The sequence below is a fragment of the Sphaerotilus natans genome (assembly GCF_900156335.1).
Classification (GTDB): Bacteria; Pseudomonadota; Gammaproteobacteria; order Burkholderiales; family Burkholderiaceae_C; genus Sphaerotilus; species Sphaerotilus natans.
The window spans coordinates 1-56590 of the sequence record NZ_FTMZ01000015.1; the positions used below are offsets into that span (position 1 = coordinate 1).

General features: G+C 69.0%; 53 protein-coding genes (1 of these 53 cut by a window edge). 17 read left to right on the plus strand and 36 right to left on the minus strand.

Annotated features, from left to right (window positions below):
* Positions 1-308 (plus strand): ISAs1 family transposase (locus BW996_RS13505; RefSeq protein ID WP_139330884.1); only part of this gene is annotated, 308 nt, incomplete at its 5' end.
* 93 nt (positions 309-401) lie between these two features.
* On the opposite strand, the gene BW996_RS13510 is transcribed toward BW996_RS13505, so the two are convergent.
* From BW996_RS13510 to BW996_RS13600, 19 genes are all read right to left on the minus strand, one after another.
* Entirely contained in the window at positions 402-1751 is a 1350-nt protein-coding gene (locus BW996_RS13510; RefSeq protein ID WP_037481389.1) for an adenylosuccinate synthase, read from the minus strand.
* Positions 1752-1803: 52 nt separating this feature from the next.
* Positions 1804-2967, minus strand: a complete 1164-nt coding sequence (locus BW996_RS13515; RefSeq protein WP_037481386.1) for an ATP phosphoribosyltransferase regulatory subunit — start codon at positions 2965-2967, stop codon at positions 1804-1806.
* Between the two features lie 102 nt (positions 2968-3069).
* Positions 3070-3258, minus strand: a complete 189-nt coding sequence (locus BW996_RS13520; protein ID WP_037481384.1) for a DUF2065 domain-containing protein — start codon at positions 3256-3258, stop codon at positions 3070-3072.
* Positions 3259-3265: 7 nt separating this feature from the next.
* Positions 3266-4144: a protease modulator HflC gene (gene hflC, locus BW996_RS13525; RefSeq protein WP_037481381.1), complete on the minus strand. Its 879-nt coding sequence runs from the start codon at positions 4142-4144 to the stop codon at positions 3266-3268.
* A gap of 39 nt (positions 4145-4183) precedes the next feature.
* A complete protein-coding gene (gene hflK / locus BW996_RS13530) occupies positions 4184-5503 on the minus strand; it encodes an FtsH protease activity modulator HflK (protein ID WP_241461953.1) in 1320 nt (439 codons plus the stop codon).
* Positions 5504-5523: 20 nt separating this feature from the next.
* Positions 5524-6762, minus strand: a complete 1239-nt coding sequence (hflX, locus tag BW996_RS13535) for a GTPase HflX (protein ID WP_081838084.1) — start codon at positions 6760-6762, stop codon at positions 5524-5526.
* 46 nt (positions 6763-6808) lie between these two features.
* Positions 6809-7051: an RNA chaperone Hfq gene (gene hfq, locus BW996_RS13540; RefSeq protein WP_037481379.1), complete on the minus strand. Its 243-nt coding sequence runs from the start codon at positions 7049-7051 to the stop codon at positions 6809-6811.
* A gap of 74 nt (positions 7052-7125) precedes the next feature.
* Positions 7126-8469 (minus strand): ribosome biogenesis GTPase Der, encoded by a 1344-nt coding sequence (gene der / locus BW996_RS13545; RefSeq protein ID WP_037481377.1) that lies wholly within the window; start codon positions 8467-8469, stop codon positions 7126-7128.
* Between the two features lie 102 nt (positions 8470-8571).
* A complete protein-coding gene (bamB, locus tag BW996_RS13550) occupies positions 8572-9693 on the minus strand; it encodes an outer membrane protein assembly factor BamB (RefSeq protein WP_310732038.1) in 1122 nt (373 codons plus the stop codon).
* Positions 9690-10367 (minus strand): YfgM family protein, encoded by a 678-nt coding sequence (locus BW996_RS13555; RefSeq protein WP_037481375.1) that lies wholly within the window; start codon positions 10365-10367, stop codon positions 9690-9692. The genes bamB and BW996_RS13555 overlap by 4 nt, the downstream gene beginning before the upstream one ends.
* Before the next feature lie 47 nt (positions 10368-10414).
* Positions 10415-11695, minus strand: a complete 1281-nt coding sequence (gene hisS, locus BW996_RS13560) for a histidine--tRNA ligase (protein ID WP_037481373.1) — start codon at positions 11693-11695, stop codon at positions 10415-10417.
* A 51-nt stretch (positions 11696-11746) separates the two neighbouring features.
* Positions 11747-13024, minus strand: coding sequence for a flavodoxin-dependent (E)-4-hydroxy-3-methylbut-2-enyl-diphosphate synthase (gene ispG, locus BW996_RS13565; protein WP_375131501.1), 1278 nt, complete (start codon positions 13022-13024; stop codon positions 11747-11749).
* Positions 13025-13078: 54 nt separating this feature from the next.
* On the minus strand, positions 13079-14014 hold the full coding sequence (locus BW996_RS13570; protein ID WP_037481370.1) for a helix-turn-helix domain-containing protein: 936 nt from the start codon (positions 14012-14014) through the stop codon (positions 13079-13081).
* The gene (gene pilW, locus BW996_RS13575; protein ID WP_051631885.1) at positions 14007-14876 is read right to left on the minus strand and encodes a type IV pilus biogenesis/stability protein PilW; all 870 of its coding nucleotides are present in this window, start codon (positions 14874-14876) and stop codon (positions 14007-14009) included. The genes BW996_RS13570 and pilW overlap by 8 nt, the downstream gene beginning before the upstream one ends.
* Positions 14877-14948: 72 nt before the next feature.
* Positions 14949-16091 (minus strand): dual-specificity RNA methyltransferase RlmN, encoded by a 1143-nt coding sequence (gene rlmN, locus BW996_RS13580; protein WP_037481368.1) that lies wholly within the window; start codon positions 16089-16091, stop codon positions 14949-14951.
* Between the two features lie 37 nt (positions 16092-16128).
* On the minus strand, positions 16129-16557 hold the full coding sequence (gene ndk, locus BW996_RS13585; RefSeq protein WP_037481366.1) for a nucleoside-diphosphate kinase: 429 nt from the start codon (positions 16555-16557) through the stop codon (positions 16129-16131).
* 160 nt (positions 16558-16717) lie between these two features.
* Positions 16718-18829, minus strand: a complete 2112-nt coding sequence (gene rluB, locus BW996_RS13590; protein ID WP_051631881.1) for a 23S rRNA pseudouridine(2605) synthase RluB — start codon at positions 18827-18829, stop codon at positions 16718-16720.
* Between the two features lie 7 nt (positions 18830-18836).
* Positions 18837-19427 carry an SMC-Scp complex subunit ScpB gene (gene scpB, locus BW996_RS13595; protein ID WP_076458955.1) on the minus strand — a complete coding sequence of 197 codons (591 nt, stop codon included), beginning with the start codon at positions 19425-19427 and terminating at the stop codon, positions 18837-18839.
* 198 nt (positions 19428-19625) lie between these two features.
* Positions 19626-20621 (minus strand): RluA family pseudouridine synthase, encoded by a 996-nt coding sequence (locus BW996_RS13600; RefSeq protein ID WP_051631880.1) that lies wholly within the window; start codon positions 20619-20621, stop codon positions 19626-19628.
* Between the two features lie 58 nt (positions 20622-20679).
* Here BW996_RS13600 and BW996_RS13605 point away from each other — a divergent pair, with 58 nt between their 5' ends.
* Positions 20680-21498, plus strand: a complete 819-nt coding sequence (locus BW996_RS13605) for an outer membrane protein assembly factor BamD (RefSeq protein WP_037481362.1) — start codon at positions 20680-20682, stop codon at positions 21496-21498.
* Positions 21499-21520: 22 nt separating this feature from the next.
* Here the strand turns inward: BW996_RS13605 and yoaA are convergent, their stop codons facing one another.
* Positions 21521-23524, minus strand: coding sequence for a DNA repair helicase YoaA (yoaA, locus tag BW996_RS13610; RefSeq protein WP_037481359.1), 2004 nt, complete (start codon positions 23522-23524; stop codon positions 21521-21523).
* Between the two features lie 20 nt (positions 23525-23544).
* Positions 23545-23748 carry a YdcH family protein gene (locus tag BW996_RS13615; RefSeq protein WP_037481356.1) on the minus strand — a complete coding sequence of 68 codons (204 nt, stop codon included), beginning with the start codon at positions 23746-23748 and terminating at the stop codon, positions 23545-23547.
* 53 nt (positions 23749-23801) lie between these two features.
* Here BW996_RS13615 and BW996_RS13620 point away from each other — a divergent pair, with 53 nt between their 5' ends.
* Entirely contained in the window at positions 23802-24569 is a 768-nt protein-coding gene (locus BW996_RS13620; protein WP_037481353.1) for a PP2C family protein-serine/threonine phosphatase, read from the plus strand.
* 31 nt (positions 24570-24600) lie between these two features.
* Here BW996_RS13620 and zapE read toward each other — a convergent pair whose 3' ends face one another.
* From zapE to BW996_RS13645, 5 genes are all read right to left on the minus strand, one after another.
* Positions 24601-25701 (minus strand): cell division protein ZapE, encoded by a 1101-nt coding sequence (gene zapE / locus BW996_RS13625; RefSeq protein WP_037481351.1) that lies wholly within the window; start codon positions 25699-25701, stop codon positions 24601-24603.
* Between the two features lie 99 nt (positions 25702-25800).
* The gene (gene lpdA / locus BW996_RS13630) at positions 25801-27228 is read right to left on the minus strand and encodes a dihydrolipoyl dehydrogenase (RefSeq protein WP_037481349.1); all 1428 of its coding nucleotides are present in this window, start codon (positions 27226-27228) and stop codon (positions 25801-25803) included.
* A gap of 82 nt (positions 27229-27310) precedes the next feature.
* Positions 27311-28582 carry a 2-oxoglutarate dehydrogenase complex dihydrolipoyllysine-residue succinyltransferase gene (gene odhB, locus BW996_RS13635; protein ID WP_037481346.1) on the minus strand — a complete coding sequence of 424 codons (1272 nt, stop codon included), beginning with the start codon at positions 28580-28582 and terminating at the stop codon, positions 27311-27313.
* 104 nt (positions 28583-28686) lie between these two features.
* The gene (locus tag BW996_RS13640) at positions 28687-31542 is read right to left on the minus strand and encodes a 2-oxoglutarate dehydrogenase E1 component (protein WP_037481343.1); all 2856 of its coding nucleotides are present in this window, start codon (positions 31540-31542) and stop codon (positions 28687-28689) included.
* A 345-nt stretch (positions 31543-31887) separates the two neighbouring features.
* The gene (locus BW996_RS13645; protein WP_051631884.1) at positions 31888-32847 is read right to left on the minus strand and encodes a TIGR03790 family protein; all 960 of its coding nucleotides are present in this window, start codon (positions 32845-32847) and stop codon (positions 31888-31890) included.
* Between the two features lie 292 nt (positions 32848-33139).
* On the opposite strand from BW996_RS13645, the gene BW996_RS13650 reads away from it, so the two are divergent.
* On the plus strand, positions 33140-33919 hold the full coding sequence (locus BW996_RS13650; protein WP_037481337.1) for an IclR family transcriptional regulator: 780 nt from the start codon (positions 33140-33142) through the stop codon (positions 33917-33919).
* A gap of 3 nt (positions 33920-33922) precedes the next feature.
* Here BW996_RS13650 and pbpG read toward each other — a convergent pair whose 3' ends face one another.
* Positions 33923-34981 (minus strand): D-alanyl-D-alanine endopeptidase, encoded by a 1059-nt coding sequence (gene pbpG / locus BW996_RS13655; RefSeq protein WP_081838087.1) that lies wholly within the window; start codon positions 34979-34981, stop codon positions 33923-33925.
* Here pbpG and BW996_RS21740 point away from each other — a divergent pair.
* On the plus strand, positions 34980-35150 hold the full coding sequence (locus BW996_RS21740; RefSeq protein WP_156027837.1) for a hypothetical protein: 171 nt from the start codon (positions 34980-34982) through the stop codon (positions 35148-35150). The two genes, pbpG and BW996_RS21740, sit on opposite strands and share 2 nt — an antisense overlap.
* Before the next feature lie 26 nt (positions 35151-35176).
* On the opposite strand, the gene BW996_RS13660 is transcribed toward BW996_RS21740, so the two are convergent.
* The 6 genes from BW996_RS13660 to BW996_RS13685 all read right to left on the minus strand — a co-directional run bounded on the left by BW996_RS13660 (position 35177) and on the right by BW996_RS13685 (position 42353).
* Entirely contained in the window at positions 35177-36718 is a 1542-nt protein-coding gene (locus tag BW996_RS13660; protein WP_037481334.1) for a 2-isopropylmalate synthase, read from the minus strand.
* A 225-nt stretch (positions 36719-36943) separates the two neighbouring features.
* A complete protein-coding gene (gene pssA / locus BW996_RS13665) occupies positions 36944-37786 on the minus strand; it encodes a CDP-diacylglycerol--serine O-phosphatidyltransferase (RefSeq protein ID WP_037481332.1) in 843 nt (280 codons plus the stop codon).
* A 48-nt stretch (positions 37787-37834) separates the two neighbouring features.
* Complete coding sequence (locus tag BW996_RS13670; protein WP_051631878.1) at positions 37835-38614, minus strand: class I SAM-dependent methyltransferase; 780 nt, start codon at positions 38612-38614, stop codon at positions 37835-37837.
* 221 nt (positions 38615-38835) lie between these two features.
* A complete protein-coding gene (ilvC, locus tag BW996_RS13675; RefSeq protein WP_037481329.1) occupies positions 38836-39852 on the minus strand; it encodes a ketol-acid reductoisomerase in 1017 nt (338 codons plus the stop codon).
* A gap of 42 nt (positions 39853-39894) precedes the next feature.
* Positions 39895-40386 carry an acetolactate synthase small subunit gene (gene ilvN / locus BW996_RS13680; protein ID WP_037481326.1) on the minus strand — a complete coding sequence of 164 codons (492 nt, stop codon included), beginning with the start codon at positions 40384-40386 and terminating at the stop codon, positions 39895-39897.
* Positions 40387-40559: 173 nt separating this feature from the next.
* Positions 40560-42353, minus strand: a complete 1794-nt coding sequence (locus tag BW996_RS13685; RefSeq protein ID WP_037481323.1) for an acetolactate synthase 3 catalytic subunit — start codon at positions 42351-42353, stop codon at positions 40560-40562.
* A gap of 300 nt (positions 42354-42653) precedes the next feature.
* Here BW996_RS13685 and BW996_RS13690 point away from each other — a divergent pair, with 300 nt between their 5' ends.
* The 5 genes from BW996_RS13690 to BW996_RS13710 all read left to right on the plus strand — a co-directional run bounded on the left by BW996_RS13690 (position 42654) and on the right by BW996_RS13710 (position 45745).
* On the plus strand, positions 42654-43223 hold the full coding sequence (locus tag BW996_RS13690; RefSeq protein ID WP_037481320.1) for an RNA polymerase sigma factor: 570 nt from the start codon (positions 42654-42656) through the stop codon (positions 43221-43223).
* A complete protein-coding gene (locus BW996_RS13695) occupies positions 43220-43798 on the plus strand; it encodes a DUF3619 family protein (RefSeq protein ID WP_076458956.1) in 579 nt (192 codons plus the stop codon). The genes BW996_RS13690 and BW996_RS13695 overlap by 4 nt, the downstream gene beginning before the upstream one ends.
* Positions 43795-44688 carry a DUF3106 domain-containing protein gene (locus tag BW996_RS13700; RefSeq protein WP_051631877.1) on the plus strand — a complete coding sequence of 298 codons (894 nt, stop codon included), beginning with the start codon at positions 43795-43797 and terminating at the stop codon, positions 44686-44688. Before BW996_RS13695 ends, BW996_RS13700 begins: the two co-directional genes overlap by 4 nt.
* 89 nt (positions 44689-44777) lie before the next feature.
* Entirely contained in the window at positions 44778-45332 is a 555-nt protein-coding gene (locus BW996_RS13705) for an RDD family protein (protein WP_037481317.1), read from the plus strand.
* A 29-nt stretch (positions 45333-45361) separates the two neighbouring features.
* Positions 45362-45745: a diacylglycerol kinase gene (locus tag BW996_RS13710; RefSeq protein ID WP_037481314.1), complete on the plus strand. Its 384-nt coding sequence runs from the start codon at positions 45362-45364 to the stop codon at positions 45743-45745.
* 3 nt (positions 45746-45748) lie between these two features.
* Here BW996_RS13710 and BW996_RS13715 read toward each other — a convergent pair whose 3' ends face one another.
* Together BW996_RS13715 and ettA are read right to left on the minus strand one after the other, a co-directional pair.
* Complete coding sequence (locus BW996_RS13715) at positions 45749-46087, minus strand: P-II family nitrogen regulator (RefSeq protein WP_037481440.1); 339 nt, start codon at positions 46085-46087, stop codon at positions 45749-45751.
* Positions 46088-46182: 95 nt separating this feature from the next.
* Entirely contained in the window at positions 46183-47847 is a 1665-nt protein-coding gene (ettA, locus tag BW996_RS13720) for an energy-dependent translational throttle protein EttA (RefSeq protein WP_037481313.1), read from the minus strand.
* 202 nt (positions 47848-48049) lie between these two features.
* On the opposite strand from ettA, the gene BW996_RS13725 reads away from it, so the two are divergent.
* From BW996_RS13725 to BW996_RS21385, 7 genes are read left to right on the plus strand one after another with little or no spacing between them, the layout of a single operon-like run.
* Positions 48050-48532 (plus strand): type IV pilin protein, encoded by a 483-nt coding sequence (locus tag BW996_RS13725; RefSeq protein WP_076458957.1) that lies wholly within the window; start codon positions 48050-48052, stop codon positions 48530-48532.
* Positions 48526-49167 (plus strand): GspH/FimT family pseudopilin, encoded by a 642-nt coding sequence (locus tag BW996_RS13730; RefSeq protein ID WP_037481309.1) that lies wholly within the window; start codon positions 48526-48528, stop codon positions 49165-49167. The genes BW996_RS13725 and BW996_RS13730 overlap by 7 nt, the downstream gene beginning before the upstream one ends.
* A gap of 20 nt (positions 49168-49187) precedes the next feature.
* On the plus strand, positions 49188-49685 hold the full coding sequence (pilV, locus tag BW996_RS13735; protein ID WP_037481306.1) for a type IV pilus modification protein PilV: 498 nt from the start codon (positions 49188-49190) through the stop codon (positions 49683-49685).
* The gene (locus tag BW996_RS21745) at positions 49682-50908 is read left to right on the plus strand and encodes a PilW family protein (protein ID WP_081838080.1); all 1227 of its coding nucleotides are present in this window, start codon (positions 49682-49684) and stop codon (positions 50906-50908) included. The genes pilV and BW996_RS21745 overlap by 4 nt, the downstream gene beginning before the upstream one ends.
* A gap of 31 nt (positions 50909-50939) precedes the next feature.
* A complete protein-coding gene (locus tag BW996_RS13745) occupies positions 50940-51617 on the plus strand; it encodes a pilus assembly PilX family protein (protein WP_139330885.1) in 678 nt (225 codons plus the stop codon).
* A gap of 26 nt (positions 51618-51643) precedes the next feature.
* Positions 51644-55096 carry a pilus assembly protein gene (locus tag BW996_RS13750; RefSeq protein WP_076458958.1) on the plus strand — a complete coding sequence of 1151 codons (3453 nt, stop codon included), beginning with the start codon at positions 51644-51646 and terminating at the stop codon, positions 55094-55096.
* Positions 55078-55815, plus strand: a complete 738-nt coding sequence (locus BW996_RS21385) for an energy transducer TonB (RefSeq protein WP_037481303.1) — start codon at positions 55078-55080, stop codon at positions 55813-55815. The genes BW996_RS13750 and BW996_RS21385 overlap by 19 nt, the downstream gene beginning before the upstream one ends.
* Before the next feature lie 83 nt (positions 55816-55898).
* On the opposite strand, the gene BW996_RS13760 is transcribed toward BW996_RS21385, so the two are convergent.
* Positions 55899-56590: the 3' portion of a histone deacetylase family protein gene (locus BW996_RS13760; RefSeq protein ID WP_037481302.1), read on the minus strand. 247 nt of this gene lie beyond the right edge of the window; 692 of the gene's 939 nt are visible here — the last part of the coding sequence; its start codon lies off the right edge, out of view; it ends in the stop codon at positions 55899-55901.

Genomic DNA, 56590 nt, shown 5'->3' on the forward strand with positions numbered 1-56590 from the left:
GCTCCGAGGTGCTCGACGCCCAGGCCTTCAACGCCACCATCCGGGCGCACTGGGCCATCGAGAACGACTGCCACTGGGTGCTGGACGTCAACTACCGCGAGGATGCCTGCCTGATCCGGCGCGACCACGGCCCGCACAACATGGCCACGCTGCGGCGCATCGCCCAGAACCAGATCAAGCTCGACGCCGGCAAGGGCAGCCAGAAGACCAAGCGCAAGCGCATGGGCTGGAGCGATGACTACCTCCAAGCGCTCTTCGGCTTGACTCCAGCCTCACTCAGCCCTGCACAAATTTCGAGCGATGGCTGATGCAATCGCCCTGGTCGTTCGATCAGCTGGTGATACTCGTCCCAGGAAACATAGAGGTGCTTGCCGTCATCAGTCAGCATGGGAACTCCTTGATCAACCCTTGTAGGGGTGGCGCAGCAGGATGGTGTGGTCACGGTCGGGCCCGGTCGAAACCATGTCGATCGGCGCGCCGATGAATTCCTGAACCCGTTCGAGATAACGGCGGGCATTCAAGGGCAAGGCATCCCACGAAGTCACGCCGAACGTGGTTTCCGTCCAGCCCGGGAAGGTCTCGTAGACCGGAACGCAGTTGACGATCTCGTCGGCATCCAGCGGCAGGATGTCGACCTTCTCGCCGTGCAGCTCGTAGCCGGTGCACATGCGGATTTCCGACAGGCCGTCGAGCACGTCGAGCTTGGTCAGGCACAGGCCCGAGATGCCGTTGATCAGGATCGAGCGCTTCAGCGCGGCCGCATCGATCCAGCCGCAGCGGCGAGCACGGCCGGTGACGGTACCACGCTCCTGGCCGACGGTGGACAGGTGGTGGCCGACGGTGCCGGGCGTGTCCCAGTCCAGCTCGGTCGGGAACGGGCCCGAGCCGACGCGCGTCGTGTAGGCCTTGGTGATGCCGAGAATGTAGTTCAGCATGCCCGGACCCACGCCCGAGCCCGCGGCGGCGTTGCCGGCGACGCAGTTGCTCGAGGTGACGTACGGATAGGTGCCGTGATCGACGTCCAGCAGCGTGCCCTGCGCGCCTTCGAACAGGATCGAGCCGCCTTCGCGGTTGGCCTTGTCGATCAGCACGCCCACGTCCGCCATCATCGGCTTGAGCTGCTCGGCCAGCTTCATCGCATGGTCGAAGATCGGCTGGAACTCGAGCGCATCGCTCTTCAGGTAGCCGGTCAGCGCGAAGTTGTGCAGCTCCAGCAGGTCGCGCAGCTTCTTGGCGAAGCGCTCGGGGTGCTTGAGATCCTGCACGCGCAGCGCACGGCGGGCGACCTTGTCCTCGTAGGCCGGGCCGATGCCCTTGCCGGTGGTGCCGATCTTGCCGGCGCCGGAGTTCTCGCGCAGCGCCTCGCGCGCCTTGTCCACCGCGACGTGGAAGGGCAGGATCAGCGGGCAGGACTCGCTGATGAACAGGCGCGAGCGCACGTCCAGGCCTGCGGCCTCCAGGCGCTCGATCTCGGACAGCAGATGGGTCGGATCGACCACGACGCCGTTGCCGATGAAGCACGGCACACCTTCGCGCATGATGCCCGACGGGATGATCTGCAGCGCCGTCTTCTTGCCGTTGATGACCAGCGTGTGACCGGCGTTGTGGCCGCCCTGGAAGCGAACGACGCCGGCGGCATGATCGGTCAGCCAGTCGACGACCTTGCCCTTGCCTTCGTCACCCCATTGCGTGCCGACGACGACGACATTGCGTCCGCGCGTTCCGGCGGACGCAGCACTGCGTGTATCCATCTCAAGTATCCGTTCGAAAGGAAAGAGGGTCAGGCGGGAAGCACGGCGACGCTCAGCGCGCCCGGACCACCCATTGTCCGAGCACATCGACCAGCTCGCGGTCGCACTCGAATTCATCGGCCTCGTGCTCGTGGCCGGGCAGCAGGCACACCACCGACTCGCCGCTGTCACGCAGGCGGCGGATCGCGGCGCGCAGCGCCGGATCCTCGCCCCAGGGCGCCAGGATCGCCGCACGCCGACCATCGACATGCCCGTGGCCGACCACCGTCTTCAGGTCGAGGCTGAAGCCGACGGCCGGACGGCTGCGACCGAAGATCGCGCCAACATCGTCATAGCGGCCACCGCGCACCAGCGCACCGGCGCTGCCGGCGGCGTAGACGGCGAAGCGGCTGCCGCTGTAGTAGTCATAGCCGGCCAGATCGGCCAGGTCGAAGCCGACGCGCAGCTCCGGGTAGGCGCGGCGCAGATGACTGGCCAGCCACTGCAGGTCATCGAGCGCGGCCGTCACCAGAGGCCGCGCCGGCAGGCGCTCGCGCGCCAGCGCCAGCACCTCGTCGCCCCCGTAGAGCGCCGGCAGCAGACGCAGCGCGTCGCGGCAGTCCGCCGGCAGCGCGGCGGTCAGCGCATCGACGGCCGCCTGGTCCTTCGCGGCCAGCGCCGCCTCCAGCGCTTCCGCGTCGATCGCCTTCGGCGGCAGGCCGTCGAGCAGGCCGGCCAGCAGGCGCGCGTCAGCCAGATCCATCACCAGACCCGGCACGCCAGCGCGCTGCAGGCACTCGATGGCCAGCTCCTGCACCTCCAGATCGGCCTCGAGCCCGGCGTGGCCGTAGATCTCGGCGCCGAACTGCAGCGGCTCGCGGGTGCTGCCGGGCGCTGCCGGCAGCGTGTGCAGCACCGGGCCGCAATAGCACAGGCGGGTCAGGCCGGCACGGTTGAGCAGGTGGGCATCGATCCGGGCGACCTGGGGCGTGGTGTCGGCGCGCACGCCCAGCGTGCGACCGCTGAGCTGGTCGACCAGCTTGAAGGTGCGCAGATCCAGCGCCCGACCCGTGCCGCTGAGCAGCGACTCCAGGTGCTCGAGCATCGGCGGCATGACCAGCTCGCAGCCATGCGCACGCGCCGCGTCCAGCAGGATGCGGCGCAATTCCTCGATGCGCCGCGCCTCATGGGGCAGGACGTCGGCAATGTGCTCGGGCAGCAGCCAAGCAGAAGACATAGCGGTGGGGGAAGGACTAAAAACGTGATTCTACCGGCCTGCGCGCGGCAGCACGAGATCACCGACCCGCCCGCGGGTCGGTGTCGGCATGATGACAACGGCTCAGCCGGCCAGGAAAGCCAGCATCAGCAGTCCGCAGACGATGCTGATCAGACCCACGAAGCGGATCTGGCCGTCCTGCATCTTCAGCAGTTCCTCGAAGACACGGCGCCATTGCACCGGGCTGGCGAAGGGCAGCAGTCCCTCGACGATCAGCACCAGCGCCAGCGCGGTCAGCAGCGATTCGCCCACGCGCGCTTCACTTCGCGGCGCCGGAGCCGCCGCGCATGACGCGGAAGAAGTCGCTCGAGGGATCGACCACCATCACGTCCGTCTTGTTGCGGAAGCTCGTGCGATAGGCCTCGAGGCTGCGATAGAAGTTCGCGAACTGCGGATCGCGTCCGAAGGACTCGGCATAGATCGACGAGGCCTCCGCATCGCCCAGGCCCTTGATCTTCTGCGCCTCGCGGTAGGCCTCGGCCAGGATGACCTCGCGCTGGCGGTCGGCATCGGCGCGGATCTTCTCGCCATCGGCCGCACCTTGCGAGCGCAGCTCGTTGGCCACCCGCTTGCGCTCGGACTCCATGCGGCGATAGACCGACTCGGTCACCGTGGCGGCGAAGTCGACCCGCTTGATGCGCACGTCGACCACCTCGATGCCGAAGTTCTTCGCGTCATCCTGCAGCCGCTTCATCACGCCCTGCATGACCTTGTCGCGCTCGCTCGAGAGCATCGTGCCCACGGTGCGCTTGGTGACTTCCTCGTTGAGCGCCGCCTGCACGATCGGGCTCAGCCGCGCCTCGGCATTGCGCAGATCGACGCCGGTGTTGCGGATGAACTGACGCGCATCCGTCACACGCCACTTGATCAGCCAGTCGATCACCAGGCTCTGCTTCTCGGCGGTGAAGATCGGGCGGGTCTCGGGGCTGTCGAGGGTCTGGGTGCGACGGTCGATGAACTTGACGTTCTGCAGCGGCGGGGGCAGCTTGAACTTCAGCCCCGGCTCGGTGATCACTTCCTTGATCTCGCCGAGCGCATAGACGACCGCGTAGTTGCGCTGATCGACCACGAACAGCGTCGACGATCCCACCATCAGCGCCAGCATCGCGCCGACGCCCATCAGTCCGATTCGATTCATGTTCTTGCCTGTTCCTGGGGCCTGTGCCTGCGAATCGACTCAGCGGCCGTCACGATCGCGACTGCGCTGACCATCACGGGAACGGATGTCCCCACCCGCCGTGCCTGCAGACGGCTCCGGCTGTGCCGCCGAGGCCGGCGCCTGGGCGGCCGGCACCGGTGCATTGACCGCCGACTGCTGCATCAGCCGATCGAGCGGCAGATAGAGCAGATTGCTGCCGCTGCGCGAGTCGACCATGACCTTGCTGACATTGGCGTAGACCTGCGACATCGTGTCGATGTAGAGCCGGTCGCGGGTGACGGCCGGGGCCTTCTGGTACTCGGCCAGGACGCTGCGGAAGCGCTCGCTGTCACCGATGGCCTGAGCGACGACACGGGAACGGTAGGCCTCGGACTCCTCCATCAGGCGGGCAGCGGTGCCGCGCGCCTTCGGAATGATGTCGTTGGCATAGGCCTGGCCTTCGTTCTTCAAGCGCTCGCGGTCGGCACCGGCCTTGACCGCATCGTCGAAGGCGGCCTGGACCTGCTCGGGCGCCTGCACGCTCTGCACGTTGACGTTCGTCACCAGGATGCCAGCCTTGAGCCGATCGAGCTGGGACTGGATCGACTTGACCAGATCGACTGCAATGGCGTCGCGCTGCTCGTAGAGCACCGAGTTCATCGTGCTGCGGCCGACGATCTCGCGCACCGCGCTCTCGGCGGCATGCACCACCGATTCCTCGACATTGCGGTTCTCGAACAGGAAGTCCTTGGCCTGCTTGAGCCGCCACTGCACGGTGAAGCGGATGTCGACGATGTTCTCGTCCTGCGTCAGCATCGAGGAGTCGCGCAGGCCGGTGGTCTGCACCACCGCGTTGCGACCGATCTCGGTCGAGCGGGTCTGGGTGACGCTGACCGTCTCATGCGACTGGAAAGGCCCAGGCAGGCGGTACTGGATACCCGCCTCGACGGTCCGGCTGAACTTGCCGAAGGTCAGGATGACCGCCTGCTCGCCTTCCTGCACGATGAAGAAGCCGCTGCCCAGCCACAGCACCGCCGCCACGCCAGCGATCAGACCGCCGCCGATGCCGACCGCCCGCCCCTCCGACGGGTCAGGCTGACCGGAAGGCGTCGGCGCACCCGGGCCGCCCTTGCCACCGAAGAGGCCACCGAGCTTCTGGTTGAAGTCGCGCCAGAGCTCGTCGAGATCGGGCGGACCGTCATTGCGTCCGGAGTTGTTCAGAACGGTGCCGCCCGCCGGGCCATGCACCCGGCGTGTCAGCTGCCTGACGGCGCCGGCCACCAGATGAAGGGCTGCGCCAGCCACATCGGCCAGGCGGGACGAGACGATGCGCTCACCCATCGGTTTCGTGTTGTTCATGTCCGGAATTACAACATGGCTCACGCCGCATCCGGCGCGGGTTGAAAATGATCCTCCGGGTCGGAGCGCCAATCCGGGGCAATGGTTCCGTCCCGATCAAAACGGGGATCATGTTCGGCGGGCGGGCTGGGCTCGTCCGCCTCGAGAACGATCGCGGCCAGACGCTCGCGCAGCTGCGCGAGCCCCTCGCCGCTGCGGGCGCTGACATGCAGCCGCTCGATGCTTCGCCCGGGCTCGATCTCGAACTGGTCGATCATCACGCGGGGTCGCGCATCGTCCTCGAGCGCATCGAGCTTGTTGAAGACCAGCATCTGGCGGATGCCGGCGGCATCGATCTCCTGCAGCACCCGCATCACCTCCTCGATCTGCTCGAGGCGGTTGGGACTGGCGGCATCGACCACATGCAGCAGCAGGTCGGCGTCGGCCGCCTCCTGCAGCGTGGCCTGGAAGGCCTCGACCAGGCCGTGCGGCAGATCGCGGATGAAGCCGACAGTGTCCGACAGCGAGACGCTGCAGCCAGCGTCCTCGAGATAGAGCTGGCGCACGGTGGTGTCGAGCGTGGCGAAGAGCTGGTCGGCCGCATAGCTGCGCGCCTTGACCATCGCGTTGAACAGCGTGCTCTTGCCGGCATTGGTGTAGCCGACCAGCGAGATGCGGAAGGTGCCGCGACGCTCGCGGGCACGGCGCTGGGTGCCGCGCTGGCGCTTGACCTTGGCCAGGCGCTCCTTGACCGACTTGATGCGGGTGTCGATCATGCGCCGGTCGAGCTCGATCTGCGTCTCGCCGGGGCCGCCGCGCAGGCCATGGCCGCCCTTCTGGCGCTCCAGATGCGACCAGCGGCGCACCAGCCGGGTGGCCAGGTACTGCAGCTTGGCCAGCTCGACCTGCAGCTTGCCTTCATGGCTGCGCGCACGCGCGGCGAAGATGTCCAGGATCAGCCCGGTGCGGTCGAGAACCTCGACGCCGAGCACCCGCTCGAGATTGCGCTGCTGCGCAGGGCCCAGGGCCTGATCGAAGATCACGCACTGCGCGCGGTGCTCGAGCACCGTCAGGCGAATTTCCTCGGCCTTGCCGGAGCCGACGAACAGGGCCGGATCCGGCGACTTGCGCCGGGCAATGATGCGGGCGACCGGGAGGTCGCCCGCGGATTCGGCCAGCAGGGCCAGCTCGTCCAGGGAAGGATCGAAGGAAGACCCGGGGCCGAGATCCACCCCGACCAGAACAGCGCGTGGAGGCGCGAGAGAAGCCGTTTCAGTCAAGATGGACGAGAAAGTGCCTTGAGGGCGATTGCTGAGGAATCAGGGGTCAGTGCGGCTCGGGAGACTCTGCCGCGTGGAAGTTCACCGGACGGCCGGGCACGACGGTGGAAATCGCGTGCTTGTAGACCATCTGGGTCACGGTATTGCGCAGCAGCACCACATACTGGTCGAAGGACTCGATGTGGCCCTGCAGCTTGATGCCGTTGACCAGATAGATCGAGACCGGAACATGCTCCTTGCGCAGGAGGTTCAGGAAGGGGTCTTGTAGCAGTTGCCCTTTGTTGCTCACGATATGCTCCGTGTTGGAAAAGTGGAGTCGAAGTGCCGCACGTTATCACACGCGCGGTATCGGGGTCCTGGGATTCAGGAATCCTTTTCCGTGAAGGGATTGCGCGAGGCGCGCAACTCGATGCGCAACGGAGTGCCGACGAGCTTGAAATGCTCGCGGAACCGGCTCTCCAGATAGCGCTTGTACACGTCGGTGACATGCTCCACGGCATTGCCGTGAATCACGATCACCGGCGGGTTCTGCCCACCCTGGTGGGCATAACGCAGTTTCGGGCGGAAGGATCCGGCCCGCTTGGGCTGCTGGAAGGCCACCGCCTCCTGCAGCAGACGGGTCAGCACCGGCGTGGGCATCTTGCAGCGCGCCGAGGCCCAGGACGCCTCGATCGCCTGCCACAGCGGGCCCAGGCCCTGGCGCCGACGCGCCGAGATGTTGAGCAGCGGCGCGAACTTCAGGAAGGACAGCCGCGACTCGATCGAGCGCTGCAGCATCTGGCGCTGGTACTCGTCGACCGCATCCCACTTGTTGATCGCGATGACGACCGCGCGGCCCGAGTCGAGGATGTAGCCGGCGATGTGCGCATCCTGGTCGGACACGCCTTCGGTGGCGTCGATCAGCAGCAGCACGACGTTGGCGTCGGCGATGGCCTGCAGCGTCTTGACCACCGAGAACTTCTCGATCGACTCGAACACCCGGCCCTTGCGACGCAGACCGGCGGTGTCGATCAGCTCGTAGCGCTGGCCGTCGCGCTCGAAGGGCACATGGATCGCGTCGCGGGTGGTGCCGGCCTGGTCGAAGGCGACCAGACGCTCCTCGCCCAGCCAGGTGTTGATCAGCGTGGACTTGCCGACGTTGGGGCGGCCGCAGACGGCCAGGCGCACCGGCCGGTCGGCGTCGTCGATCTCGGCCTCGTCCTCATCCTCCTCGGGCACCAGGCCTTCGAGCGCCATGTCGATCAGGCTGCGCACGCCCTGGCCGTGGGCCGAGGAAACGGCGATCGGCTCGCCGATCCCGAGCTCGAAGAACTCGGCCAGCTGCGGGCCGTCCTTCATGCCTTCGGCCTTGTTGGCGGCCAGCAGCACGCGCTTGCCGGTCGAGCGCAGGTAGCGCGCGATGTCATGGTCCTGCGCCGACAGGCCCGCACGCACATCGACGACGAAGATGACCGCATCCGCCTCGGCCACCGCCTGGCAGGTCTGCTTGGCCATCTCGTGGTAGATGCCCTCGGAGCTGTCGGGCTCGAAGCCGCCGGTGTCGATGACGATGAACTCGTAGGTGCCGACCCGGCCGTCGCCATAGTGGCGATCGCGGGTCAGGCCGGCATAGTCCGCGACGATGGCGTCACGGCTGCGCGTCAGGCGGTTGAAGAGCGTGGACTTGCCGACGTTGGGACGTCCGACGAGGGCAATCACGGGTTTCATGGCTCAGATCCGATCTGCGACGCCGCCAGCAAACGGGGTCGTCGCGTTGTTGTTGCAAGAGACAGCAAGAAGCCGCGACCCGCAGGGCACGCGGCCTCCTGCTCATTCGGGACGGAAGGCGAAGACGTTGCCGGCGCGGGTCACCGCCAGCACCGTCAGGCCGGAGCGCACCAGCGGCGCGACGATCGCGCTGCCGTCGGTGGGCAGGCGCAGCAGCGTCTCGCCGCGGTCGCGCGACATCATGTGCAGCCAGCCCTCGGCATCGCCGAAGACGACCGTGGCGCCCACCGCCAGCGGCGCGCTCAGGCCGCGATGGCGCAGGCGATCATGCGTCCAGGCGACATCGCCGCTGCTGCGCCGCCAGGCGGTGATGCGGTCGCTGGCGTCCGAGCCGAAGACGAACTCGGCATCCATCGCCACGCCCTGGTGCCCGCCTTGCTGGCGGGTCCACAGCACCGAGCCGCGCTCCGCGTTGACGCAGCCGACCGCCGACTGGAAGGCGCGCACGCACACCACCTCGCCCTGGCGGGCGGGCGGCGCGACCAGATCGGCCAGGCGCTCGACCTCGTTGGTGCCGCGTGGCGCGGCGATGGTCATCTGGCCGCGCAGCGCACCGCTGATCGGGTCGATCGCGGTCAGGCGCGGCCCGACGCCGGCCAGCAGCGTGTTGCGATAGGCCAGCAGCACGCCGGGCTGCTGCAGCGACAGCGCCTCGCCGGAGCGCGGCGTCGACCACAGCAGGCGGCCGTCGAAGGCATCGAAGGCCCACAGGCTGCGGTCGATCGCCTGCACGAAGACACGCTCGCCGGCCACCAGCGGCGCGGTGACGACCCGCGAGTTCAGCCGGGTGCGCCAGACGACACGCTCGCTGTCGGACACCACCAGCTCGTTGTCCTGGGTGACCACCGCCGCATGGCGGCCGTCGCTGCCCACACCGGCCGACAGCGGCGCGCCGATCTCGAGCCGACTGCGGACCTCGCCGGTGCCGATGTCGAGGCTGGTCAGCTGACCGCGGGCACTGGCCAGCAGGAAACGGTCGCCCAGCACCGCGACCGACAGACCGGCCACCGGCGTGCCCAGGCTCTGACGCCAGACCTGACGGCCGGCGATCTTCGCCTGCAGCGGCTCCAGTGGCGTGGGCGTCGGCTTCGGACTGGAGCTGCAGGCGGCCAGCAGCGCCACCAGGGTGCTCAGGCCGAGCGCGAGGGCGCGGCGGGCGATCACTTGGCCGCTCCGTCAGCCGACGCGACCGGCGCCGCTTCAGGCGCGGCACCGAGCGCACCGAGCTTGGCCTCGACCAGGCGGCGGTAGTCGGCACCCGCCTCCAGGCCCTTCCAGGCCTGCTGGTAGGCCGCCACCGCCTCGGCGCGCTGGCCCTTGGCCAGCAGGATGTCACCGCGGCGGTCCGCCGCCAGCGCAGCAAAGTTCTCGGGCAGGCCCTCGAGCAGGCGCAGCGCCTCGTCAGGCTGCTTGGCCTCGATCTTCAGCGCGGCCAGACGCAGCTTCGCGATCGCGCGGTACTCGTCCTCGCCGGCGTCGGCCGCGACCCACTCCAGCGTCGCGCGGGCGGCATCGGTCTGGCCCTTGTCCGACTGGACCCGGGCCGTCAGCAGGCCGCCCTGTCCGGCAAAGGCCGTCGAGCCGTAGCGCGACTTCAGGTCGGCGAAGACCTTGGCGGCCCGGTCGGCATCACCGGCCTGCACCGCACGCTCGAGCTCGTCGTAGACGCCGCCGGCCTTCGAGGCCTGGTCGCGCTGCCACCACTGCCAGCCGTTCCAGCCGGCATAGGCGGTCAGCACCACCAGCAGGAGGCTCAGGATCAGGTTGCCGAACCTGTTCCAGAACGCCTTGAGCTGGTCGAGCTGTTCCTGTTCTTCGAGATCGAGATGCGAGGCCATGCGCTGCAATCGTTGTTGGAATGAGGACGGGAGGAAGACGAAGAGAATTATGCGGCCAGCGTCGCGGCCCAGCCGGCGACATCGGCCAGCGGGCGCAGCACCTGCTCGCCGCCGCCGCGCAGCGGCTTGACCGCCACCCTGCCCTCGGCCAGCTCGTTGCCGCCGAAGACCAGCGCGAAGCGCGCGCCGCTGGCGTCGGCCTTCTTGAACTGCGACTTCATGCTGCCGGGGCCGTCCTTGCCACCGGCGTGCAGCACCACCTTCAGCCCTTGCGCGCGCAGCGCCTCGGCCGTCACGGTGGCCACGGCCAGCGCCGAGGCGTCCGGGATGACCGCATAGGCGTCGGGCACCTGCGCCGGCACCTGCACGCCGCTATCCTCCAGCAGCGCCAGCACCCGCTCGATGCCCAGGCCCCAGCCGACGGCCGGCGCCGGCTTGCCGCCGATCTGCTCGATCAGGCCGTCGTAGCGCCCGCCGCCGCAGACCGTGCCCTGCGCGCCGAGGCGGTCGGTGACCCACTCGAACACCGTCAGGTTGTAGTAGTCCATGCCACGCACCAGGCGCGGGTTGATGCGATAGGGCTGACCGACCGCATCGAGCACCGCGCGCACCGCGTCGAAGTGCGCCAGCGACGCCTCGCCCAGGAAGTCCATCAGCTTCGGCGCGGCCTCGACCACCGCCTGCATCGCCGGGTTCTTGGTGTCGAGCAGGCGCAGCGGGTTGCTGTGCAGGCGGCGCTTCGCTTCCTCGTCGAGCAGGTCGAGGTTGGCCTCGAAGTGCGCGATCAGCGCGGCGCGGTGGGCACGGCGCTCTTCCGGCTGGCCCAGGCTGTTGATCTCCAGACGCACGTCGCTCAGGCCCAGGTCACGCCAGAGGCTGCGCGCCATCAGGATGACCTCGGCGTCCACGTCCGGCCCGGCGAAGCCCAGCGCCTCGACGCCGACCTGGTGGAACTGGCGGTAGCGCCCTTTCTGCGGGCGCTCGTGGCGGAACATCGGGCCGATGTAGAACAGGCGCTTGGGGCCGTCGTAGAGCAGGTTGTGCTGCACCGCCGCGCGCACCACGCCGGCCGTGCCTTCCGGGCGCAGCGTCAGCGCATCGCCGTTGAGCTTGTCCTCGAAGGAATACATCTCCTTCTCGACGATGTCGGTGACCTCGCCCAGGCCGCGCACGAACAGCGGCGTGGGCTCGACGATCGGGGTGCGCACATTGGCGTAGCCGTAGCGGCGCATCAGCGCGCGCACGGTGTCCTCGAACCATTCCCACCGCGCCGAGTCCGGCGGCAGCAGGTCGTTCATGCCTTTGACGGCCTGGAGTTTTTCGCTCATCAGAGAAGGAAGACGCAAGACGTGAAGGGAGAAAGCCGCGCTCGACCGCGCTCAGGCGGCCGGGTTCGCGCCGCCGAAGCGGCGCTCGATGTACTGCTGCACCAGCGCCTGGAACTCGGTGGCGATGCCCTCGCCGCGCAGCGTCAGCGCCTTCTGGCCGTCGATGAAGACGGGCGCGGCCGGCGCCTCGCCGGTGCCGGGCAGGCTGATGCCGATGTCGGCGTGCTTGCTCTCGCCGGGGCCGTTGACGATGCAGCCCATCACCGCGACCTTCAGGTTCTCGACGCCGGGGTAGGTGGCACGCCAGACCGGCATCGACGCGCGCAGGTAGTCGTCGATCTGCTTGGCCAGCTCCTGGAAGGTGGTGCTGGTGGTGCGCCCGCAGCCCGGGCAGGCGGTGACGCTCGGCACGAAGGTGCGCAGGCCCAGCGCCTGCAGGATCTCGGTGGCCACGACCACCTCCTGCGTGCGCGCCTCGCCCGGCTGCGGCGTGAGCGAGACGCGGATGGTGTCGCCGATGCCCTGCTGCAGCAGCACCGCCAGCGCCGCGGCCGAGGCCACCGTGCCCTTGGTGCCCATGCCGGCCTCGGTCAGGCCCAGGTGCAGCGAATGATCGCAGCGCCGCGCCAGCTCCTGGTAGACCGCGATCAGGTCCTGCACGCCCGAGACCTTGCAGCTGATGAGCACCTGCGCCGGGTCCATGCCCAGCTCGACAGCGTGACCGGCCGAATCGAGCGCCGACTGGATCAGCGCCTCGTACATCACCTGGCGCGCTTCCCAGGGCCGGGCGCGCTGCTGGTTCTCGTCCATCAGGCGCGCGAGCAGATCCTGGTCGAGGCTGCCCCAGTTGACGCCGATGCGCACCGGCTTGTCGTATTTGAGCGCCGCCTCGATCATCATGCCGAACTGGCGGTCGCGCTTGTCGCCCTTGCCGACGTTGCCGGGGTTGATGCGGTACTTCGACAACGCCTCGGCACAGGCCGGATGCTGGCTCAGCAGCGTGTGGCCGTTGTAGTGGAAGTCGCCCACCAGCGGCACGTCGATCTGCATGCGGTCGAGCTGCTCGCGGATGTGCGGCACGGCTGCGGCGGCCTCGGGCGTGTTGACGGTGATGCGCACCATCTCGGAGCCGGCCAGCGCCAGCTCCTTGACCTGGATGGCGGTGCCGATCACGTCGACCGTGTCGGTGTTGGTCATCGACTGCACGCGCACCGGCGCATTGCCGCCGACCGTGACCACACGCGAGCCCCAGACGACGCGGGCCTGGAGGCTGCGACGCGGTGCGGCCTCGCCGAGAGGAATCGGGGCGGTTTCGGGACGGGTGTTCATCGTCATCGCTGGACTGGGTGGACAGACGGGCAGACCGGGGGACTCACCGAGGGCTCACTTGAGCACCACGGTGGCGGAGGTGCCACGGGTGTAGGGCTTGAGATCGACCGGCTCGCCGCGCAGCGAGAGCTCGAGCGCGCTGGCCACGCCGACACGCACCCGCATCGGCATCGCGCCATCCAGGCCGACCGTCTCGCCGGACTGCAGCGTGCGCGACAGCAGCACCGCATTGCCGGCATCGCGCACCTCGATCCAGGAGGCAGCGCGGGTCTTGAGCACCACCGTGCCGGCCGGCGTCGCGGGCGCGGGCACCGGGGCCGATGCGGCCGGCGCCACCGGCGGCGCCGAGGCGGCGGGCACCGGCACGGGCGCCACCAGCGCGGCGGAGGCGGCAGGCGCCGCAGGCTGCACCGGCGTCACCACCTGCTCGCCCGGTGTGCCATGAATGGTCTCGACGACCACCGTGCTCGAAGCCGCGGCCTCGCTGCCGGCCGCGACTTCGGCCGCCGGCTCGCTGCCGCTCGACAGGCCCAGCGAGGGCAGCAGCGTCGACAGCGGCGGCATCAGCCACAGCAGCAGCGCCAGCGCCAGCAAGGCCAGGGCGATGCCATGCACCGGCCGGAAGCCGTCGAAGCCGCTGCCGCCGCCGAAATGGGCGCCACTGCCCTCGCGGTACGGCGTCTGCAGGCCGCGGCTGACATGCTCGAGCCGCTGCGGCGGCACGATGGCCTGCGGCAGCAGCGCCAGCACCTCCTGCACGTCGACCCCCACCTGTCGGGCATAGGACTGGGCCAGGCTGCGGGTGAAGGCAGCGCCTGGCAGCTCCTCGAAGCGGTCCGCCTCCAGCGCCTGCAGCTTGCGCACCGGCACCTTCAGCAGCTGCGCCAGGGCATCGAGCTCGAGGCCACGACGTTCACGGCCCGCCTGGAGAAGGCGGCCCGCCGATCCGGTCGGCTGCGCACCGGCCGCCGGCGTTGTCACATCACTCATCAAATCGTCCTTGATCGAATGCCGCCGCCTCGCGCGATGTCGGAAAGCGAGTGCGCAGCTGACCCCCCAATTCTTCCACGGACGCGGGCAGATTCCGGCGCTGCTGGATGCGGATGGCCAGCCACAGCGTTTCCGGACGCACCAGCTCAGGCGTCTGGTTCAGGCGCTGCACATGGTAGAAGGCGCGCTCGAGCTCGCCGCGGCGCATCATCACTTCAGCGAGATTGAAGCTGGTGGCCGGATTGCCCGGCTCGAGATCGAAGCTGCGCTGCAGGATGATCTGGGCGGTCTGCAGCTCGCCGGCGCGGGCCTCGCAGAGACCGGCGGCCAGCAGCGTGCGCGCCTGGCCGCGGTACTGCGGCACGGCCATCGCCGCCTCGAACTGGCGCCGGGCCTCGTCGAAGCGGCGGCGCTGGCACAGGAACCAGCCGTGGTTGTGCAGGGTGTCGGCGTCGTCGGGCTTCAGGCGCAGCGCCTCGCGCAGGCTGGCCTCGGCCAGCTCGTATTCGCTCATCGCCGCGTAGATCATGCCGCGCAGGCTCAGCGCTGGCACATGCTGCGGATCGACCGTCAACGCGCGCTTGACCTCGTCGAGCGCGGTGGCGTGCTGGCCCTGGCCGAAGTAGGCCGCCGCCAGCTCGGTGCGGATGCGCACCCGGCGCATCTGCTCGGTCTCGTCGGAGGCGGTGACCAGATCACGGCGAGCCGCCTGCGTGATCTGCGGCGCGTTGCCGGTCTCGGTGCCCATCGGCACCGGGGTGGCCGGGCCGGCGACGCAGCCGCCCAGCAGGCCGGACGCACCGACGGCCGCCAGCAGCAGCATCAGGGCCAGCGGTCGCAGGCGGGTCGGGGTCTTCGGCATCATGGCGCTCCCGGGAAGCATGGTGGGCGGAGGGGGCGAAGCGGCAGCGCCGGGGCGTGGCCCGGCCGGGCTTCAGGCCGGACGGACCGGGCGGATCACCTGCACCGGCGCGCGGGTCATGCGCTCGGCCGCGCGGGTGCGGTCCTGCACCTCGCCGGCGAGCTGGCCGCAGGCGGCGTCGATGTCGTCGCCGCGCGTCTTGCGCACCGTGGTGACGATGCCGCCCTCGATCAGGATCTTCGCGAAGGCCTGCACCCGCTCGTTGGACGAGCGCTTCAGGCCCGAGGCCGGGAAGGGGTTGAACGGAATCAGGTTGAACTTGCAGGGCACGCGGCCGGCCGGGCCCTTCGGGCCGACCAGCGCCAGCAGCGCCCGCGCCTGCTCGTCGCCGTCGTTGACGCCGTCGAGCATGCAGTATTCGAAGGTGATGAAGTCGCGCGGCGCGCGCTCCAGATAGCCCTTGCAGGCGGCGAGCAGCTCGCGCAGCGGGTACTTACGGTTGAGCGGCACCAGCGGATCGCGCAGCGCGTCGTCGGGCGCGTGCAGCGACACCGCCAGCGCCACCGGCAGGTCCTCGCGCAGGCGCTCCATGAAGGGCACCACGCCCGAGGTCGACACCGTCACCCGGCGGCGCGACAGGCCGTAGCCGTGGTCGTCGAGCATCACGCGCAGCGCCGGCACCAGGGCGCCGTAGTTCTGCAGCGGCTCGCCCATGCCCATCATCACGACGTTGGTGATGACGCGCTCGCCGTTCGTCTTCAGGCGCTCGCGCAAGGCATGCTCGGCATGCCAGAGCTGGGCGAGGATCTCGCCGGTGGAGAGGTTGCGGGAGAAGCCCTGGTGCCCCGTCGAGCAGAAGCGGCAACCCACCGCGCAGCCGGCCTGCGAGGACACGCACAGCGTGCCCCGGTCGTCCTCGGGAATGAAGACGCTCTCGACCGCATTGCCGGCGCCGACGTCGAACAGCCACTTGACCGTGCCGTCGGCGGAAACATGTTCGGAGATGACCGGCAGCGGACGGATCGTCGCGCAGCCGGCGAGCTTGGCGCGCAGCGACTTGGCCAGATCGCTCATCTGGTCGAAGTCGCGCGCGCCGCGCTGATGGATCCAGCGAAACAGCTGGACGGCGCGAAAACGCTTCTCGCCCAGACGCTCGCAGTACGCGGAAAGCGCCTCGAGATCGAAGTCGAGAAGATTGGTCGTCGCGTCCGTCATGGCTGATGCGGGCTGGAAGGGGCGGATCCGAAAAGGATCAGCCGCGGTTGTACACGTTCAGGCCGGGGAAGAAGAACGCCACTTCGACGGCGGCGGTTTCAGCGGCGTCCGAGCCGTGAACGGCGTTGGCGTCGATCGAGTCGGCGAAGTCGGCGCGGATGGTGCCCGGAGCCGCCTTCTTCGGGTCGGTGGCGCCCATCAGCTCGCGGTTCTTCAGGATCGCGCCTTCGCCTTCCAGGACCTGGATCATGACCGGGCCGGAGATCATGAAGCTGACCAGGTCGTTGAAGAACGGGCGAGCGGCGTGCACGGCGTAGAACTGCTCGGCTTCGGCGCGCGACAGGTGGACCAGCTTGGCCGCGGCGATCTTCAGGCCAGCGCCTTCGAAGCGCGAGTAGATCTGGCCGATGACGTTCTTGGCGACGGCGTCGGGCTTGATGATGGACAGGGTGCGTTCGATGGCCATGTTCTGACTCCTTGAATGAGATGGAGATGGACGGTTGAAGAGGACTGCGGACCCGGCGACGGATCACGCCGCGCGAGGCCGGCATGCCGGGAAAAACCCGGCATTCTAGCCTCGCCGCGTGTCGCCGTCGGGTCACCCGGGTCGGCGACCCGGGCGGGACTCAGCGGCGACGGCCGCCACGGCCCTTGTTGCCGCCCGGACGGGCGAAGTAGGCGTCGGCGCCGATGTAGCCCACCGAGGTCTGCATCGGATCGGGCTGGCGCTGGCCGCCGCCCTGGCCCTGGCCCTTGCGGTTGCCGCCCTGGCCGCCGTTGCCCGGCCCCGGCTCCTCGGTCGGACGACCGAAGCCGGCGGAGATGCGCTTGGAGCCGGAGGCAAAGCGGCGGTCGAAGGTCTGCTCGAGCGGGTTCGGGATGTGCATTGGCGGCTCGTCGTAGCCGTCGAGATCGCGGTCCTGCTCGGGCACACGATCGCGGCCCGACGCGCCGCGCGGCGCCCCACCCTCGCCGCGCGACGGACGCGGCTTCTTGCCCTGGGGGCCCTGGGCCATGCCCTGACCGCCCTGACGACGATCCTGGCGGTCAGGGCGATCCGGACGATCCTGGCGTTCGGCACGTTCGCCGCGCTCCGCGCGCTCGGCACGCGGCTCGGCCTGCGCGCCGCGCGGACCCCGGTCGCCGCCGTGCTGACTGCCCTTGCCACGCCCAGGCTGATCACCCCGGCCGCCGCGCTCGGCTCGGTCAGCACGGTCGGCACCACGCTCGCCATCGCGGCCGCGGCCACGCCGGCCGCCGTCGCCACCCGCACGCGGGCTGTCCATGCCGGCCAGCGCGCGGATGGTGCGCAGGTCGTACTCGCCGATCTCGACCCAGGCGCCGCGCTTGAGGCCGCGCGGCAGCACCACGGTGCCGTAGCGGATACGGATCAGGCGGCTGACCGTCAGGCCGACCGCGTCGAAGAGCTTGCGCACCTCGCGGTTGCGACCTTCCGTGATGACGACGCGGTACCAGCGGTTGAGGCCCTCGCCGCCGCCGTCCTCGATCGAGCGGAACGCGGCCTTCTGGCCGTCGATGTCCACGCCCTCGAGCAGCTTGGCGCGCTGCTCGGTCTCGAGCGTGCCCAGCACGCGCACCGCGTACTCGCGCTCGACGCCGAAGCGCGGGTGCATCAGCTGGTTGGCCAGGTCGCCGGAGTTGGTGAACAGCAGCAGGCCTTCGGTGTTGATGTCGAGGCGGCCCACCGACAGCCACTTGCCGCTGTGCAAACGCGGCAGGTGACGGAAGACGGTCGGACGGCCTTCCGGGTCGTGGTGGGTGACCACCTCGCCGACCTGCTTGTGGTAGGCCAGCACACGCGCCGGCGCCGGGGCGATGCGCACCTTGATCGGGCGGCCGGCGATGCGGATCTGGTCGCCCTGCTCGATGCGCATGCCGATGTGGGCCGCCTCGCCATTGACCGAGACCTGGCCGTCCTGGATCAGTTGCTCCATCTCGCGGCGCGAGCCGATGCCGGCCTGGGCCAGCACCTTGTGCAGCTTCGGCGCCATCGGGTCCGGGCTCAGCACGCGCTTGCCCAGATCGGCCTGCTCGTCGGCGGCCGGCTCGGCGCTGGCGTCGTAGTCGCCGGAGATCACCTCGGCGAACAGGTCGTCGGTGTCGAGCTCGCCGGTGTCAGGGGCCACGATGATTTCCTCGATGGCCTCGCCATCCTCGGTGGTGCTCACGGCCTCGGCGCCATTCGCCTCGCCGTCACGCTCGCCACGGCGGCCGCGGCGACGGTTGCGGCCACGGCGGCCGCCGCCCTCGCCCGCCTCGTCCTCGGCGGCGGGCTCGGCCCGGGCGAGCACCGGCTCCGGCGTCACGGCCGGTGCAGCCTCCACGGCGACGGCAACCGGCTCGATGCGGATCGGCTCGGGCATCTCGACCGGCTCGGCAGACGCCACGGACGGCGCGGCGACGGCCTCGGCGACCGGCTCGGTGGCGGCCGCGGCCTTGCGCGGGGCACGGCGCTTCTTCGGCGCCTCCTCGGCGGGCGCCACCGGCGTCGGCTCGGCAGCCACGTCGGCCGCGACCGCTTCAGCGGCGGCCTTGCGCGGGGCGCGGCGCTTCTTCGGCGCCTCCTCGGCGGGCGCCGCCGGCGTCGGCTCGGCAGCCACGTCGGCCACGACCGCTTCAGCGGCGACCTTGCGCGGGGCGCGGCGCTTCTTCGGGGCCTCGGCGGCGGCCGACGGCTCGACCGGCTCGGCGGCGATGTTTTCCTGGTTCTCGTTCATGTTGGCCTCAGGCCTCGGAAGAAAGGGTGGCAACCGGCGCCCCGCTGTCGGGATTCGCGGTCAGGGTGTCGACGAGCCTGTCCGGCAGGTTCGCCTCCAGCGAGGGCAGCTGATCGAGGGACTTCAGCCCCAGATCATCAAGGAACGACTTCGTCGTCGCGTACAGCGCCGGGCGCCCCGGGCCCTCGCGATGACCGATCACATCGATCCAGCCGCGTTCCTCGAGCTGGCGGATGATCTGCGTGCCCACGGTCACGCCGCGGATCTCCTCGATGTCGCCCCGGGTGACCGGCTGCCGGTAGGCAATGATCGCCAGCGTCTCCAGCACCGCCCGCGAATAGCGCGGCGACCGCTCCGGCTGCAGACGCTCCAGATACCGGTGCATCTCGGGCCGGCTCTGGTAGCGCCAGCCGCCGGCCACGCAGACCAGCTCGATGCCGCGGCCCTCGCAGTCGCGCGCCAGCTCGTCGAGCAGCATGCGCACCGTGTCGGCGCCGAGCTGTCCGTCGAACAGGCTGCGCAGCTCCCGCACCGGCAGGGGCTGCTGCGCGCAGATGAGCGCGGTCTCGAGGACGCGTCGGGCATCCCGGGTATTCATCGATCGGTGGTGTCGAAAACCTTGGCGACCGTACCTGAAACACCGGCACGGCGGGCAGTTCACTTCGGGTCGGGGGAGCCGGGCCCGGAGGCGGGCGGCGGCATCATCGGGAGATCGCTGGGGAGGTGCGAGCCCGTGCTGGAGCGCATTCTAGCGCGAGCGGCACGAAATCGTCACATGCATCCATGCACACGCGCATCAGCGCGGCACGATCAGATTCCAGGCCGACTGCAGATCCGGCGCGAGCCGGGAGTCGAACACCATCTCGCGCCCGCTGACCGGGTGGACCAGGCCCAGCCGCACCGCATGCAGCGCCTGGCGCGTCAGGCCCAGCTCGGGGCGGCCGCCGTAGACCGTGTCGCCGACCAGCGGCAGGCCGCGGCTGGCCAGATGCACCCGGATCTGGTGGGTGCGCCCGGTGTGAAGCCGGCAGCGCACCGCGCCATAGCGGCGGCCCTCGATCACCGCGGCCGCCAGCGGGGTGACATCGGTGCGCGCCGGCTTGCCGCCGGCCACCACCGCCATCTTCACCCGCGAGACCGGATCGCGCCCGATCGGCGCCTCGACGCTGAAGGGGGGCACATCGGGCAGCAGGGCGTGCACCAGCGCGACATATTCGCGGTGCACCTCGCGCGCGGCGATCGCGCGCACCAGCTCGGTCTGCGCGCGCAGCGTGCGCGCCACCACCATCAGCCCGGAGGTGTCCTTGTCCAGCCGGTGCACGATGCCCGCACGCGCCAGCTGCGCCGAGGCCGGATGGCGCGCCAGCAGCGCATTGAGCAGCGTGCCCGACCAGTTGCCGGCCGCCGGATGGACCACCATGCCGGCGGGCTTGTCCACGATCAGGATGTCCTCGTCCTCATGCAGCACCGACAGCGCGATCGGCTCGGGACGGAAGGCGCTGCTCTGCGCGGTGGGCCGCAGCTCGACCTCGATGCGCTGGCCGGCGGCAACCTTGCGCGAGGCGCTCTCCAGCACGCGCCCGGCGCTGCGCACCAGCCCCTGCGCAATCAGGCCCTGCAGATGGCTGCGCGAGAACTCCGAAGCGACCCCCGCCAGCCACTTGTCGAGCCGAAGCCCGTGCGCATCCTGCGCGACCTCCAGCACGCGGGTCTCGAAGCTGTCGATCTCGCCGGCATCCTCGCCGGCGACGCCGGCCATCACGGCCTCGTCCAGGCCATCGGCCCCGTTCATATAATTCACGTCCTGAATCCATTGTCCGGCCGGCCCGAGAGGAAACGGCCACGCCATCATGCCCCTGCATCGCCCGACCCCGGCCCTGCGCCCCGCCCTGGCCGCCTTCGCGACCGTGACGGCCCTGCTGCTCGGCGGCTGCGCCTCGGGTCCGAAGGACCTCGACGACGGCAAGAGCATCTCGAAATTGTACGAAGAGGCCCGAGAGGAGGCCGCCGCCGGCTCCTTCGACCGGGCGGTCCAGCTCTACGAGCGCCTCGAGGGCCGTGCCGCCGGCACGCTGCTGTCGCAGCAGGCGCAGCTCGAGCAGGCCCATCTGCTGTACAAGCAGCAGGAAAAGGCCCGCGCGCTGGCGGTGGTCGAGCGCTTCATGAAGCTGCACCCGACCAGCCCGGCCGTCGACTACGCCTACTACCTGCAGGGCCTGATCAACTTCAACGACGACCTCGGCCTGTTCGGCGGCGTCGCCAAGCAGGACCTGTCCGAGCGCGACCAGCAGGCCTCGCGCGACGCCTACCAGAGCTTCAAGACCCTGGTCGACCGCTTCCCGGAGTCGAAGTACGCGCCCGACGCCCGCACGCGGATGAAGTACATCATCAACTCGCTGGCCTCGCACGAGGTCCATGTGGCGCGCTACTACTACATGCGCGGCGCCTACCTGGCCGCGGCCAACCGCGCGCAGCAGGCGCTTCAGGACTTCCGCGGCGTGCCGGCCGCCGAGGAAGCGCTGTTCCTGATGGCCGCCAGCTACGACAAGCTCGGCATGAACGACCTGCGCGACGATGCCCGGCGCGTGCTGAAGACCAACTTCCCGCGCAGCGCCTGGCTCGAGCGCAGCTACGAGGACAAGCCGCACGGCCTGCTGCGGTTCTGGTGAGCTGCCGCAGCCCCTCTCGGGCTCAGACCGGCTCCGGCGGCGAAGCCGGGGCCGAAGGCTCACCCAGCTGCGCCAGCCAGGCCAGCGCCTCGGCCTCGTCGGCCACCGGCCGCATCGGCGGCAGCGCCGCCAGCAGCCGCCGGCCGTAGCCCATCTGCACCAGCCGGGTGTCGCAGATCACCAGCAGGCCGCGGTCGCTCTCGCTGCGGATCAGCCGCCCGGCACCCTGCTTCAGCGCGATCGCGGTTTCCGGCACAAAAAGATCGTTGAAGGCACTGCCGCCCTCGGCCTCGATCGCGCGGCTGCGCGCCTCGGCCAGCGGGTCGCCCGGCGGCGGGAAGGGCAGCTTGTCGATGACGACGCACTGCAGCGCATCGCCCGGCACGTCGATGCCCTCCCAGAAGCTGTGCGAGCCCACCAGCACCGCACGCGGCCGCTCGAGAAAACGCGACAGCAGCGCACGCTTCGGGCCCTCGCCCTGGATCAGCACCTCGATGCCGCCAGGCCGCAGCAGCGCCCGCAGGCGCTCGCCGATGCGCTGCAGCGCCCGCAGCGTCGTCGTCAGCACGAAGGTGCGCCCGCCCAGCGCACGCGCGCAGCGCCCGGCCAGCGCCGCCACCTCGTCCGGATGCTGTGGCTCGGCCGGCCGCGGAAACGGCCGCGGCACCAGCAGCCGTGCCCGCCCGGCATAGTCGAAGGGGCTGACGACCTGCAGCGTGCGGGCCTCGTCCAGCCCGGCGCGGCGGGTGAACCAGGCCAGGCTCGGCTCGTCGCCCAGCGTGGCCGAGGTGAAGATCCAGGCCCGGCGACCGGACTCGACCTGCGCACGCAGCGTCTCGCGCACGTCCAGCGGCGACTCGGTCAGCCGGGCCTGATGCGCGCCGGCATCGATCCAGCGCACCCGCCCCGGCTCGAGCTCGGCGCCGAAGGCCTCGGCGCGCGACAGCAGCGAGCGGGCGCGCTCGAGCAGGCGCTGCAGGTCGGGTCCGGCCGCCTCGACCGCCTCCAGGTGATCGGCCGCCTCGGCCGCGACCCGCGCGACCCGCTCCAGCGCCTCGTCGAAGGGCGCCTGGCCGGCGCGCTCCTCCCAGCGCAGCCGCACGCTGGCGCGCCCCGGCCCGGCGCAGGCCAGCCGCAGCTCGCGTGCGGCCAGCTCGCAGCGCGCCGCCAGCTCCTGCCACGGCCCGAAGCCGCGCGCCTGCGTCAGCCCGGCCGCCAGCAGATCGCGCCCGAAGTCCATCAGCTGCGCGCTCGCCAGCGTGCGCCCGAGGAACTGCACACCCGCCTCGTTGAGCTGATGCGCCTCGTCGAAGACCACCGCATCGACGCTGGGCAGCAGCTCGGCCATGCCGGTGTCGCGCAGCGTCAGATCGGCGAAGAACAGGTGATGATTGACGACGACGATGTCGGCCTGCATCGCCTCGCGCCGGGCCTGCACCACATGACATTGCCGCCAGGACGGGCAATCCGCCCCCAGGCAGTTGTCGCGCGTCGAGCTCACCAGCGGGATGACCGCCGAGCGCTCGTCCAGCCCCTCGACCTCGGCCAGATCGCCGCTGCGCGTGCCCTGCGCCCAGACCTCGATGCGGGCCAGCTGGCGCAGCGCGAACACATCGAGCGGCTCGGGCGCCTGGCGCGCCAGCGTCAGGCGGTGCAGGCAGAGATAGGACGCGCGCCCCTTGAGCAGCGCCACCTGCACCGGCAGGCCGAAAAGTCGCGCCAGCCGCGGCAGATCGCGCAGGAAGAGCTGGTCCTGCAGGCCCTTGGTCGCGGTGCTGACCATCGCGCGCAGGCCCGACAGCAGCAGCGGCACCAGGTAGGCGTAGGTCTTGCCGACGCCGGTGCCGGCCTCGGCCACCAGCACGTCGCGCGAGTCCAGCGCCTGCGCCACCGCGTCGGCCAGGCGGGTCTGACCCGGGCGCGGCCGAAAGCGCGGATCCAGCCGGGCCAGATCGCCGTCCTCGGCAAAGGCCCGCGCCACCTCGGCGCGCAGCGCGAAGGCATCGTCGGAAAAGGGTTCGCTCATGCAATCGATCAGGCAGTCGCTCAGGCAGGCTCGGGGGGATCGAGCATGCGCTCGAGGCGGGCGATCATGTCGCGCAGGGCCAGCCGGCGCTTCTTCAACCGGCGCAGCATCAGCTCGTCGATCGGCACCCGGTGCACGATCCCGTCGATCAGGCTGTCGAGATCAGCATGTTCGATGCGCAGTTCGATCAGCCGGCGCTGCGGAGAATGCAGGTTATCGTTCATCCGCGTGCATCATCAACAGGGGAAAATTGCGAGAAACGATTATAGTTTTTGACATGACTCCCGACTCCCCTGGCTATCGGCTCGCAGCGGCGACAGGCATCGACCGCGGCGACCGGCTTTATCAACAGGATCAGGTGGAGATATTCTCCCACCCCCGCGTGGCAGGCTGCCTGCTGGCGGTGCTGGCCGACGGCATGGGCGGCAAGAGCGGCGGCCGCAAGGCGGCCGACCAGGTGCTGCTGATCGCACGCCAGCTCTTCGAGCGCTTCGTGCCCAGCCGCGAGCCGGCCGCCGAGCTGCTGCGGCGCATCGTGCTCGAATCGCACCAGATGATCCGACTGACCGCGATCACCTCCGAGCAGGAGCCGCACAGCACGATCGCCGCCGCGCTGATCCTACCCGACCGGCAGTGCCACATCATTCATGCGGGCGACTCGCGGGTCTATGTGTTCCGGGCCTCCAACATGATGTCGCGCACCTTCGACCACTCGCTGGTGCAGCGCCTGGTCGAGGAAGGCGAGATCACCGAGGACGAGGCCAACGACCACCCGCACTCGCACCTGCTGACCGGCTGCCTCGGCGCCGACGAGGATCCGCCGATCACGCTGGCCCGCCATGACCGGCTCGAGATCGGCGACTCGATCCTGGTCTGCAGCGACGGGCTGTGGCACTACTTCACCTCGCGCGAGCTCGGCACCATCGTGCATGCGCTCAAGCCCCGCGACGCCAGCAAGATGCTGATCAGCAAGGCGCGCCAGCGCGCCCGCGGCGGCGGCGACAACCTGTCGCTGGCGCTGCTGCGCCTGGACCCGATCGAGTGACAAGCCGGCGCTGCACTGCGGCGCCGAAGACTCAGGTCAGCGAGGTGTCCACGTCGCGCCGCTCCAGCGCCAGGAACTCCTCCGACTGCATCTCGTTCAGACGCGAGACGGTGCGCGGGAATTCGTGCGACAGCGGCCCTTCGGTGTAGAGCTGCTCGGCCGGCACCTCGGCCGACATCACCAGCTTGACGCGCCGGTCGTAGAGCACGTCCACCAGCCAGGTGAAGCGCCGCGCCTCGGAGGCCAGCTTCGGCGGCATCATCGGCACGTTCGACAGCAGCAGCGTGTGGAACTGGCTGGCCAGCTCCAGATAGTCGTTCTGCGAGCGCGGACCGCCGCAGAGCTGCTTGAAGTCGAACCAGGCCACGCCACCGGCCTTGCGCCGCGCGTGGATCTCGCGGTTCTCGATGCGCAGCACCGGGTCCTCGTCCTTCACCTCGGCCAGCTCCTCGAAGGCCTTCGTCATCTCGGCATCGGCCTGCGCGCCCAGCGGCGTGTGGTAGAGCTGGACATGCTGCAGCGTGCGGCGGCGGTAATCGGTGCCGTTGTCGACGTTGATGACCTCCAGCTTGGCCTTGAGCAGCTCGATCGCCGGCAGGATGCGATCGCGGTGCAGGCCGTTGGGATAGAGCTCGTCGGGGTGGAAGTTCGACGTGGTGATGATCGAGACGCGGTTGGCGTACATCGCGTCGAGCAGCCGGTGCAGGATCATCGCGTCGGTGACGTCGGCGACATGGAACTCGTCGAAGCAGATCAGCCGGAAGCGCCGCGCGATGCGTTTGCCCAGCTCGTCGAGCGGGTTCTGGATGCCCTTGAGGTCCTGCAGCTCGCGGTGCACCTCGCGCATGAACTCGTGGAAATGCAGCCGGGTCTTGCGCTGCAGCGGCACCGCCTGGAAGAAGCTGTCCATCAGGAAGCTCTTGCCCCGCCCCACCCCGCCGTACATGTAGACGCCGCGCGGCAGGGGCGGACGTACCAGCATCTTGGTGATCGCATTGCTGCGCCGGGCCTTGTAGGCGATCCACTCGTCCTGGCAGCGCTGCAGCGCCGCCACGGCGCGCAGCTGGGCCGGATCGGCCTGGTAGCCGCGCTCGGCGAGGGTCTGGTGATAGATCTCGGTGACGGTGCTCATGGGTGCAAGGGCAGAAGCAAGGGCCGCGGCAAGGACAAAGGGGCGGCCTGCGCCGCCCCTTCAGGGTCTCACGGCCCGTGGGGGCCGCGATCGGGTCGCTCAGAAGTTCAGCGTGCGCTTGTCCACGGCCAGGGCCGCTTCCTTGGTGCTCTCGCTGAGCGACGGGTGGGCGTGGCAGATGCGCGCGATGTCCTCGGCGCTGGCCTTGAAGGCCATGGCCACGCAGGCCTCGGCGATCAGCTCGCTGGCGAACGGACCGACGATGTGCACGCCCAGGATCTCGTCGGTCTTGGCATCGGCCAGGAACTTGACGAAACCGGTGGTGTCACCCAGCGCGCGGGCGCGGCCGTTGGCCAGGAAGGGGAACTGGCCGGCCTTGTAGGCGACGCCGTCGGCCTTGAGCTGCTGCTCGGTGCGACCGACCCAGGCGATCTCGGGCGAGGTGTAGATGACCCACGGCACCAGCGCGAAGTCGACATGGCCGTGCTGGCCGGCAATGCGCTCGGCGACCGCCACGCCCTCTTCCTCGGCCTTGTGCGCCAGCATCGGGCCGCGCACCACGTCGCCGACCGCCCACACGCCCGGCAGGTTGGTCCGGCACTCGTCGTCGACGACGATGGCGCCGCGCTCGTCGAGCTTCAGGCCGACGGCCTCGGCGTTCAGGCCGTTGGTGTTGGCGGTGCGGCCGATCGAGATGATCAGCTTGTCGACGGCCAGCGTCTGTGCCTCGCCCTTGGCGTTGGTGTAGGCGATCGAGACGCCCTCGCCGGCGGTCTGGATCTCGCCGACCTTGACGCCGAACTCGAACTTCAGGCCCTGCTTGGTGAAGCACTTGAGCGCTTCCTTGGCCACCGCCTCGTCGGCCGCGCCCAGGAAGGTGGGCATGGCTTCGAGGATGGTGACCTCGGCGCCCAGACGGCGCCAGACCGAGCCCATCTCCAGGCCGATCACGCCCGAGCCGATGACGCCCAGCCGGGCCGGCACCGCGCCGATGCGCAGCGCGCCGTCGTTGGACAGCACCTTCTCTTCGTCGAACGGCGTGCCAGGCAGCGCGCGGGCGTTCGAGCCGGTGGCGATGATGACCTGCTTGGCCGTCAGTGTCTCGGGCTTGTCGCCGACCACGGCCAGCTCGTAGCCGCCTTCGACCGCCTTGGTGAAGCTCGCCAGACCGTGGAAGAAGCTGACCTTGTTCTTCTTGAACAGGTAGAGGATGCCGTCGTTGTTCTGCTTCACGACGTTGGCCTTGCGGCCGACCATCTTCGCGACATCCATCTTGACCTCACCGACGGTGATGCCGTGGTCGCCGAAGTGGTGCAGCGCGTGCTCGTAGTGCTCGGACGACTGCAGCAGCGCCTTCGACGGGATGCAGCCGACGTTGGTGCAGGTGCCGCCGGGGGCTGGACCGCCCTTGTCGTTCTTCCACGCGTCGACGCAGGCGACGCTGAAGCCCAGCTGGGCGGCACGGATGGCGGCGATGTAGCCGCCGGGGCCGGCGCCGATCACGACGACGTCGAATTGCTTGGACATGGTTGGATTTCCTGAATGCTTGGCAGAACGCCCCCGAAGGGGCGTTCGAGATCACGTCAGATGATCAGATCGAAGGCGTCGATCAGATGTCGAACAGCAGGCGGGCCGGATCTTCCAGCGCTTCCTTCATCGTCACCAGACCCAGCACGGCTTCGCGGCCGTCGATGATGCGGTGGTCATACGACATCGCCAGGTAGTTGATCGGGCGCACCACGACCTGACCGTTCTCGACCACCGCACGGTCCTTGGTGGCGTGCACGCCCAGGATGGCCGACTGCGGCGGGTTGATGATCGGGGTCGACAGCATCGAGCCGAAGGTGCCGCCGTTGGAGATCGAGAAGGTGCCGCCCGACAGGTCTTCCAGACCCAGCTTGCCGTCCTTGGCCTTCTTGCCGAACTCGGCGATCTTCTTCTCGATGTCGGCGAAGGACATCTGGTCGGCGTTGCGGATGATCGGCACTACCAGGCCGCGCGGCGAACCGACCGCGATGCCGATGTCGAAGTAGCCGTGGTAGACGATGTCGTTGCCGTCGACCGAGGCGTTCAGGATCGGGTACTTCTTCAGCGCCGCGACCGCCGCCTTGACGAAGAAGGACATGAAGCCCAGCTTGATGCCGTGCTCCTTCTCGAACTTGTCCTGGAACTTCTTGCGCATGTCCATGACCGGCGCCATGTTGACCTCGTTGAAGGTCGTCAGGATGGCGTTGGTCGACTGCGACTGGATCAGGCGCTCGGCGATGCGGGCACGCAGGCGGCTCATCGGCACGCGCTGCTCCGGGCGATCGCCCAGGTTCTGCGCGGCCGGCGCGGCCACGGCCGGCAGCGGCTTGGCCACGGCAGCGGGCACCGGCGCGGCGACCGGAGCCGGCACCGCGGCGGCCGGCTTGGCGCCACCGGCGACGGCGGCCAGCACGTCACCCTTGGTGACGCGGCCGTCCTTGCCGGAGCCGGCGACATCGCCGACGGCCAGGCCGTTGTCGGCCAGCAGCTTGGCGGCGGCCGGCATGGCCACATCGCCCTTCGAGCCGCCGGTGGCGGCCGGCGCGGCGGCGGCAGCCACCGGAGCGGCGGCCGGCGCCGCAGCAGCCGGAGCGGCAGCAGCGCCCGCCTTGCCTTCGGTGTCGATCTGCGCGATCAGCTGGTCGCTGACGACCGTGCCGCCGTCACCGACGACCAGGGCCGACAGCACGCCAGCGGCCGGCGCCGGCACTTCGAGCACGACCTTGTCGGTCTCGATCTCGATCAGGATCTCGTCGATGGCGACAGCCTCGCCGGGCTTCTTCTTCCACGTCAGCAGGGTTGCCTCGGCAACCGATTCGGAGAGCTGGGGAACCTTGACTTCTACGATGGCCATGATGGGTGGGGAATTCTGTTGAAGATCGTTTCAACGCCCGCGACCTGTCCCGGGCGCCTGCCTTGCAGGCAGGCGCCGGACACGCGAAGCGTCCGGGACAGGGATCACTTGGTCAGCACGAAGCCCTTGAGCTTGGCGAAGGCCTGGTCGAGCAGCGCCTTCTGCTGGTCCTGGTGCAGGTGCGCGTAGCCGACCGCCGGCGAGGCCGAGGCGGGACGGCCGGCGTAGCCGAGCTTCTGGCCTTCCAGCATGTTCTCGTGGATGTAGTGCTGCACGAAGAACCAGGCGCCCTGGTTCTGCGGCTCGTCCTGGCACCACACGATGTCGGTGGCGTTCGGGTACTTCTTCAGCTCGTTGCCGAAGGCACGGTGCGGGAAGGGATAGAGCTGCTCGACGCGGACGATCGCCACGTCGTTGGCCTTCTTCTCGTCGCGCTTCTTGACCAGGTCGTAGTAGACCTTGCCCGAGCAGACGATGACGCGCTTGACCTTCTCGGCCACCAGGTCGGCCTTCTGCTCGCCCAGGACGGTGCGGAAGTCGCCCTTGGTGAAGTCGGCGAGCGGCGAGGTGGCGTCCTTGTTGCGCAGCAGCGACTTCGGCGTGAAGATGATCAGCGGCTTGCGCAGGTTGCGCACCATCTGGCGGCGCAGCACATGGAAGATCTGGCTGGCCGAGGTCGGCTGCACGATCTGCATGTTGGTGTCGGCGGCCAGCTGCATGAAGCGCTCCAGGCGGGCCGAGCTGTGCTCGGGGCCCTGGCCTTCATAGCCGTGCGGCAGCATCAGCGTCAGGCCGTTGACGCGGCCCCACTTCACTTCGCCCGAGGCGATGAACTGGTCGATCACGACCTGCGCGCCGTTGGCGAAGTCGCCGAACTGGGCTTCCCAGATGGTCAGCGTGTTCGGCTCGGCCGAGGCGTAGCCGTACTCGAAGCCCAGCACCGCCTCTTCCGACAGGATCGAGTCGATGACGGTGAAGGTAGCCTGGCCGTCGGCGACATGCTGCAGCGGAATGTAGGTACCCTCGTCCCACTTCTCGCGCTTCTGGTCATGGACCACGGCGTGACGGTGGGTGAAGGTGCCGCGACCGCAGTCCTCGCCCGACAGACGCACCGGATAGCCGGCAGCGACCAGCGAGGCAAACGCCATGTGCTCGCCCATGCCCCAGTCGACGTTGATCTCGCCACGGCCCATCGCGGCGCGATCGTCGTAGACCTTCTTGACCAGCGGGTGCATGTTGACCGAAGCCGGAATGCTGGTCAGGCGCTCGGCCAGACGCTTCCACTCGGTCAGCGGCAGCGCGGTGTCGGCCGCGTCAGTCCACTTCTTGCCCAGGAAGGGCGCCCAGTCGACCGCGTACTTGCTCTTGTAGTTCGACAGCACCGGGTCGACGGTGTGACGGCCGGCATCCATCGCGGCGCGATAGGCCTTGACCATGTCGTCGCCCAGCGTCGCGCCCAGGCCTTGCGCGGCCAGCTTGTCGGCGTAGAGCTTGCGGGTGCCGGGGTGCGCGCCGATCTTCTTGTACATCAGCGGCTGGGTCAGCGACGGCGTGTCCTGCTCGTTGTGGCCCAGCTTGCGGAAGCAGACGATGTCGATGACGATGTCCTTGCGGAAGGTCATCCGGTATTCCAGCGCCAGCTGGGTGGCCAGCACCACCGCTTCCGGATCGTCGCCGTTCACGTGCAGCACCGGCGCCTCGATCATCTTGACGATGTCGGTGCAGTACAGCGTCGAGCGCAGGTCACGCGGGTCGCTGGTGGTGAAGCCGATCTGGTTGTTGATGATCAGGTGGACCGTGCCGCCGGTGGAGTAGCCGCGGGTGGCGGCCAGCATCAGCGTTTCCTGGTTGACGCCCTGGCCCCCAAAGGCCGAGTCGCCGTGCACCAGCACCGGCAGCACCTGGGCACCGGCAGTGTCGCCGCGGCGGTCCTGGCGGGCACGCACCGAGCCCTCGACCACCGGGTTGACGATTTCCAGGTGCGACGGGTTGAAGGCCAGCGACAGGTGGACCGGGCCGCCCGCGGTCGAGATGTCCGAGCTGAAGCCCTGGTGATACTTGACGTCACCGGCAGGCAGGTCTTCCGGCGCAGTGTGGTCGAACTCGGCGAACAGGTCCTTGGGCATCTTGCCCAGGGTGTTGACCAGCACGTTCAGGCGGCCGCGGTGGGCCATGCCAATGACGATTTCCTGGACACCCTTCTCGCCGGCCTTCTGCACCAGCTCGTCCATCGCCGCGATGAAGCTCTCGCCGCCTTCGAGCGAGAAGCGCTTCTGGCCGACGTACTTGGTGTGCAGGAAGCGCTCCAGGCCTTCGGCGGCGGTCAGACGCTCCAGGATGGCCTTCTTCTTCTCGGCCGAGAACGACGGCTTGCTGCGGATCGACTCCAGGCGCTCCTGCCACCACCGCTTCTCGGTCGGCTCGGTGATGTGCATGATCTCCGCGCCGATCGTGCTGCAGTAGGTCTCGCGCAGCGCCTGCACGATCTCGCGCAGCGTCATGCTGTCGGCCTTCGTGAAGTACGTGTTCGTGGCCGAGAAGGTGATGTCCATGTCGGACTCGGTCAGGTCGTAGAACGCCGTCTCGAGTTCGGGAATCTTCGGACGCTCGGTCCGCTTGAGCGGATCGAGGTCGGCCCAGCGCGAGCCCAGCGAGCGGTAGGCAGCGATCAGGGACTGGACATGGACCTGCTTGCGGGCGACCGCCAGGTCGGCCTCGCTGGCCTTGTGCGCGAAGGCATTGGCCTTGGCGCGCTGCGCGAAGGATTCGACGACCGGCGCATGAGCGACGTCGCGGCTGTCGGAGCCGTCGACCGCAGGCACGTGCTGCAGCGCGTCGAAGTAGTCGCGCCAGTTGTCAGGCACGGAGCCCGGATTGTCGAGGTACGCCTCGTACATTTCTTCGACGTAGGGGGCATTGCCGCCGAAGAGGTACGAGTTCGACCTGTATTGCTGCATCATATTTTCGCTCACCTTGCGCCCCGGTACCCGGAGCTCCGATGGGTTGGACAACCTTCCGCGACACGGCTAGACCGGTTGGCGGATCGCGACCCGCCTTAGCTGTTGCCAGAGAAGGGGACGGGAAGGACCTACAGAGTCAGGGCGCCAATGTAGCACCGGGCACGCATCGCGAACCCAGGGTTTTCTTTGTTGCGGCGCCATGACTGTGGTCAAAAAGATGCACTCCTGTCACGGGGATGGACAGTCCTGCACCCGGCTGGAGCAAGGCGGCATGGCTGCACGAAATCCGGGTCGTCATGTTCTTGTCTCCTGCGATCTTCTTTTTGTGGGGTGACGGGACGGCGATCAGGGGCGCATCCGGGCATAGGGCGCCGCCAGCGGATCGCCGACGAACACGCCCTGGCGCGGCCAGGCCACGCTTTTCCAGTACGCCTCGATCGCGGAGCTGCCCTGCAGGTAGTGCAGCAGCAGCATCTGCGGATGCGGGAACTTCTGCGGATGATTGCAGGGTTCGCTGACAGTTCCATAACTGGCAGTGGCGCCGGCATCGATCCAGTCGAGCACGGTGCTCTGCCCGGCGCTGCGATCGAGCACGCCACCGAAGGAGGTCAGATGGTCGGCCAGCGCGCCGGGCAGCCAGTCGAGGCTCTCGGCGCCCTGGAAGCGCGCGATGCCGGTCTGCACCAGCAGCACATCCGGACTGCCGGGAGCGGGCAGCACGCCCTCCTCCACCTTGACCTCGATGCCGAGCGAGCGCAGCGGCCCGGCGGGCGGGAACAGCGATGCACGCACATTGCGCGCCGCATCGGCGGTGACCATGTAATGCACGTTCGGCACCACGCCGCCACGCGGGGCCAGCCGCCCGACCGAGGCATGGCCGCGCTCGATCAGGCGCCGCGCCTGCGTCACCGACGAGGCCGCCAGCAGCATCGACGGCCGCAGCCCATGGTCACGCCACGGCATGCTGCTGCGCGAATTGAAATAGGGCGAGAGCGACTGCTTCGCGCAGGTCGCCGTGCACAGCCGCGCGTCGCGCCCCAGGGTCAGGGCTGCGGTGATCGACTGGCACTCGAGCGCAAAGGGCCGCACCCAGGCCAGGGCCAGGGCCTGGATGCGATCGCCGAAGAAGTCGCCGATGCTGGCACGCAGCCGCTCGAAGTCCGCCACCGACAGCTGCGCGGCAACAGGCAGCTCGACGCGCAGCACCTGATCATCGCCCAGCCGGTGGATCTGGCGGTAATGCTCACCGACCTCGACCGAATAAGGGTCGGCGACATTGATCACCAGGCCGACCTGGGAAGGCATGATGCGACCGTTCACCCGAGGCGCCGGCAACCAGCGCCGCTGGGGCGCAGCGGCCGCGGAAGCCGGGTCCGACGCGCTCCTCGCCTGTGGCGCGCTGCTTGCTTGCTCTGCCGCCGTCTCGCCAGCGACTGCGCCGACGATGCACGACATCAGCAGAACCGCCGTGGCACTGGCCCGGGCCAGCGACAGGCCGATTCCCCGAGACGGCCCGTGAACGAGCGTTTGCATCGCCAGATATCTTTTCGCCATGTAAAAATACGCAGGAAAACCGGGAAGACCGAATCGACGCGACATGACAAAAAAGGATAGTGCACTTCAGACCCCAGCCATCCAGGTGATGGAGCGCATGTTCATGCTGCTCGACGTTCTCGCCGAGCATCAGGATCCGGTGCCGCTGAAGCAGATCAGCGAGCAGACCGGGCTTCACCCTTCGACCGCACACCGCATCCTGAACGATCTGGCCATCGGACGCTTCGTCGACCGGCCGGAGGCGGGCAGCTATCGGCTCGGAATGCGACTTCTTGAACTCGGAAATCTGGTCAAGGCGCGCCTGGACGTGCGTGATGCCGCTCTGGTGCCGATGCGCGAGCTGCACAAGCTGACCCATCAGCCGGTGAACCTGTCGGTGCGCCAGGGCGACGAGATCGTCTACATCGAGCGGGCCTATTCGGAGCGCTCGGGCATGCAGGTGGTGCGGGCCATCGGCGGGCGCGCGCCGCTGCATCTGACCTCGGTCGGCAAGCTGTTCCTGGCGCATGACGATCCGCAGCGGGTGCGCAGCTACGCCACGCGCACCGGGCTGGCGGGCCACACCCGCAACAGCATCACCGACCTGCCGACCCTCGAACGCGAGCTGGCGCGGGTGCGCCAGACCGAGATGGCTCGCGACAACGAGGAGCTGGAGCTGGGCGTGCGCTGCATGGCCGCCGCGATCCATGACGACCAGGGTCGGCTGGTGGCCGGCCTGTCGATCTCGGCGCCGGCCGATCGGCTCGAGGAAACCTGGGCGGAGCGCCTGCGCGAGACAGCGGGCGCCATCTCGGCCGCGCTCGGCCATCGCAGCGATCGCTGAGGATCAGGACAGGGAGCCCTTGTCGCGGGTGACGGACAGGGGCTGACCCGGCGACCGCACTGCCGCCCCCGACTCGAGCCAGCGGCGCACCCGCTCGGCATCGCCCAGTCGCGACTGCTTGCCCGCGGAATCCAGGAAGACCATGATCAGCTTGCGTCCGGCCATCTGCGCCTGCATCACCAGGCAGCGCCCCGCCTCGACGATGTAGCCGGTCTTCTGCAGGCCGATATCCCAGCCCGGATTGCGGACCAGGCCGTTGGTGTTGCTGTAGTGCAGCGTGCGGGGGCCGATGTCGACCTCGTGCGCCGGCGAAGTCGAGAACTCGCGCAGCAGCGGATGCTGGTAGGCCGCCTTGACCAGCCGGGCCAGATCGGCGGCGCTGGACTGGTTGCTGCTGGACAGACCGGTCGGCTCGACGAAGCGGGTGCTGCTCATGCCCAGGACCGCCGCCTTGCGGTTCATCGCGGCCGCAAAGGCCGGCAGCCCGCCCGGATAGTTGCGCCCCAGCGCATTGGCAGCCCGGTTCTCGGACGACATCAGGGCCAGATGCAGCAGCTCGCCGCGGGTCAGCACCGTGCCGGGCGACAGCCGCGAACGGCTGCCCTTCTCGGTGTCGATGTCCTCATGGGTGATGACCAGCGCCTCGTCGAGCGGCTGGCGCGCCTCGGTCACGATCAGCGCGGTCATCAGCTTGGTCAGCGAGGCGATCGGCAGAACCGCCTGATGATTCTTGCTGAACAGCACCTCGGAAGTGTCCTGGTCCACCACCAGCGCGACGCTGGACTTCAGATCGAGCGGATCGGCGGTTTCATGCAGGCCACTGGCCTGCCCATAGGACAGGCGCGGCGCCACCGCCACCGCGGTGGCAGCAGCACCCGCCACCGCACCGCGACGCAAGGCAGCGCGCGACACGCCCTTGCGGGCCTGACGCTTCTGATCCAGCCCTCGGGCCGGCGCAACGGCCTTCTTCGTGCTCTTGGCACGCTGCGAAGCCTCGACCGGCTTGCCGTCCTTGCGGCGAGCCGCCTGGGCAGGGTCCGCCGCCAGGCCCGACAGCAGCATGGCCACCCCCACCAGCAGCGCCGAGCACTGCGACGAAACGATTCTTTTCTTCAATGCAAAACAAGTCACGACGGGCCTCTGGAATACAGCAGACAGGGAACCTGAAATCAGTCTAGGCGAAGCATGTACCGCGCCACAAGGGCGCGATGCGCCGATGATTTTCAGTTGAAGCCCCCTGTTTGCACGATCCCTGCGTCAGCCCTGGGCAGCCACCCGCTCGGCCTTGCTGTGGAGCTTGTTCAGCGCCGACAGATAGGCCTTGGCAGAGGCCACGACGATGTCGGGATCGGCGCCGACCCCATTGACGACGCGGCCGCCATGTTGAAGCCGAATCGTGACTTCGCCCTGCGATTCGGTGCTGCCAGACGTGATGGCGTTCACGGAATACAGCAGCATTTCAGCGCCCGTCTCCAGCTTCGACTCGATCGCCTTCAGCGTCGCGTCGACCGGACCGTTGCCCTGCGCCACCGCGCGGTGCTCGACCTGGCCAGCGGCGAAGGTCACCCGTGCGCCCGGACGCTCGCCGGTCTCGGAGTGCTGCGACAGCGACAGCAGGCGGTAGTGCTCGACCTCGGCGCTGACGCTCTCGTCGCCGACCAGCGCGATGATGTCCTCGTCGAAGATCTCGCTCTTGCGATCGGCCAGGTCCTTGAACTTGACGAAGGCGGCATTGAGCTCGGACTCGGACTCGAGCTCGACGCCCAGGTCCTGCAGGCGCTGCTTGAAGGCATTGCGGCCCGAGAGCTTGCCCAGCACGATCTTGTTGGCGCTCCAGCCCACGTCCTCGGCACGCATGATCTCGTAGGTGTCGCGCGCCTTGAGCACGCCGTCCTGGTGGATGCCCGAGGCGTGCGCAAAGGCGTTGGCGCCGACGACGGCCTTGTTCGGCTGCACCACGAAGCCGGTGGTCTGCGCCACCATGCGCGAGGCTGGCACGATCTGCGAGGTATCGATGCCCAGGTCGAGGTTGAAGTAGTCGCGGCGGGTCTTGACCGCCATCACCACCTCTTCGAGCGAGCAGTTGCCGGCACGCTCGCCCAGGCCGTTGATGGTGCATTCCACCTGGCGCGCGCCGCCGATCTTCACGCCGGCGAGCGAGTTGGCCACCGCCATCCCCAGGTCGTTGTGGCAGTGCACCGACCAGATCGCCTTGTCGGAGTTGGGAATCTTCTCGCGCAGCGTGCGGATGAAGTTGCCGTAGAGCTCGGGGATCGCATAGCCGACGGTGTCGGGAATGTTCAGCGTCGTGGCGCCCTCGTCGATCACGGCCTCGAGCACGCGGCAGAGGAAGTCGACGTCCGAGCGGTAGCCGTCCTCGGGCGAGAACTCGATGTCGGCGCACAGGTTGCGTGCGAAGCGCACCGACAGCCGCGCCTGCTCGAGCACCTGCTCGGGCGTCATGCGCAGCTTCTTCTCCATGTGCAGCGCGCTGGTGGCGATGAAGGTGTGGATGCGGGCGCGGTTGGCGCCGCGCAGCGCCTCGGCCGCACGCGAGATGTCGCGGTCGTTGGCGCGGGCCAGCGAGCAGACGGTGGAATCCTTGATGGCGTCGGCGATGGCCTTGACCGCCTCGAAGTCGCCGTTCGACGACGCGGCGAAACCGGCCTCGATGACATCGACCTTCAGGCGCTCGAGCTGGCGCGCGATGCGCAGCTTCTCGTCGCGCGTCATCGAGGCGCCGGGCGACTGCTCGCCGTCGCGCAAGGTGGTGTCGAAAATGATCAGCTTGTCACTCATGGTCGTCTCCAAGGAGGGTGGGTACACCGACGCTGCTCTGGGATCCCGGCGGAACAACCGGGCGACAAAAGAGAACGGCCCGCAGCGTGATGCCATGCGGGCCGTCGATCCAGAAAGGGGGTACAGGAATGTACAGGTGTGACTGGTCAGCGCGCCCGGGGCACTTCGATTAGAAGCAGCAGTAGGGTGTGAACGCCGAAAGTCATGCGTCGACTATAGCACGCCTCAGCGATGCAGGCCCCGCTCGTCAGGCTCGTCGGTCGAGGTGGCGATGACACTGACCGGGCGGCCGCGCGACTTGCGCACCCCATACACCACATAGCCCGACAGGCCATAGACGACAAAGACGCCGAACAGCACCAGCGGCGGGTGGTAGGTGATCACCGCGATGCCCAGCGCGATCGCCACGATCACGATGAAGGGCACGGTGCGCTTGAAGTTGACGTCCTTGAAGCTGTAGAAGGGCACGTTGGTGACCATCGTCAGCCCGGCGTAGAGCGTGGTGGCGAAGGCCAGCCAGGTCAGCCACTCGATGTCGCGCACGCCCTTGAAGCCCAGATCGTCCATCACCCAGATCAGGCCGGTGACCAGCGCGGCAGCAGCCGGGCTCGGCAGCCCCTGGAAATAGCGCTTGTCGACCACGCCGATGTTGGTGTTGAAGCGCGCCAGGCGCAGCGCAGCGCCCGAGCAGTAGACAAAGGCGGCAATCCAGCCGAGCTTGCCCATGCCCTTGAGCGCCCACTCGTACATGATCAGCGCCGGCGCCGCACCGAAGGAGACCATGTCGGACAGGCTGTCCATCTGCTCGCCGAAGGCGCTCTGGGTGTTGGTCATGCGGGCCACGCGACCATCCAGGCTGTCGAGCACCATGGCGCAGAAGACGCCGATCGCGGCCTGCTCGAAGCGGCCGTTCATTGCCATCACGATCGCGTAGAAGCCGCCGAACAGCGCCGCCAGCGTGAACAGGTTCGGCAGAATGTAGATGCCCTTGCGGCGCGGGCGCTGCAGCACCGGCTCATCCGGCTCGTCGTCGGGTTCGGCCCGCTCGGGGGAGAGGTTTTGGTTCATGCCGCGATTATCGCCAAGCGCGACACCTCGCCTGTCCAGGCGCGGCGATCACTCCTCGCAGAGGAAGTAGATCCACGGATCGCAGGCCGCATCCAGTTCGGCACCCGGCGCGATCACGCGGCCGTCGACGCCATGCGCACGCACCTTCGCCCAGCCGGCCGCCTGGCACTGGCGCCACATTTCGGCCGGGCGCAGGTAGGTGGTCAGGCCGCCGCCGTAAGGGTCGACCAGCTCGACTTCCTGCAGGCGCATCGGCCAACGCCGACGGTTGAGCCAGCGCATGCGGCTCCAGAACAGCTGCGTCTCCAGATAGTCGCGCCATCCCTCCCAGCGCACATGGCGGCGACTGTCGAGCCAGTTCAGGTTGTGGGAGGAAAAGATGAAGCGCCCGCCAGCGCGCAGCACGCGTCGGCACTCCCGCAGCGACTGGCGCCGCTGCTCGCCGCCACCGACCAGATCGAGCCCGTTGAAGCTGAACAGCACCAGATCGAAGCAGGCATCGGCAAAAGGCAGCGCACGAGCATCGGCCACCTCGAAGCTCACGTCGCCGCGCTGCATCAGATCGGCGAAGCGCTGGCGGCAGGCTTCGACCATCGGCTCGGCGAAATCCGCGCCGACATAGCCGGCGCAGCGCGAGGCCAGCGCCGGCGTGGTGCGCCCGCCACCGACACCGAGATCAAGCACCCGGCTGCGCGCCAGGACCGCATCGCCCAGCTGCGCCAGGATGGCCTGCTCGGGCGGCTGCAGCACATGCCCGCGGCTGTAGCTGCGCACCACCTCGTCGGAGCAATAGAAAGAAGCCCAGTCGGGCGATCCCGATGTCGACATGCCGGCCGTTCCCTGTATCTGGAAAATGGAGACCGGCCGATTGTCTGACACAAATCATTACATTTGACCGCCATCTGGCGCCGGTCGCCCGCGCTTCAGGATGGACCAAGAAACGACAAGGGGGCTGCACCTGCGTGCAGCCCCCTTGCGATCAGCATCCGATCAGCGAGCTGTCTGCGCCCCCCGTTCAGCGAACCGGTTCAGCGCAGCCGCCCGGTGAATCAGTTGCGGCTCTTGTCGACCAGCTTGTTGGCCTTGATCCAGGGCATCATCTCGCGCAGCTTGGCGCCGACGACCTCGATCTGGTGCTCTTCGGTCAGGCGACGGCGGCTGATCAGCGTCGGGGCGCCGGCCTTGTTCTCCAGGATGAAGGACTTGGCGTATTCGCCGGTCTGGATGTCCTTCAGGCACTGGCGCATCGCGTCCTTGGTCGCCTCGGTGACGACGCGCGGGCCGGTCACGTACTCGCCGTACTCGGCGTTGTTCGAGATCGAGTAGTTCATGTTCGCGATGCCGCCTTCGTAGATCAGGTCCACGATCAGCTTCAGCTCGTGCAGGCACTCGAAGTAGGCCATTTCCGGCGCGTAGCCGGCTTCCACCAGCGTCTCGAAGCCGGCCTTGATCAGCTCGACGGCACCGCCGCACAGCACGGCCTGCTCGCCGAACAGGTCGGTCTCGGTCTCTTCGCGGAAGTTGGTCTCGATGATGCCGGCCTTGCCGCCACCGTTGGCCGAGGCGTAGGACAGGGCCAGGTCACGGGCGCGGCCGGTCTTGTCCTGGTAGACGGCGATCAGGTGCGGCACGCCGCCACCCTGCACGTAGGTGCCGCGCACGGTGTGGCCCGGGGCCTTCGGCGCGACCATCCACACATCGACGTCGGCGCGCGGCACGACCTGGCCGTAGTGCACGTTGAAGCCGTGCGCGAACACCAGCGAGGCGCCTTCCTTCATGTTCGGGGCGACTTCGGCGTTGTAGACCGCGGCGATCTGCTCGTCCGGCAGCAGGATCATGACGACGTCGGCCTCACGCACCGCATCGGCGATCTCGGCGACCTTCAGGCCGGCCTTCTCGGCCTTGGCCCACGACGCACCGCCCTTGCGCAGGCCGACGGTGACCTTCACGCCCGAGTCGTTCAGGTTCTGGGCATGCGCGTGGCCTTGCGAGCCATAGCCGATGATGGTGACGTTCTTGCCCTTGATGAGGGACAGGTCGGCATCCTTGTCGTAGTAAACCTTCATGGAAATTTCCGTATTCCGTAGTTGAGTCTGTAGCGGGGAGGATCAAACACGCAGGATGCGCTCGCCGCGCCCGATCCCGCTGGTACCGGTGCGCACGGTCTCGAGGATGGCGGTGCGGTCCACCGCCTCGATGAAGGCATCGAGCTTGGACGAGTCGCCGGTCAGCTCGATGGTGTAGGTCTTGTCGGTCACGTCGATGATGCGGCCGCGGAAGATGTCGGCCATGCGCATCATCTCGTCGCGCTCCTTGCCGACGGCGCGCACCTTCACCAGCATCAGCTCGCGGGCGGTGAAGCTGCCCTCGGTCAGGTCGACGACCTTGACGACCTCGATCAGGCGGTTCAGGTGCTTGGTGATCTGCTCGATCACCTCGTCGGAGCCGCTGGTGACGATGGTCATGCGCGACAGCGACGGGTCTTCCGTCGGCGCGACCGTCAGGCTCTCGATGTTGTAGCCGCGGGCCGAGAACAGGCCGACGACGCGCGACAGCGCGCCCGCCTCGTTCTCGAGCAGCAGAGCGATGATGTGCTTCATGTGAGGGTCTCCCGGCCTGCGGGCCACGGCGCGACGGCGTGTGGCCGTCGCCCGTCCCACGGGCCTGTCAACGAAGGGATGGGGGAGTCAGCAGGGTGCGGACTGCACCGGCGCTTCCCGGCGCCCTGCCCCGCGGGCGGTCACCCGCGGGACCTGGCCGGGTCGCGGACCGGTCACAGGTCTTCCGAGCCCAGCAGCATCTCGGTGATGCCCTTGCCCGCCTGGACCATCGGCCAGACGTTCTCGGTCGGATCGGTGCGCACGTCGAGGAAGACGGTGCGGTCCTTCAGGCGAATGATCTCCTTCAGGGCCGGCTCGACCTCGGACGGGCGCTCGATCTTGATGCCGATGTGGCCATAGGACTCGGCCAGCTTCACGAAGTCGGGCAGCGCGTCCATGTAGCTGTGCGCGTAGCGGCCTTCATAGATCAGCTCCTGCCACTGCCGCACCATGCCGAGGTAGCGGTTGTTGAGCGCGATGACCTTGACCGGCGTGCGGTACTGCTGGCAGGTCGAGAGCTCCTGGATGTTCATCTGGATCGAGCCCTCGCCGGTGATGCAGAACACGTCCGCATCCGGCTTGGCCAGCTTGATGCCCATCGCGTAGGGCAGGCCCACGCCCATCGTGCCCAGGCCACCGGAGTTGATCCAGCGACGCGGCTCGTCGAAGCGGTAGAACTGCGCCGCCCACATCTGGTGCTGGCCGACGTCCGAGGTCACGTAGCTGTCGGTGCCGCGCGTCAGGTTCCACAGCGTCTCGACGACATGCTGCGGCTTGATCAGCTCGTCCGAGAGCTTGTAGCTCAGGCAGTCGCGCTTGCGCCACTCGCCGATCTGCGACCACCAGGCGCCGAGCGCGTTGGCGTCCGGGCGCTGCTGGGCCTCGCGGATCTGGGCGATCAGCTCCTGCAGCACGTCCTTGACGTCGCCCACGATCGGGATGTCGACCTTGACGCGCTTGGAGATCGACGACGGGTCGATGTCGACGTGGATGATCTTGCGCTCGACCGAGGCGAAGTGCTTCGGGTTGCCGATCACGCGGTCGTCGAAGCGCGCGCCCACCGCCAGCAGGACGTCGCAGTTCTGCATCGTCATGTTGGCTTCGTAGGTGCCGTGCATGCCGAGCATGCCCAGGAAGCGCGGGTCGGTGGCCGGCATCGCGCCCAGGCCCATCAGCGTGTTGGTGACCGGATAGCCCAGCAGGTCGACCAGCTCGCGCAGCTCGGCCGAGGCATTGCCCAGCACCACGCCGCCGCCGGTGTAGATGTAGGGACGCTTGGCCTGCAGCAGCAGCGACACCGCCTTGCGGATCTGCCCGCCGTGGCCCTTGCGCACCGGGTTGTACGAGCGCATCGAGATCGTCTCGGGATACTCGAAGGGCGCGGTGTTCAGCGACACGTCCTTCGGGATGTCGACGACGACCGGACCCGGGCGACCGGTGCGGGCGATGTGGAAGGCCTTCTTCAGCGTGACGGCCAGGTCGCGCACATCCTTGACCAGGAAGTTGTGCTTGACGATCGGGCGGGTGATGCCAACGGTGTCGCACTCCTGGAAGGCATCGAGGCCGATCGCGGCGGTCGGCACCTGGCCGGTGATCACCACCATCGGGATCGAGTCCATGTAGGCGGTGGCGATGCCGGTGACCGCATTGGTCACGCCGGGGCCGGAGGTGACCAGGGCCACGCCGACGTTGCCGGTGGCACGCGCATAGCCGTCGGCCGCATGGACCGCCGCCTGTTCGTGGCGGACCAGAACGTGCTGGATCGACTCCTGCTTGTACAGCGCGTCGTAGATGTACAGGACCGAGCCGCCGGGATAGCCCCAGATGAACTCGACGCCTTCGGCCTGAAGGCTGCGCACGAGGATTTCCGAGCCGTTGAGCACAGGCAGGGAAGCAGAGGAGGAAGAGGGATCGCGGGAGGCTTGTGCCGAAGCGGCACGCTTCTGTTCCGCGGCAGACATGTCCATGTTGATGAACCTTTCGGGTTTTCTCTGACGAAAATCGATCGGTGCGCCTCCTCTCGCCCTCGTGAGGCGGAATTGGCGCCTGCGCGGTCATCGACGCAGGCGCCCGGGGTCGGGCGACCGGTTCAGACCAGGCACGCGTGGTGCGAATCCGGGATTATTGCACCAAGCTGGCAACATGTCGAAGAATTGCGCAGCGCACCATGGTGCACACCCGGATCGGGGGTGGGTCGGCAGCGATGACATAATCCGCGCCGCCCCACTTTCCGGACCGACACAGCCCCGACGGGCCCGGCCCCCTCCTTGGCCACCGAACAAGAGCTCTCCGACTTTCTGCAAGGCATCGAGAAGCGCGCCTTCAAGCGCACCGTCTACGCGGTGCGCGACGAGGACGCGGCGCTCGACATCGTGCAGGACGCGATGATCCGGCTCGCGCAGCGCTACGGAGACCGCCCCGCCGCGGAGCTGCCGCTGCTGTTCCAGCGCATCCTGGGCAACGCGACGATGGACTGGTTCCGCCACCAGAAGGTCCGCAACGCGGTGCTGCGCAACTTCTCGGATTTCGAGCCCGCCGGCAGCGATGAGGACTTCGACCTGCTCGAGCACCTGAGCAGCCAGAGCCCTGCAGACGATGCCGCCGAAGGCGCCGATGCCGGCGCTGCACGCGCACAGACCTTGCTTCTGATCGAGGAAGAGGTCGCCCGTCTGCCGACGCGTCAACGTGAAGCCTTCCTGATGCGTTATTGGGAGGAAATGGATGTCGCCGAGACGGCAGCCGCCATGGGCTGCTCCGAAGGCAGCGTCAAGACTCACTGCTCGCGTGCCGTGCATGCACTGGCCAAGGCACTCCAAGCCAAGGGAATTTCACTGTGAAGACCGCCCCCAACTCCTCGCGCCCAGGGCGGCCGGCCAATGCCGAAGCCCTGGAAGCGCGCTTCGCGCTGCGACTGACCGCCCGTCTGGAAGCCGGCGCGCAGCAGACGCCCCATGACATCAGCGAGCGGCTGCGCGTGGCGCGCCAGCAGGCGGTCGCGCAGGCGCGCCGCCCGGCCGTGGCACGCCGACCCGAGCAGACCCCGGCCACGGCGGTGCTGCCGGTCAGCGTCGGTGCCGGCGGCGCGGCCGCGCTGCTGCAGTCAGGTTCGCCCGGCGAGGACAGCTCGCTGTGGAGCCGCCTGGGCTGGCTGCTGCCGGCGCTGGTGCTGCTGCTGGGCCTGATCGGCATCGGCGAGTGGCGCGACCTGGAGTCGATGGCCTCGATGGCCGAGCTCGATGCCGAGCTGCTGGGCGACGACCTGCCGCCCTCGGCCTACGCCGATGCCGGCTTCAGCGAATTCCTCAAGCGCCCCATCGAGATCGCCCTGCCCGCGACCGAAGCGGAGACCCAGGCGCCGTTGCCGCCGACGGAAGATCTGCCAGCCGCCCAGGACACCGCCCGCCAGCCATGAGCCTGTCCCGCAGCGCACTGCCCCTTTCCGGTGTCGCCTGCGTGCTGGCGCTGGCGTTGGCGAGCGCCCTGCCGCCGCTGGCCAGGCCAGCCAGCGCCCAGGCGACGCTCGGCACCACGCTCGGAGGCAGTGCAGGCTGGCAGCAGCTCACGCCGGCGGAGCAGAAGATCCTGCTGCCGCTGCGCGACCAGTGGACCGACATCGAGCCGCTGCGCCGCCAGAAGTGGCGCGACATCGCCGCGATCTATCCGACACTGCCCGCCGAGCAGCAGGAGCGACTGCGCTCGCGCATGGCCGAGTGGGCCAAGATGACGCCGGCGCAGCGCAATGCCGCCCGGCTGCATTTCGGCGAGGTGCGCCAGGTGCCCACCACCGAGCGCCAGGCCCGCTGGGAGGCCTGGCAGCAGCTGCCCGAGGAGCAGAGGCGCAGCATCGGCACCCAGGCTGCCAGCACGCCCGCGCCTGCCGGCACGGTGCCTGCCGCCGTGCGCAAGACCCCGGCCGCGGCCCAGGCACCGCAGGTCAAGAGCAACATCGTCGCGACGCCGGTGCGCAGCACGCCGCAGCCGGTCGCGCCCGGCACGGTCCAGGCCGGACCAGGCGCCAGCACGCGTCCGATCAGCAAGGCCGCGCCGACGCCGCCCCGCCATCAGCCGGTCGGCCTGCCCAAGATCGCCGCCACGCCGGGCTTCGTCGACCGCACCACGCTGCTGCCCTCGCGCGGTCCGCAGGGCGCAGCGGCGGCCGGAGCGGCTACGCCGGTCATCAGCCTGCCTGCGCCCGCACCGACCCAGGCCGTCACGGCGCTGCCGACCGCAGCGACGGCTTCAGCGCCGATGGCGGTCATCGCGGCCTCCAGCCCGGCGGCAGCGAGCGAGAACAGCCCCTGAAGCTGCGCCTCGGCACCACGGCCATCCCAGGCGGCCGATGCCGGGCGGTTAACATGGCGGCCCCGAGAAGACCGCTGCTTCCCCGACCGATGGCCGCCAAGCCCGCCCTGCCCTATACCCCGGACGATGCCGACCCAGCCGTCCAGCCCACCCCGCCGCTGCGTCGCCGTCTCGCAGCAATGCTCTACGAGGGCGTGCTGCTGTTCGGCGTGCTGATGATCGGCAGCCTGCTGTTCGCCATCGCCGCCGACCAGCGCCATGCGCTGCACGGCCGCGTCGGCTTCCAGATCTTCCTGTTCCTGCTGCTGGGCCTGTATTTCTGCTGGTGCTGGACCCGTGGCGGCCAGACGCTGGCGCTGAAGACCTGGCATGTCCGGCTCATCCGGCTGGACGGACGCTCGCCGGGCTGGCCACAGGCGATCGCGCGCTATCTGCTGAGCTGGCTGTGGTTCGTGCCCGCGCTGCTGGCGGTGCAGCAGCTGGGGCTGCAGAGCGACAAGCGCCTGTTTTCGGCCGCCCTGCTGATCGGCATGCTCGGCTATGCGCTGCTGGCGCTGCTGCTGCCGGATCGGCAGTTCCTGCATGACCGGCTGTGCCGGACCCGGCTGATCACCTGGCGCCCGGCCCCGCGCCGACGGGCCTGAAGCCCATCAAGCCCAGAACTCCACGCCCCATGGACAATCCCCACAAGGGCCGCACCGGCCTGGACCGCATCCGCCATGCCGCCGGCTACTCGCTGCAGGGCCTCACCGGCGCCTACCGGCACGAGAGCGCCTTTCGCCAGGAGCTCTGGCTGGCAGCACTGCTGCTGCCACTGGCCTTCTGGCTGGGTCGGACCTGGGTGGAGGTGGCGCTGCTGGCCGGCAGCGTCGTGATGGTGATGATCGTCGAGCTGCTGAACTCGGCGGTCGAGGCGACCGTCGACCGCATCTCCTTCGACCTGCACGAGCTGGCCAAGCGCGCCAAGGACTACGGCAGCGCCGCGGTCTTCCTGGCGCTGGCGCTGTGCGGCGGCATCTGGGCCGCCGCGCTGTGGAGCCGCCTGGCCGGCGGCTGAAGATCAGACCGCGTTCTCGTCGGTCTCGCCGGTGCGGATGCGGATGACCTGCTCGACCGGCGTCACGAAGATCTTGCCGTCGCCGATCTTGCCGGTGTGCGCGGCCTTGACGATGGCCTCGAGGCAGCGATCGACATCGCCCCCCTTCACGACGATCTCGACCTTGACCTTGGGCAGGAAGTCGACGACGTATTCGGCGCCGCGGTAGAGCTCGGTGTGGCCCTTCTGGCGGCCGAAGCCCTTGACCTCGGTGACGGTCAGGCCGGTGACGCCGACCTCGGCGAGGGCCTCGCGGACCTCCTCGAGCTTGAACGGCTTGATGATGGCGGTGATCTGTTTCATGGTCATGGGCGGTCTCCGGGATCGGTTCGCGATCGGTTCGAATTCAATGTAACACCAGGGCCGGAGGCCTGAAGCCCCCGGCCCGGCTCACGTCATCACTTCAGGGCCTTGTAGCGGAAGCGCTTCGGGCGGGCGCCCTCTTCACCCAGGCGACGCTTCTTGTCGGCCTCGTACTCCTGGTAGTTGCCGTCGAAGAAGAACCACTGCGAGTCGCCTTCGGCCGCCAGGATGTGGGTGCAGATGCGGTCCAGGAACCAGCGATCGTGGGAGATGATCATGGCCGAGCCGGCGAACTCCAGCAGGGCTTCCTCCAGCGCGCGCAGGGTTTCGACGTCCAGATCGTTCGACGGTTCGTCCAGCATCAGCACGTTGCCGCCCTGGGCCAGGGTCTTGGCCAGGTGGAGCCGTCCGCGCTCACCGCCCGAGAGGCTGCCCACCAGCTTCTGCTGGTCATTGCCCTTGAAGTTGAAGCGGCCGATGTAGGCGCGGCTGGGCATGACGAACTTGCCCACGACGATGTTGTCCAGACCGCCCGAGACGTCTTCCCAGACCGTCTTGCTGTCGTCCAGGCTCTGGCGGCTCTGGTCGACGAAGGCCAGCTTGGCGGTCTTGCCGATGGCGACCTCGCCCGCATCCGGCGCCTCGACGCCCTGGATCAGGCGGAACAGCGTCGATTTGCCGGCGCCGTTCGGGCCGATGATGCCGACGATGGCGCCGGCCGGCACCTTGAACGACAGGTTCTCGATCAGGACGCGGTCACCGAAGCTCTTGGAGACGTTCTTGAACTCGATCACCTCGTTGCCCAGGCGCTCGGCCACCGGGATGAAGATCTCGTTGGTCTCGTTGCGCTTCTGGTAGTCGACGTCCGACAGTTCCTCGAAGCGGGCCAGACGCGCCTTGCTCTTGGCCTGGCGGCCCTTGGCGTTCTTGCGCACCCACTCCAGTTCCTGCTTCATGGCCTTGGCGCGGGCGTCCTCGGTCTTCTGCTCCTGCTCCAGGCGCTTTTCCTTGCCTTCCAGCCAGTCGGAGTAGTTGCCCTTGTACGGATAGCCCTGGCCCCGGTCGAGTTCCAGGATCCACTCGGCGGCGTTGTCGAGGAAGTAGCGATCGTGGGTGATGGCCACCACGGTGCCGGAGAAGCGCTGCAGGAAATGCTCCAGCCACTCGACCGACTCGGCGTCCAGGTGGTTGGTCGGCTCGTCGAGCAGCAGCATGTCGGGCTTGGACAGCAGCAGGCGGCACAGCGCGACGCGGCGCTTCTCGCCGCCCGAGAGCGGGCCGATCAGCGCGTCCCACGCCGGCAGGCGCAGCGCGTCGGCGGCGATCTCCAGCTGCAGGTCGGTGTTCTCGCTGCCGGCGGCGGCGATGATGGCCTCGAGCTCGGCCTGCTCGGCGGCGAGCTTGTCGAAGTCGGCGTTCTCGTCGGCGTACTCGGCGTAGACCTGCTCCAGGCGGGCCTTGGCGGCCATCACGCCGCCGATGCCCTGCTCGACGGCCTCGCGCACCGTCTGGCCCGGATCGAGCTGCGGCTCCTGCGGCAGGTATCCGATCTTCAGGCCCGGCATCGGCACGGCTTCGCCCTCGATGTCCTTGTCGAGGCCGGCCATGATCTTCAGCAGCGTCGACTTGCCCGAACCGTTCAGGCCCAGCACGCCGATCTTCGCGCCGGGGAAGAAGGACAGCGAGACGCCCTTGAGGATCTGCCGCTTCGGCGGAACGATCTTGCCGACGCGGTTCATCGTGAATACGTACTGGGCCATGGGTGTGCGGTTGCCTGTCTGTGGGGGTTGCGAAGAATTCCGTATTGTCGCCGCAGTCTTGCCCCCCGCGCACCAGCCGACGGACGGCCGATCGGAGCCGACCAGCGGCACGCCGCACCGGTGACGGGTGCGCGGCCGCGGCCTAGCATCGCGCATCCTTTCATTTTTGCGCGATCGCCGATCGAAGGCCTCGCGACCCGACATGCTCCGCCCGATCCCCGTTTCCCTCCGCAGCCCCCGTCCGAGCCGGGGCTTCACGCTGATCGAGGTGATGGTGGTGGTGGCCATCATCGGCATCCTGGCCTCGGTGGCGCTGCCCTCCTACAACGACTACATGCGCCGCAGCACGCTGCCGGAGGCCTTCACCTTCCTGTCGAACGACCGGGTGGCGATGGAGCAGTACTACCAGGACAACCGCAACTACGGCAGCGGCTCGTGCGCGAGCAAGACCGGTGCGGTGCCCTCGGCCGGCAACCTGCCCGACAAGGGATCGAGCCTGAAGTTCAGCTTCAGCTGCACGCTGGGCGACAACGGCCAGAGCTATGTGCTGCGCGCCACCGGCAGCGCCGGCCACGCCATCGGCCACGTCTACGAGACCGACCAGGCCGGCAGCCAGCGCACCACGCTGTTCAAGGGCGGCAGCGTCACCAAGGCCTGCTGGCTCAAGCGAGGCAGCGAATGCTGAAGCCCACGCCCCGCGGCTTCACGCTGATCGAGCTGATGGTCGCGCTGGCCGTGGCCGGCCTGCTGCTGATGGGCGCCATTCCGCTGGTGCGCGAATGGATGATGAACATGCAGGTGCGCAACGCCGCGATGTCGATCGCCGGCGGGCTGGAGAAAGCCCGTGCCGAGGCGGTGCGACGCAACCGTGACGTGACCTTCTCGCTGGTGTGGAGCACCGGCGCCAGCCCGGCCAGCCTGACCGACGACTGCACGCTCTCGGCGCGTTCGGCGTCCTGGATCATCAGCCTGGAAGACCCCTCCGGCGGCTGCGGCGGCGCCCTGCTGACCGGTGACGCCAGCGCGGCCGACAAGCCGCGGCTGCTGGCGCGCCACGCCCAGGGCGACGGCTCGCCCGACGTGATCGTCGGTGTCTATGACGCCAGCTGCGCCAGCGCCACCGGCGAGACGCAGGTGACCTTCAACAGCTTCGGCCGCGCCGCGACCAGCCCGGCGCCGATGCGCTGCATCGTGGTCCGCCATCCCGGCAGCGACACCACCCACACGCTGCGGGTGATGCTGGGCACCGGCGGCAGCGTGCGCACCTGCGATCCGGCCGTCACCGAGCGTGACGACCCGCGCACCTGCATCCCGACCTGACACGACCCGAGACTGTCGCCATGGCCCTGCTCGCCGCACGCCTCCACCGGCCGCCACGCCGGGGCCGCTCCGCCGGCCGCCCTGCTCGCGGCTTCGCGCTGATCGAGGCGCTGATCGCGCTGCTGATCTTCTCGCTGGCGGTGCTCGGCCTGGTCGGCCTGCAGGCGGCCATGACCCGCGCCAGCACCGGCGCCAAGTACCGTGCCGAGGCCACCTACCTCGCCACCGACCTGATCGGCCGGATGTGGAGCAACCGCGCGATGCTGAAGGACTTCAGCGACTGCCAGGCCAGCAGCGCTTGCCAGGCCTGGCTGAGCCGGGTCGCGGACACGCTGCCGGCGGGCACCGCCACCGTGTCGGTGGTCGACCGGATCGACACCGCGCTCGACGACACGACCCAGGTGCCGCCCTACTCGGTCAGCGAGGTCACCGTGCGGGTGCGCTGGCAGCCGCCGGGCGAGAACGCGGCGCACGAATTCTCGACCACCACCGTCATCAGCGCCAACCCGAGCTCATGAACCAGGACGCCATGACACCCGACTTTCCGGTTCCGACCGACCGCCTGCGGGCGCGGCAGCGCGGCGTGACGCTGATCGAGCTGATGGTCGGCATGGTCATCGGCCTGCTCGCGGTGCTGGTGATCAGCCAGGTCGCGATCCTGTACGAGGGCCGCAAGCGCACCATCACCTCCGGCTCGGACGCGCAGGTCAGCGGCGCGCTGTCGCTGATGGCCATCCAGCGCGATCTGCAGGACAGCGGCTACGGCCTGGCCGAGGGCGGCGCGGTCGGCTGCCCGGTGCGCGCCCGCCACAGCAGCATGGCGGCGGGCCAGCTGCTGCGCTTCGTGCTGGCGCCGGCCGTCATCACCGACGGCAGCGACGGCGCGCCCGACCGCATCGCGGTGCTGCTGAGCCGGCCAGCCGACTTCGCGGTGCCGGTCCGGGTGGTCAGCGACCATCCGCGCGACGGCCAGGTCTTCGGCGTCGGCACCGGCAGCGGCCTGGGGCTGCGCCAGGGCCACCTGATGCTGGCGGTGCCGACGACGGTGCCCGACCCCAAGACGCTGGCCAACGACGAGACCAGCTGGTGCAGCATCTTCAACCTGACCGCCACACCGGACGCCGACAGCACCTCGCTGGCCCATGCGGCCGACGCCAACGGCCCGTGGAACCCGGATGCCGGCAGCACCCCGGTCTTTCCCGGCACCACCGGCGTCAGCGTGGCCTATCCCACCGGCAGCCTGCTGCTGAACCTGGGCACGCTGACCCGGCGCACCTACTGCATCAGCGGCCTGGGCGACGACTGCGACAGTGCCGGCAGTCCGCAGGTGCCGCTGAACCTGCGCCAGATCTCCTTCAGCAGCAGCACCGCCCAGGACAGCGTCGAGGATCTGCACCCGCAGGTGGTGCAGCTGCAGGCGGTCTACGGCCTCGACAGCAGCGGCAACGACCGCATCGTCGACCAGTGGAGCGCCACCGCGCCGACCACCGCGGCCGGCTGGCGCCAGATCATCGCGCTGCGGGTCGCGGTGGTGACGCGCAGCGTGCAGGACGAGCGCCGGCCCGACCGCAGCGGCGACAAGGTGGTCACGCCCGACCTGCCGGTCTGGCATCCGGACGGCAGCACCGCCGAGACCCTGCGTGTCGACCGGGTCGTCGGCGAGCAGTGGCGCAACTACCGCTACAAGGTCTACGAGACGGTGGTGCCGCTGCGCAACATGCTGTGGCAGGCTGCCTCGTGAGCGCCGCGCAGCGCAAGGACATGCGATGACGATGAAACGTCCTCCCCCCGGCCGGCCGGCGCGCCGGGCCGCCCGCGGCGCCTCGCTGGTGTTCGCGATGATCACCGTGGTGGCGCTGTCGCTGGCAGCCGTGGCGCTGGTGCGCTCGGTCGACACCGGGCTGAACATCCTGGGCAATCTCGGCTTCAAGCAGGACACCCTGCTGGCGGCCGACCGCGCCACCCAGACCGCCATCCGCTGGATGCAGCAGCAGATGAAGAACGACACCACCGGACTGGATGCGAGCCTGGCCGACGCCGGCTACTTCGCCGCCTCGATCGCCGATCTCGACCCGGCATCGACCCGCACCGATGCCGATCGGGTGGCGGTCGACTGGAAGTTCGACAACTGCAGCTCCCAGCCCGGGCCGACGCCCAAGGCCTGCGTCAAGCCGCTGAAGACCGCCATCACCGACGAGACCGCCGGGCTGAGCTCGCGCTACCTGATCGTGCGGCTGTGCTCGGCCGCCGGCAGCAGCACCGACGGCAAGGTGCGCTGCCCGCGCCCGCCCAACGCCAGCAGCACCGTCTCGGGCGAGCGCAACCAGCTCACCAGCTCCAGCAGCACCCGCCTGGGCAGCAGCACCGTGACCGAGTACTACCGCATCATCGTGCGCACCGAGGGCGTGCGCGACACCGTCAGCTTCACCGAGACGCTGGTGCATTTCTGACCTGACGCCGCCACGGAACCGCCGCCATGACACGCCCCCTCGCCTCTTCGCCCGCCGCCATGACCGCCACCGCGCTGGCCGCAGCCCTGGTGCTGGCCGCCCCGCTGGCACCGGCCCAGGTGATCGACGTCGCCCAGGGTCCGCTGAACGCGGCCGGCACCCAGGTCAAGCCGAACATCATGTTCATCCTCGACGACTCCGGCTCGATGAACTTCGAGTTCATGCCGGACGAGGTCGGGCTGGTCAAGGACTGGCAGCGCAACGAGTTCATGGTCGGCTACTGGTCGGCGCAGTGCAACGGCGTGGCCTTCGACCCCTCGCTCGAGTACGCCCCGCCGGTCAATGCCGCAGGCACCGCCTACCCGAATGCCAGCTTCACCGCGGCCCTTCCTGACGGCTTCCGCAGCAGCACGGCGACCACCAACCTGCCCACGAACCTGAACAACAGCTTCTACTACGTCTACGTGCCCTACACCGGCTCGCCGGCGGCGATGTCCTGGACCTACTACAGCTCCGGCGCGGCCAACGAGAGCACCGTCTTCTACCGCGAGTGCCTGCAGACGATGGCGGCGGCCGAGGCCTCGGGGCGCTTCCGCAAGGTCACGCTGAACACCAGCGACACCAGCGCCGCCGCGGTGGCGCTGCGCCAGAAGTACGCCAACTGGTACACCTACTACCGCAGCCGCAAGCTGACGATGCGCAGCGCGGTGGGCCGGTCGTTCCGCAGCATCGGCGAGAACTACCGTGTCGGCATCACGCTGCTGAGCGACGCCACCGTCACCAGCAGCAGCTTCCTGAACGTCGCCGACTTCGTCGACCGCAGCGGCGTGGGCAGCGGCCTGCAGCGCAGCGACTTCTACCGGCTGCTCTACAGCGCCGAGACGATCGACGGCTACACCCCGCTGCGGGGCGCGCTGTCCAAGGTCGGGCGCTATTTCGGCAAGACCTATCCCGGCCAGACGGTCGACCCGGTGCAGCACTCCTGCCAGCGCAACTACGCGCTGCTGTCGACCGACGGCTACTGGAACGTCGGCATCTCGACCGAACCCGGCTACGAGATCGGCAACTATCGCCCGCTCAAGCTCGACAACAGCGGCCTGGTGGGTCAGCAGGACGGTACGCTCGCGCGGCCCTACCGCGACAGCACCGGCAGCGACGGCGGCGGCGACAGCAACTCGCTGGCCGACGTGGCCTACCACTTCTGGAGCCAGGACCTGCGCGCCGACCTGAAGAACGACGTGCCGGCCACCGAACGCGACAGCGCCACCCACCAGCATCTGACCACCTTCACCGTCGGCCTGGGCGTGCGCGGCACGCTGACCTACGACCGCAACTACCTGACGCAGACCACGGGCGATTACGCCGACATCGTCGCCGGGCGCAAGCAGTGGCCGGTGCCCACCGGCACCAAGGACAGCAGCGCCTACGGCGACGCCACCCACATCGACGACCTGTGGCATGCGGCGGTCAACGGCCGCGGCCAGTACTTCTCGGCCAGCAATCCCGATGCGCTGGCCGACGCGATCAGCACCATGATCAGCGAGATCAGCAAGGACAGCGGCTCGGGCGCGGGCGCCGGCACCAGCACGCTGACCCCGGTGACCGGCGACGACTGGATCTTCCTGCCCAGCTTCAGCAGCTCGCCGAGCTGGTATGGCGACATCCGCGCCTTCCGCTTCACCAGCGACCCGCTGACCGGCGCGCTGATCGCGCCCGACACCGCCGAGGGCAAGGAAATCTGGAGCGCACGCAAGAAGCTCGATGCCCGCGCCGAGCCGCGCCGCATCCTGTTCGGCAAGAACGGCGTGCTGGCCGACTTCACCTATGCCAACCTGCAGGCGGCCGGCCTGCAGGGCGCCTTCGACATCGCCTGCACGGCGACCAAGAGCAGCCTGTCGCAATGCGCGATGCTCAGCGAGGCGGCCAAGGCCAAGGTCGACGGCCCCAATCTGGTCAGCTACCTGCGCGGCGACACCTCGCTCTACATGAGCCAGAAGATCACCGAGAACCAGGCCTTCCGCACCCGCAGCTCGCTGCTGGGCGACTTCATCAACAGCTCGCCGGTCTATCTGGCCAAGGCACCGTTCAAGTATGCGGATGCCGGCTACAGCGCCTTCGCCACCGCGCAGGCCAGCCGGCTGAAGATGATCTACGCCGCCGCCAACGACGGCATGCTGCACGCCTTCCGCGTCGGCGAGAACACCTCCGACAGCACCGGCGGCGAGGAGGCCTGGGCCTTCGTGCCGCGCGGCGTGATCGACGGCGCGTCGATGTGGCGTCTGGCCGACACCACCTACGAGGCCAACCACCGCAACCTGCTCGACGCCACCCCGGTGATCGGCGATGTGTACGACAGCACCACGAAGCAGTGGCGCACGATCCTGGTCGGCGGCATGGGCGCGGGCGGGCGCTACTACTATGCGCTGGACGTCACCTCGCCACTGCAGCCGCAGCTGCTGTGGGAGTTCACTGACGGCAACCTCGGCCTGACCTTCGGCAATCCGGTCATCACCAAGAACGCGGCCGGCCGCTGGGTGGTGGCCTTCACCTCCGGCCTCAACAATGTCGGCGACGGCATCGGGCGCCTCTTCGTTGTCGATGCAGTCGACGGTCGACTGCTGCAGACGGTGGCCACCCCGGCCGGCAGTGCCACCGCGCCGAACAATCTCGGCCGACTGAACGCCTGGGTCGCCAGCGAGACCGACAACACCGCGCTGCGCTACTACGCCGGCGACATGCAGGGCAGCCTGTGGCGCTTCGACGCGGACGACTTGGTCGCGCCCTCGGGCCCCGAGGCAGTGCGACTGGGCCGCGCGCTCGACGCCAATGGCACGGCCCAGCCGATCGTCGGCATGCCGCTGCTGACCGAGACCACCACCAACGGCGTGGCCACCGCGATCATCAGCTTCGGCACCGGCCGCCTGACCAACATCGGCGATCTCGCCAGCACTGGCGTGCAGAGCATCTACGCCATCAAGGACACGCTGCAGGCCACCGGCATCGGCGGCAGCGGCGACACGCAGGTCGCGCTGCGCCACCAGGACGCCAACCTGGTGCAGCAGACGCTGGCCACCAGCGCCAGCACCCGCCGGGTCGATCCGGTCAAGCCGGTCGACTGGTCGCTCCAGAACGGCTGGTATGTCGACCTGAGCCTGAGCAGCGGCGAGCGGGTGGTGCTCGACGGCGTGCCGCTGGGCTCGGGCGTGCTGGCCTATGCCTCGTCGATCCCGAACAGCGACCCCTGCGGCAGCGGCGGCAGCTCCTGGCTCTACCAGTTCGACATCGGCAAGGGCTCGGTGCTGGCGGCGACCAGCTATTCCTCGCTGCTGGTGGGCATCGGGCGCACCGTCGACAGCAAGGGCAACATCAGCGTGGTGGCCACCGCACGCGACCAGAGCCTGTCGCTGGCCGCCTCCAGCGCCGGCGTCACCACCAAGTCCAACCGGGTGCGCCGCACCGCATGGCGGGAGCTGAACTGAGCCGGGCCGGCGCCTGGCTGCCGGTCTCGCTGCTGCTGCATGCGGCGCTGCTGGCGGCCGCGCTGGCGCGGGGCGGCGAGCCGGCGGCGTCAGGCGCCGCGGCGACGGCCCGGGCGACAGGCGAGCTGAGCGTGCGCCTCGCCGCCGCGCCGACCGCTCGGCCCCCGGAGCCCGACACGACGCGGACCCCGGTCCGGCCCGAGCACGCTGCACGCGACATGCCGCCTTCGATGCCGGAGCCCGCGCCGGGTCCGATTCCTGATCCGACGCCTGATCCAGCTCATGATCCGGTGCCGCAGCCGCTGCCCCCGCCCGGTGCCGGCACGCCTCAGGCTGCGGTCGCGCCCATGCCGTCGCCCAGCGGGGCGGAATCGAACGACGGATCGGACGACACATCGGACGACGACAGCACCTATCTCGCGCCCGAGCAGCTCGACCGGCGCGCACGTGCAGCCGCCGCGATCGATCTGCCCTACCCGGAGCTGGCCCCGCCCGGACAGTTCCGCGCCGCGCTGACGCTGTTCATCGAGGCGGACGGCCGGGTCAGCCGGGTGCGGCTGGAGCCGGACGCCGACGCGGCCGATGGCGGCTCGCTGCCGCCGGTGCTGGAAGACAGCGCGCGCCAGGCCTTCCTCGCCAGCCCGTTCGAGCCGGGCGAGCTCGACGGCCGCGCGGTGCGCAGCCGGCTGCGGATCGAGGTGCAGTTCAGGGACGACTGAGACCCTTCCAGGCTCCCCACCCCCGCCCCGTCACCCTCGCACCGCCCCCGTCACCCTCGCGAAGGCGAGGGCCCACGCACCGCTCAGACCCCCGCCAGCACCCGCAGATGCGCCGCCACGCTGCGCGCCAGCGAGCTCAGCACATAGCCGCCTTCCAGGCAGGACACGATGCGCCCCTTGGCATGGCGCTCGGCCAGATCGACCAGACGCTGGGTGATCCAGGCGTAGTCGGACTCGACCAGGCCGAGCTGACCCAGGTCGTCCTCGCGGTGCGCGTCGAAGCCGGCGGAGATGAAGATCATCTGCGGCCGGAAGGATTCCAGCCGCGGCATCCAGTGCAGGTCGATCAGCTCGCGCACCTCCATGCCGCGGGTGTAGGCCGGCACCGGCACGTTGACCATGTTGTCGCCCATCGGCACGCCGCCGCTGTAGGGGTAGATCTGGTCCTGGAAGAAGCTCGCCATCAGGATGCGATCGTCGCCGGCGACGATGTCCTCGGTGCCGTTGCCGTGGTGCACATCGAAGTCGATGATCGCCACCCGCTCCAGACCGCGCACGTCCAGCGCATGGCGCGCCGCGATCGCGATGTTGTTGTAGAAGCAGAAGCCCATCGCCTCCGAGCGGGTCGCATGGTGACCGGGCGGGCGGATCGCGCAGAAGGCGTTGGCATAGGTGCCGTCGATGACCGCATCGGTGGCGGCGATCGCCGCGCCCACCGAGCGCAGCATCGCCTGGCGGGTGGCCGGGCAGACGCTGGTGTCGGGATCGAGCGCGC

Coding starts and splice junctions, on each gene's coding strand:
- BW996_RS13510 (WP_037481389.1), bottom strand. CDS start 1,751: ATGGATACACGCAGTGCTGCGTCCGCCGGAACGCGCGGACGCAATGTC.
- BW996_RS13515 (WP_037481386.1), bottom strand. CDS start 2,967: ATGTCTTCTGCTTGGCTGCTGCCCGAGCACATTGCCGACGTCCTGCCC.
- hflC (WP_037481381.1), bottom strand. CDS start 4,144: ATGAATCGAATCGGACTGATGGGCGTCGGCGCGATGCTGGCGCTGATG.
- hflK (WP_241461953.1), bottom strand. CDS start 5,503: ATGAACAACACGAAACCGATGGGTGAGCGCATCGTCTCGTCCCGCCTG.
- der (WP_037481377.1), bottom strand. CDS start 8,469: ATGAAACCCGTGATTGCCCTCGTCGGACGTCCCAACGTCGGCAAGTCC.
- BW996_RS13555 (WP_037481375.1), bottom strand. CDS start 10,367: ATGGCCTCGCATCTCGATCTCGAAGAACAGGAACAGCTCGACCAGCTC.
- hisS (WP_037481373.1), bottom strand. CDS start 11,695: ATGAGCGAAAAACTCCAGGCCGTCAAAGGCATGAACGACCTGCTGCCG.
- ispG (WP_375131501.1), bottom strand. CDS start 13,024: ATGAACACCCGTCCCGAAACCGCCCCGATTCCTCTCGGCGAGGCCGCA.
- BW996_RS13570 (WP_037481370.1), bottom strand. CDS start 14,014: ATGAGTGATGTGACAACGCCGGCGGCCGGTGCGCAGCCGACCGGATCG.
- pilW (WP_051631885.1), bottom strand. CDS start 14,876: ATGCCGAAGACCCCGACCCGCCTGCGACCGCTGGCCCTGATGCTGCTG.
- rlmN (WP_037481368.1), bottom strand. CDS start 16,091: ATGACGGACGCGACGACCAATCTTCTCGACTTCGATCTCGAGGCGCTT.
- ndk (WP_037481366.1), bottom strand. CDS start 16,557: ATGGCCATCGAACGCACCCTGTCCATCATCAAGCCCGACGCCGTCGCC.
- rluB (WP_051631881.1), bottom strand. CDS start 18,829: ATGAACGAGAACCAGGAAAACATCGCCGCCGAGCCGGTCGAGCCGTCG.
- scpB (WP_076458955.1), bottom strand. CDS start 19,427: ATGAATACCCGGGATGCCCGACGCGTCCTCGAGACCGCGCTCATCTGC.
- BW996_RS13600 (WP_051631880.1), bottom strand. CDS start 20,621: ATGAACGGGGCCGATGGCCTGGACGAGGCCGTGATGGCCGGCGTCGCC.
- BW996_RS13605 (WP_037481362.1), top strand. CDS start 20,680: ATGCCCCTGCATCGCCCGACCCCGGCCCTGCGCCCCGCCCTGGCCGCC.
- yoaA (WP_037481359.1), bottom strand. CDS start 23,524: ATGAGCGAACCCTTTTCCGACGATGCCTTCGCGCTGCGCGCCGAGGTG.
- BW996_RS13615 (WP_037481356.1), bottom strand. CDS start 23,748: ATGAACGATAACCTGCATTCTCCGCAGCGCCGGCTGATCGAACTGCGC.
- BW996_RS13620 (WP_037481353.1), top strand. CDS start 23,802: ATGACTCCCGACTCCCCTGGCTATCGGCTCGCAGCGGCGACAGGCATC.
- zapE (WP_037481351.1), bottom strand. CDS start 25,701: ATGAGCACCGTCACCGAGATCTATCACCAGACCCTCGCCGAGCGCGGC.
- lpdA (WP_037481349.1), bottom strand. CDS start 27,228: ATGTCCAAGCAATTCGACGTCGTCGTGATCGGCGCCGGCCCCGGCGGC.
- odhB (WP_037481346.1), bottom strand. CDS start 28,582: ATGGCCATCGTAGAAGTCAAGGTTCCCCAGCTCTCCGAATCGGTTGCC.
- BW996_RS13640 (WP_037481343.1), bottom strand. CDS start 31,542: ATGATGCAGCAATACAGGTCGAACTCGTACCTCTTCGGCGGCAATGCC.
- BW996_RS13645 (WP_051631884.1), bottom strand. CDS start 32,847: ATGCCTTCCCAGGTCGGCCTGGTGATCAATGTCGCCGACCCTTATTCG.
- BW996_RS13650 (WP_037481337.1), top strand. CDS start 33,140: ATGACAAAAAAGGATAGTGCACTTCAGACCCCAGCCATCCAGGTGATG.
- BW996_RS21740 (WP_156027837.1), top strand. CDS start 34,980: ATGGCCACCCCCACCAGCAGCGCCGAGCACTGCGACGAAACGATTCTT.
- pbpG (WP_081838087.1), bottom strand. CDS start 34,981: ATGCTGCTGTCGGGCCTGGCGGCGGACCCTGCCCAGGCGGCTCGCCGC.
- BW996_RS13660 (WP_037481334.1), bottom strand. CDS start 36,718: ATGAGTGACAAGCTGATCATTTTCGACACCACCTTGCGCGACGGCGAG.
- pssA (WP_037481332.1), bottom strand. CDS start 37,786: ATGAACCAAAACCTCTCCCCCGAGCGGGCCGAACCCGACGACGAGCCG.
- BW996_RS13670 (WP_051631878.1), bottom strand. CDS start 38,614: ATGTCGACATCGGGATCGCCCGACTGGGCTTCTTTCTATTGCTCCGAC.
- ilvC (WP_037481329.1), bottom strand. CDS start 39,852: ATGAAGGTTTACTACGACAAGGATGCCGACCTGTCCCTCATCAAGGGC.
- ilvN (WP_037481326.1), bottom strand. CDS start 40,386: ATGAAGCACATCATCGCTCTGCTGCTCGAGAACGAGGCGGGCGCGCTG.
- BW996_RS13685 (WP_037481323.1), bottom strand. CDS start 42,353: ATGGACATGTCTGCCGCGGAACAGAAGCGTGCCGCTTCGGCACAAGCC.
- BW996_RS13700 (WP_051631877.1), top strand. CDS start 43,795: ATGAGCCTGTCCCGCAGCGCACTGCCCCTTTCCGGTGTCGCCTGCGTG.
- BW996_RS13705 (WP_037481317.1), top strand. CDS start 44,778: ATGGCCGCCAAGCCCGCCCTGCCCTATACCCCGGACGATGCCGACCCA.
- BW996_RS13710 (WP_037481314.1), top strand. CDS start 45,362: ATGGACAATCCCCACAAGGGCCGCACCGGCCTGGACCGCATCCGCCAT.
- BW996_RS13715 (WP_037481440.1), bottom strand. CDS start 46,087: ATGAAACAGATCACCGCCATCATCAAGCCGTTCAAGCTCGAGGAGGTC.
- ettA (WP_037481313.1), bottom strand. CDS start 47,847: ATGGCCCAGTACGTATTCACGATGAACCGCGTCGGCAAGATCGTTCCG.
- BW996_RS13725 (WP_076458957.1), top strand. CDS start 48,050: ATGCTCCGCCCGATCCCCGTTTCCCTCCGCAGCCCCCGTCCGAGCCGG.
- BW996_RS13730 (WP_037481309.1), top strand. CDS start 48,526: ATGCTGAAGCCCACGCCCCGCGGCTTCACGCTGATCGAGCTGATGGTC.
- pilV (WP_037481306.1), top strand. CDS start 49,188: ATGGCCCTGCTCGCCGCACGCCTCCACCGGCCGCCACGCCGGGGCCGC.
- BW996_RS21745 (WP_081838080.1), top strand. CDS start 49,682: ATGAACCAGGACGCCATGACACCCGACTTTCCGGTTCCGACCGACCGC.
- BW996_RS13745 (WP_139330885.1), top strand. CDS start 50,940: ATGAAACGTCCTCCCCCCGGCCGGCCGGCGCGCCGGGCCGCCCGCGGC.
- BW996_RS13750 (WP_076458958.1), top strand. CDS start 51,644: ATGACACGCCCCCTCGCCTCTTCGCCCGCCGCCATGACCGCCACCGCG.
- BW996_RS21385 (WP_037481303.1), top strand. CDS start 55,078: ATGGCGGGAGCTGAACTGAGCCGGGCCGGCGCCTGGCTGCCGGTCTCG.